Origin of the sequence: Oerskovia sp. NPDC060338 (genome assembly GCF_042726295.1) — a bacterium.
GTDB classification, from domain to species: Bacteria; Actinomycetota; Actinomycetes; order Actinomycetales; family Cellulomonadaceae; genus Oerskovia; species Oerskovia merdavium.
The window spans coordinates 56,093-113,763 of the sequence record NZ_JBHXCQ010000006.1 but is presented as its reverse complement, the minus strand read 5'-3'; the positions used below and the strand labels follow the sequence as shown (position 1 = coordinate 113,763).

49 protein-coding genes (2 of these 49 running past the window's edge) are annotated in these 57,671 nt (G+C 72.7%); 33 read left to right on the top strand and 16 right to left on the bottom strand.

Annotated elements, in window-relative coordinates:
* Positions 1-779 carry the 5' portion of a glutamate ABC transporter substrate-binding protein gene (locus ACFWGN_RS09260; RefSeq protein ID WP_191803950.1) on the bottom strand. 85 nt of this gene lie to the left of the window's left edge, so 779 of the gene's 864 nt are visible here — the first part of the coding sequence; its start codon is at positions 777-779; its stop codon lies beyond the left edge, outside the window.
* Between the two features lie 200 nt (positions 780-979).
* On the bottom strand, positions 980-1,813 hold the full coding sequence (locus ACFWGN_RS09255; protein ID WP_191803952.1) for an amino acid ABC transporter ATP-binding protein: 834 nt from the start codon (positions 1,811-1,813) through the stop codon (positions 980-982).
* 137 nt (positions 1,814-1,950) lie between these two features.
* Between ACFWGN_RS09255 and miaB the strand changes: the two genes are divergently transcribed.
* Positions 1,951-3,624, top strand: coding sequence for a tRNA (N6-isopentenyl adenosine(37)-C2)-methylthiotransferase MiaB (miaB, locus tag ACFWGN_RS09250; RefSeq protein WP_377616605.1), 1,674 nt, complete (start codon positions 1,951-1,953; stop codon positions 3,622-3,624).
* 95 nt (positions 3,625-3,719) lie between these two features.
* Here the strand turns inward: miaB and ACFWGN_RS09245 are convergent, their stop codons facing one another.
* Positions 3,720-4,223, bottom strand: coding sequence for a YbjN domain-containing protein (locus ACFWGN_RS09245; protein ID WP_191803956.1), 504 nt, complete (start codon positions 4,221-4,223; stop codon positions 3,720-3,722).
* Entirely contained in the window at positions 4,220-4,882 is a 663-nt protein-coding gene (locus ACFWGN_RS09240) for a YbjN domain-containing protein (protein WP_377616604.1), read from the bottom strand. Before ACFWGN_RS09240 ends, ACFWGN_RS09245 begins: the two co-directional genes overlap by 4 nt.
* A 59-nt stretch (positions 4,883-4,941) precedes the next feature.
* Between ACFWGN_RS09240 and ACFWGN_RS09235 the strand changes: the two genes are divergently transcribed.
* On the top strand, positions 4,942-5,574 hold the full coding sequence (locus ACFWGN_RS09235) for a hypothetical protein (RefSeq protein ID WP_377616603.1): 633 nt from the start codon (positions 4,942-4,944) through the stop codon (positions 5,572-5,574).
* A gap of 25 nt (positions 5,575-5,599) precedes the next feature.
* Here ACFWGN_RS09235 and ACFWGN_RS09230 read toward each other — a convergent pair whose 3' ends face one another.
* From ACFWGN_RS09230 to ACFWGN_RS09220, 3 genes are read right to left on the bottom strand one after another with little or no spacing between them, the layout of a single operon-like run.
* Positions 5,600-7,618, bottom strand: coding sequence for a hypothetical protein (locus ACFWGN_RS09230; protein WP_377616602.1), 2,019 nt, complete (start codon positions 7,616-7,618; stop codon positions 5,600-5,602).
* A complete protein-coding gene (locus ACFWGN_RS09225) occupies positions 7,615-9,519 on the bottom strand; it encodes an HSP90 family protein (protein ID WP_377616601.1) in 1,905 nt (634 codons plus the stop codon). The genes ACFWGN_RS09230 and ACFWGN_RS09225 overlap by 4 nt, the downstream gene beginning before the upstream one ends.
* Complete coding sequence (locus tag ACFWGN_RS09220; protein ID WP_377616600.1) at positions 9,516-10,016, bottom strand: YbjN domain-containing protein; 501 nt, start codon at positions 10,014-10,016, stop codon at positions 9,516-9,518. The genes ACFWGN_RS09225 and ACFWGN_RS09220 overlap by 4 nt, the downstream gene beginning before the upstream one ends.
* Before the next feature lie 198 nt (positions 10,017-10,214).
* On the opposite strand from ACFWGN_RS09220, the gene miaA reads away from it, so the two are divergent.
* Together miaA and dapF are read left to right on the top strand one after the other, a co-directional pair.
* Positions 10,215-11,168, top strand: a complete 954-nt coding sequence (gene miaA, locus ACFWGN_RS09215) for a tRNA (adenosine(37)-N6)-dimethylallyltransferase MiaA (RefSeq protein WP_377616599.1) — start codon at positions 10,215-10,217, stop codon at positions 11,166-11,168.
* Positions 11,165-12,157: a diaminopimelate epimerase gene (dapF, locus tag ACFWGN_RS09210; protein WP_377616598.1), complete on the top strand. Its 993-nt coding sequence runs from the start codon at positions 11,165-11,167 to the stop codon at positions 12,155-12,157. Before miaA ends, dapF begins: the two co-directional genes overlap by 4 nt.
* A 93-nt stretch (positions 12,158-12,250) precedes the next feature.
* On the opposite strand, the gene ACFWGN_RS09205 is transcribed toward dapF, so the two are convergent.
* Positions 12,251-12,913, bottom strand: a complete 663-nt coding sequence (locus ACFWGN_RS09205) for a class I SAM-dependent methyltransferase (protein WP_377616597.1) — start codon at positions 12,911-12,913, stop codon at positions 12,251-12,253.
* Positions 12,914-13,139: 226 nt separating this feature from the next.
* On the opposite strand from ACFWGN_RS09205, the gene hflX reads away from it, so the two are divergent.
* From hflX to ACFWGN_RS09190, 3 genes are all read left to right on the top strand, one after another.
* Positions 13,140-14,672: a GTPase HflX gene (hflX, locus tag ACFWGN_RS09200; protein WP_377616596.1), complete on the top strand. Its 1,533-nt coding sequence runs from the start codon at positions 13,140-13,142 to the stop codon at positions 14,670-14,672.
* A 121-nt stretch (positions 14,673-14,793) separates the two neighbouring features.
* Complete coding sequence (locus tag ACFWGN_RS09195) at positions 14,794-16,851, top strand: ATP-dependent DNA helicase (RefSeq protein ID WP_377616595.1); 2,058 nt, start codon at positions 14,794-14,796, stop codon at positions 16,849-16,851.
* Positions 16,852-16,932: 81 nt separating this feature from the next.
* The gene (locus tag ACFWGN_RS09190; protein WP_191803976.1) at positions 16,933-17,886 is read left to right on the top strand and encodes an L-lactate dehydrogenase; all 954 of its coding nucleotides are present in this window, start codon (positions 16,933-16,935) and stop codon (positions 17,884-17,886) included.
* A gap of 132 nt (positions 17,887-18,018) precedes the next feature.
* Here the strand turns inward: ACFWGN_RS09190 and lexA are convergent, their stop codons facing one another.
* On the bottom strand, positions 18,019-18,768 hold the full coding sequence (gene lexA, locus ACFWGN_RS09185; RefSeq protein ID WP_377616594.1) for a transcriptional repressor LexA: 750 nt from the start codon (positions 18,766-18,768) through the stop codon (positions 18,019-18,021).
* A 295-nt stretch (positions 18,769-19,063) separates the two neighbouring features.
* Here lexA and ACFWGN_RS09180 point away from each other — a divergent pair, with 295 nt between their 5' ends.
* Positions 19,064-19,423: a LysM peptidoglycan-binding domain-containing protein gene (locus tag ACFWGN_RS09180; RefSeq protein ID WP_377616593.1), complete on the top strand. Its 360-nt coding sequence runs from the start codon at positions 19,064-19,066 to the stop codon at positions 19,421-19,423.
* Positions 19,424-19,819: 396 nt separating this feature from the next.
* Positions 19,820-20,365, top strand: coding sequence for a transcriptional regulator NrdR (gene nrdR / locus ACFWGN_RS09175; RefSeq protein ID WP_377616592.1), 546 nt, complete (start codon positions 19,820-19,822; stop codon positions 20,363-20,365).
* Positions 20,366-20,467: 102 nt separating this feature from the next.
* Here nrdR and ACFWGN_RS09170 read toward each other — a convergent pair whose 3' ends face one another.
* A complete protein-coding gene (locus ACFWGN_RS09170; RefSeq protein ID WP_377616591.1) occupies positions 20,468-21,511 on the bottom strand; it encodes an aldo/keto reductase in 1,044 nt (347 codons plus the stop codon).
* A 148-nt stretch (positions 21,512-21,659) separates the two neighbouring features.
* On the opposite strand from ACFWGN_RS09170, the gene ACFWGN_RS09165 reads away from it, so the two are divergent.
* Positions 21,660-21,851, top strand: a complete 192-nt coding sequence (locus ACFWGN_RS09165; RefSeq protein WP_056648816.1) for a DUF5302 domain-containing protein — start codon at positions 21,660-21,662, stop codon at positions 21,849-21,851.
* Between the two features lie 95 nt (positions 21,852-21,946).
* Here the strand turns inward: ACFWGN_RS09165 and serA are convergent, their stop codons facing one another.
* On the bottom strand, positions 21,947-23,146 hold the full coding sequence (gene serA / locus ACFWGN_RS09160) for a phosphoglycerate dehydrogenase (protein WP_056648818.1): 1,200 nt from the start codon (positions 23,144-23,146) through the stop codon (positions 21,947-21,949).
* A gap of 140 nt (positions 23,147-23,286) precedes the next feature.
* Positions 23,287-25,683 (bottom strand): HelD family protein, encoded by a 2,397-nt coding sequence (locus ACFWGN_RS09155; protein ID WP_377616590.1) that lies wholly within the window; start codon positions 25,681-25,683, stop codon positions 23,287-23,289.
* Between the two features lie 189 nt (positions 25,684-25,872).
* Between ACFWGN_RS09155 and ACFWGN_RS09150 the strand changes: the two genes are divergently transcribed.
* From ACFWGN_RS09150 to ACFWGN_RS09130, 5 genes are all read left to right on the top strand, one after another.
* Positions 25,873-27,183: a fused response regulator/phosphatase gene (locus ACFWGN_RS09150; RefSeq protein ID WP_318244540.1), complete on the top strand. Its 1,311-nt coding sequence runs from the start codon at positions 25,873-25,875 to the stop codon at positions 27,181-27,183.
* A complete protein-coding gene (locus tag ACFWGN_RS09145; RefSeq protein WP_377616589.1) occupies positions 27,180-28,955 on the top strand; it encodes an ATP-binding protein in 1,776 nt (591 codons plus the stop codon). Before ACFWGN_RS09150 ends, ACFWGN_RS09145 begins: the two co-directional genes overlap by 4 nt.
* A gap of 122 nt (positions 28,956-29,077) precedes the next feature.
* Positions 29,078-29,518 (top strand): response regulator, encoded by a 441-nt coding sequence (locus tag ACFWGN_RS09140; protein WP_377616588.1) that lies wholly within the window; start codon positions 29,078-29,080, stop codon positions 29,516-29,518.
* Positions 29,519-29,747: 229 nt separating this feature from the next.
* Positions 29,748-30,695 (top strand): proteasome assembly chaperone family protein, encoded by a 948-nt coding sequence (locus ACFWGN_RS09135; protein WP_377616587.1) that lies wholly within the window; start codon positions 29,748-29,750, stop codon positions 30,693-30,695.
* Positions 30,696-31,008: 313 nt separating this feature from the next.
* Positions 31,009-31,212, top strand: a complete 204-nt coding sequence (locus tag ACFWGN_RS09130) for a cold-shock protein (protein ID WP_056648823.1) — start codon at positions 31,009-31,011, stop codon at positions 31,210-31,212.
* 73 nt (positions 31,213-31,285) lie between these two features.
* On the opposite strand, the gene ACFWGN_RS09125 is transcribed toward ACFWGN_RS09130, so the two are convergent.
* Entirely contained in the window at positions 31,286-32,374 is a 1,089-nt protein-coding gene (locus tag ACFWGN_RS09125; RefSeq protein ID WP_377616586.1) for a spermidine synthase, read from the bottom strand.
* Positions 32,375-32,490: 116 nt separating this feature from the next.
* Here ACFWGN_RS09125 and ACFWGN_RS09120 point away from each other — a divergent pair, with 116 nt between their 5' ends.
* From ACFWGN_RS09120 to ACFWGN_RS09110, 3 genes are read left to right on the top strand one after another with little or no spacing between them, the layout of a single operon-like run.
* Complete coding sequence (locus ACFWGN_RS09120; protein WP_191803993.1) at positions 32,491-32,931, top strand: SAV_6107 family HEPN domain-containing protein; 441 nt, start codon at positions 32,491-32,493, stop codon at positions 32,929-32,931.
* A 34-nt stretch (positions 32,932-32,965) separates the two neighbouring features.
* Positions 32,966-34,225, top strand: coding sequence for a DNA polymerase IV (locus ACFWGN_RS09115; protein ID WP_191803995.1), 1,260 nt, complete (start codon positions 32,966-32,968; stop codon positions 34,223-34,225).
* 38 nt (positions 34,226-34,263) lie between these two features.
* Positions 34,264-34,668, top strand: a complete 405-nt coding sequence (locus ACFWGN_RS09110) for a DUF3040 domain-containing protein (RefSeq protein ID WP_191804111.1) — start codon at positions 34,264-34,266, stop codon at positions 34,666-34,668.
* On the opposite strand, the gene ACFWGN_RS09105 is transcribed toward ACFWGN_RS09110, so the two are convergent.
* Genes ACFWGN_RS09105 through ACFWGN_RS09095 form a run of 3 tightly spaced genes read right to left on the bottom strand, consistent with a single transcriptional unit; the run spans position 34,616 to position 39,259 of the window.
* Positions 34,616-36,937, bottom strand: a complete 2,322-nt coding sequence (locus ACFWGN_RS09105; RefSeq protein WP_377616585.1) for a transglutaminaseTgpA domain-containing protein — start codon at positions 36,935-36,937, stop codon at positions 34,616-34,618. The two genes, ACFWGN_RS09110 and ACFWGN_RS09105, sit on opposite strands and share 53 nt — an antisense overlap.
* Entirely contained in the window at positions 36,934-38,253 is a 1,320-nt protein-coding gene (locus tag ACFWGN_RS09100) for a DUF58 domain-containing protein (RefSeq protein ID WP_377616584.1), read from the bottom strand. The genes ACFWGN_RS09105 and ACFWGN_RS09100 overlap by 4 nt, the downstream gene beginning before the upstream one ends.
* 1 nt (position 38,254) lies before the next feature.
* Positions 38,255-39,259, bottom strand: coding sequence for a MoxR family ATPase (locus tag ACFWGN_RS09095; RefSeq protein WP_191804001.1), 1,005 nt, complete (start codon positions 39,257-39,259; stop codon positions 38,255-38,257).
* 337 nt (positions 39,260-39,596) lie between these two features.
* Here ACFWGN_RS09095 and mraZ point away from each other — a divergent pair, with 337 nt between their 5' ends.
* From mraZ to ACFWGN_RS09020, 15 genes are all read left to right on the top strand, one after another.
* On the top strand, positions 39,597-40,031 hold the full coding sequence (gene mraZ / locus ACFWGN_RS09090; protein ID WP_377616690.1) for a division/cell wall cluster transcriptional repressor MraZ: 435 nt from the start codon (positions 39,597-39,599) through the stop codon (positions 40,029-40,031).
* Between the two features lie 248 nt (positions 40,032-40,279).
* Positions 40,280-41,302 (top strand): 16S rRNA (cytosine(1402)-N(4))-methyltransferase RsmH, encoded by a 1,023-nt coding sequence (gene rsmH / locus ACFWGN_RS09085; protein ID WP_377616583.1) that lies wholly within the window; start codon positions 40,280-40,282, stop codon positions 41,300-41,302.
* Positions 41,299-41,742, top strand: coding sequence for a hypothetical protein (locus ACFWGN_RS09080; protein WP_191804005.1), 444 nt, complete (start codon positions 41,299-41,301; stop codon positions 41,740-41,742). The genes rsmH and ACFWGN_RS09080 overlap by 4 nt, the downstream gene beginning before the upstream one ends.
* A 482-nt stretch (positions 41,743-42,224) precedes the next feature.
* Positions 42,225-43,982, top strand: coding sequence for a penicillin-binding protein 2 (locus ACFWGN_RS09075; protein ID WP_191804007.1), 1,758 nt, complete (start codon positions 42,225-42,227; stop codon positions 43,980-43,982).
* A 224-nt stretch (positions 43,983-44,206) separates the two neighbouring features.
* The gene (locus tag ACFWGN_RS09070; RefSeq protein WP_377616582.1) at positions 44,207-45,838 is read left to right on the top strand and encodes a UDP-N-acetylmuramoyl-L-alanyl-D-glutamate--2,6-diaminopimelate ligase; all 1,632 of its coding nucleotides are present in this window, start codon (positions 44,207-44,209) and stop codon (positions 45,836-45,838) included.
* Positions 45,835-47,238 (top strand): UDP-N-acetylmuramoyl-tripeptide--D-alanyl-D-alanine ligase, encoded by a 1,404-nt coding sequence (gene murF, locus ACFWGN_RS09065; protein ID WP_377616581.1) that lies wholly within the window; start codon positions 45,835-45,837, stop codon positions 47,236-47,238. The genes ACFWGN_RS09070 and murF overlap by 4 nt, the downstream gene beginning before the upstream one ends.
* Positions 47,235-48,335 (top strand): phospho-N-acetylmuramoyl-pentapeptide-transferase, encoded by a 1,101-nt coding sequence (mraY, locus tag ACFWGN_RS09060; protein WP_191804013.1) that lies wholly within the window; start codon positions 47,235-47,237, stop codon positions 48,333-48,335. The genes murF and mraY overlap by 4 nt, the downstream gene beginning before the upstream one ends.
* Positions 48,320-49,819, top strand: a complete 1,500-nt coding sequence (gene murD / locus ACFWGN_RS09055; RefSeq protein ID WP_377616580.1) for a UDP-N-acetylmuramoyl-L-alanine--D-glutamate ligase — start codon at positions 48,320-48,322, stop codon at positions 49,817-49,819. Before mraY ends, murD begins: the two co-directional genes overlap by 16 nt.
* A gap of 289 nt (positions 49,820-50,108) precedes the next feature.
* Entirely contained in the window at positions 50,109-51,326 is a 1,218-nt protein-coding gene (ftsW, locus tag ACFWGN_RS09050; RefSeq protein ID WP_377616579.1) for a putative lipid II flippase FtsW, read from the top strand.
* A gap of 106 nt (positions 51,327-51,432) precedes the next feature.
* Positions 51,433-52,554 (top strand): undecaprenyldiphospho-muramoylpentapeptide beta-N-acetylglucosaminyltransferase, encoded by a 1,122-nt coding sequence (murG, locus tag ACFWGN_RS09045; RefSeq protein ID WP_377616578.1) that lies wholly within the window; start codon positions 51,433-51,435, stop codon positions 52,552-52,554.
* Positions 52,551-54,050 carry a UDP-N-acetylmuramate--L-alanine ligase gene (gene murC, locus ACFWGN_RS09040; RefSeq protein WP_377616577.1) on the top strand — a complete coding sequence of 500 codons (1,500 nt, stop codon included), beginning with the start codon at positions 52,551-52,553 and terminating at the stop codon, positions 54,048-54,050. The genes murG and murC overlap by 4 nt, the downstream gene beginning before the upstream one ends.
* A 197-nt stretch (positions 54,051-54,247) precedes the next feature.
* A complete protein-coding gene (locus ACFWGN_RS09035; protein ID WP_377616576.1) occupies positions 54,248-55,060 on the top strand; it encodes a cell division protein FtsQ/DivIB in 813 nt (270 codons plus the stop codon).
* Between the two features lie 221 nt (positions 55,061-55,281).
* Positions 55,282-56,607: a cell division protein FtsZ gene (gene ftsZ / locus ACFWGN_RS09030; protein WP_377616575.1), complete on the top strand. Its 1,326-nt coding sequence runs from the start codon at positions 55,282-55,284 to the stop codon at positions 56,605-56,607.
* Between the two features lie 4 nt (positions 56,608-56,611).
* Positions 56,612-57,397, top strand: a complete 786-nt coding sequence (locus tag ACFWGN_RS09025) for a polyphenol oxidase family protein (protein WP_377616574.1) — start codon at positions 56,612-56,614, stop codon at positions 57,395-57,397.
* Positions 57,398-57,540: 143 nt separating this feature from the next.
* Positions 57,541-57,671 carry the 5' portion of a cell division protein SepF gene (locus ACFWGN_RS09020; protein WP_056648854.1) on the top strand. Its footprint extends 355 nt past the window's final position, so only the first 131 of its 486 coding nucleotides appear in the window; the start codon lies at positions 57,541-57,543; its stop codon lies off the right edge, out of view.

Sequence of the window (57,671 nt, the reverse complement as noted above, 5' to 3'; positions counted from 1 at the left end):
TCCCACGACCCGTCCTCGATCATCTCGGTGATCGCGGCGTTGATGTCCTCGCACTTGTCGCTGCTCTGCGGGATCCCGACGCCGTAGCGCTCGGTCGAGAACGGCGCCCCGACGACCTTGACCTTGCCCTTGTTCGCAGGCTGGGCAGCGAGGCCGGCCAGGATGATGTCGTCCGTGGTGACCGCGTCGACCTGGCCCGAGAGCAGGGCCGTGACGCACTCGGCGTAGCCGGGCTGCTCGAGGAGCTGGACCCCGGCGGCGTACTCGTCCTTGATGCGCTGCGCGGACGTGGATCCCGTGACCGAGCAGAGGTTCTTGCCCTCGAGGTCCTCAGGGCCCTTGATGTCGGTGTTGTCCTCGGCGACGAGCAGGTCCTGCCCGGCGACGAAGTACGGACCGGCGAACGCGACGGTCTCCTTGCGCTTGTCGGTGATCGAGTACGTCGCGAAGATCATGTCGACCTGGTCGGTGCTCAGCAGCGTCTCGCGCTGGGCGGACGGTGCTTCCTTCCACTCGATCTGGTCCTCCGAGTAGCCCAGCTTCTCGGCGACGTAGCGGGCGACGTCGGTGTCGAACCCCGTGTAGGTGTCGCCCTCCTTGAAGCCGAGGCCCGGCTGGTCGAACTTGATGCCGATCGTGATCTTCTCGCCGCCGCCACCGGTCGTGGCGGCGTCGGTCTCACCGCCCGAGTCGTCGGTGCCGCCGCTGCAGGCGCCGAGGATCAGGGCGGTGGCTGCGGTGAGGGCGAGGAGCCCTCCGGTTCTGGTGCGTGCTCGCATGGTGTCTTCCCCTTCGTCGTGCCGAGCCGTCACGGGGGACCTGGTGGTCACCCGCTCCGCCCGGCTGGTTCGTGGCCGGTCGAGCTGTCGGTTCTTGCAGGTGGTCGCCGGGCTCTTCGTCGAGGCCGGGACCCGTGGGGCGTGCTGTGCTGCGGGGGGAGGTGCTGGTCGGGGGCGGTGTGCTGGTGTCGGACGTGCGGTCAGTGCGTCAGGATCTTGGACAGGAAGTCCTGGGCGCGGTGGCTCTGGGGGTTCGTGAAGAACTCCTCGGGCGGGGCCTCCTCGACGATCTGGCCGTCCGCCATGAAGACGACGCGGTGCGCCGCCTTGCGCGCGAAGCCCATCTCGTGGGTCACGACGATCATGGTCATGCCCTCCTTGGCCAGTGCGACCATGACGTCGAGGACCTCGTTGATCATCTCCGGGTCCAGGGCCGAGGTGGGCTCGTCGAAGAGCATGACCTTGGGGTGCATGGCCAGCGCCCGGGCGATCGCCACGCGCTGCTGCTGCCCGCCCGAGAGCTGGGCGGGCATCTTGTCGGCCTGGTTCCCGATCCCGACGCGGTCGAGCAGGGCCAGCGCCTCCTTCTTGGCGTCCGCGGACTTCATGCGCCGGACCTTGAGCGGGCCGAGCGTCACGTTGTCGAGGATCGTCTTGTGGGCGAAGAGGTTGAACGACTGGAAGACCATCCCGACGTCCGACCGGAGCCGGGCCAGGGCCTTGCCCTCCTCGGGGAGCGGCTCGCCGTCGATCGCGATGGTGCCCGTGTCGATGGTCTCGAGCCGGTTGATGGCCCGGCAGAGCGTGGACTTCCCCGAGCCCGAGGGGCCGATCACGACGAGGACCTCACCGCGTCGCACCGTCAGGTCGACGTCCTTGAGGACGTGGAGGTCCCCGAAGTGCTTGTTCACCCCGCGCAGCTCGACGAGCGGGGCACCGAGCTCGTCGTCACGGGAGGTCCCGGCGGGCGCGGGCAGGGAGGAAGTGGGCGACGCGTCGGGAGCGTCGCTCGGGGTGTTCGGTTGCGCGTCCATTTCATGAACCTAGGGGGGATTTGTTGCGCACGCCACTGTTTCCGGCAACAGTTCGGCAACAGAAGGGCAACAGATGCCCGGCTCGTGGGGAACGCGCGTTTCGGTGGGGCGGGTGCGGCGCCGTACCCTTGACGGTGATGTTCTCCACCGCCCTCCGCCCCGAAGACAGCCCCGCCGCGGGTCCCTCCGACGCACCTGCGGGGGCCGCGCCGCGCACCTACATGGTCCGCACGCTGGGCTGCCAGATGAACGTGCACGACTCCGAGCACATGGCCGGCATGCTCGAGCAGGCCGGCTACACCCGCGCGGAGGCCGCCGACGAGGCCGCGCACCGCGCCGACGTCGTCGTCATCAACACGTGCGCGGTCCGTGAGAACGCCGCGACGCGCCTGTACGGGAACCTCGGCCAGCTCGCGTCGATCAAGGCCAAGCGCCCCGGCATGCAGATCGCGGTCGGGGGCTGCCTCGCGCAGAAGGACCGGTCGGGCATCGTCGAGAAGGCTCCCTGGGTCGACGTGGTGTTCGGCACGCACAACCTCGACGCCCTGCCCGTGCTCCTCGAGCGTGCACGGCACAACGAGGCCGCGCAGGTCGAGATCGCCGAGTCGCTCCAGGTCTTCCCGTCGACGCTGCCGACCAAGCGCGAGTCGGTCTACGCGGGCTGGGTGTCGATCAGCGTCGGCTGCAACAACACGTGCACGTTCTGCATCGTGCCGCACCTGCGCGGCAAGGAGCGTGACCGGCGCCCGGGGCAGGTCCTGGCCGAGGTCCAGGCGCTCGTCGAGCAGGGTGCGATCGAGGTGACCCTGCTGGGTCAGAACGTCAACAGCTACGGCGTCGAGTTCGGCGACCGTGGGGCGTTCGCCAAGCTGCTGCGCGCGTGCGGTGAGATCGAGGGCCTCGAGCGGGTGCGCTTCACGTCCCCGCACCCTGCGGCCTTCACCGACGACGTGATCGCGGCCATGACCGAGACGCCCAACGTCATGCCCCAGCTGCACATGCCGCTCCAGGCCGGCTCGGACCGCGTCCTGCGGGCCATGCGCCGCTCCTACCGCTCGGAGAAGTTCCTCGGGATCCTCGACCGCGTGCGCGAGGCCATGCCCGACGCGTCGATCACGACGGACCTCATCGTGGGCTTCCCGGGCGAGACCGAGGAGGACTTCGCCGAGACGCTGCGCGTCGTCGAGGCCTCCCGGTTCTCGTCGGCCTTCACGTTCCAGTACTCCCAGCGCCCGGGGACCCCCGCCGCGACGTTGCCGGACCAGCTGCCCAAGGAGGTCGTCCAGGAGCGCTACGAGCGGCTCCAGGCCCTCCAGGACCGGGTCAGCGCCGAGGAGTCCGCGCGCCAGGTCGGGCGCACGGTCGAGGTGCTCGTGACCGAGGGGTCGGGGCGCAAGGACGGCGCCACGCACCGGTTGACGGGACGTGCGGCGGACAACCGTCTGGTGCACCTGGCCGTGCCCGACGACGTCGTCACCCTCATGGCCGGTCGCGGTGACGGTGACGTCCTGGCCGACGACCCGCGCCTGGCCGACGGCCTGGACCCTCGCCTGCCCCGACCCGGGGACATGGTGACCGTCGAGGTGACGCGGTCCGCGCCGTACCACCTGGTCGCCGACTCGGCCGTGGCCGGCGTCACGGGGGCCGGCGGGACCGGCACCTACTCGGTCCGCCGCACGCGCGCGGGTGACGCCTGGGTCGCCCGCGAGAAGACGCGTCTGGGCGGCGGCGACGACCACGGGCACTCGCACGGTGCACCGGCCGCAGGTGGTCCGGTCAGCCTGGGACTGCCGAGCCTGCGTCGTCCCTGAGTCGATCCTGGGCGGGCGCCCGACTCGTCCTTCGGACGGGCCGGCGCGCCCGGGCCCTCTGCCGGGGCCGACCGCGCCCCCCACAGGAGCCCCGCTCACACCGGCGGGAGCTGGCCGCCGATCGTGTTGAACAGCTGGACCGCGGTCCCGAGCCCGCACGAGACGACCTGGCCGAGCTGGTCGTCGGTCGCGCCCCGTTCGAGGTCGACCGAGACCTCGGCGTACAGCGCCAGCCCCTGGCTCTCCTCGCGGACGTAGACCTTGGGCCAGATGCGCTCGCGGTTCCAGTCGTTGACGGCCTGGAGGACAGCGAGCCGGGACGTCACGGGCAGGGTCGTCGACCAGCGTCCACGGACCTGGAGGATCTCCTGGTGCTCGCCGAGCAGCAGGAACCAGAACCGGTTGCCGTCCCAGGTCCCGGTGACGTCGCCGTCGTCGTCGATGCGGAAGTGGTAGCCGCGCCGCGAGAGGTAGTCGCCGATGCGTCGGGTCGACAGGGGGGTGGGGAGCTCGACGTCGATCGCCACGTCGTCCACGGGCTTGGGCCGGTGGTTGCCGAACAGGCGCGCGAGCCAGCTGGTGCGGGGGGCGGGACTCATGGTGCCGACCTCGCCGGGTCCGGGTAGAACTCGTCGAGCGCGTCGAAGAACATGGACCCGGTCGACAGGCCGCACTGAAGCAGCTGGTCGAGCTGGTCGTCGTTGACGCCGTGCTCGAGGTCCACCGTGACCTCGGTGAAGACGTGGACCATGCCGTTGTCGCGCACACGCGTGTAGGCCTTGGGCCAGATGCGGTCGGCGTTCCACTCGTTGCAGAACTCGAGGATCTCCTCGAGGCGCTCGATCGTGATGTCCCTGTTCCACTGGCCGCGTACCTGCAGGATCTCCTGGTGCGTGCCGAAGAGCAGGAAGTAGAAGAGCCGTCCGTGCCACAGCCCGCCGACGTCGTCCTCGGCGTCGATGAAGTAGCTGTACCCGGCGTCGGCGATCCACTCGAGCACGCGCCCTCGCCGCAGGGGCGTGGGGATCTGGTCGTGGTCGATGTCGGCGATCATGGTGCCGCCGAGCTCGCGGAGCAGGAGGCTCTCGACCGAGGCGTGGAGCGCCGCGTCGTCGAGCGAGGGGGCGCCCGCACCGTCTGGTGCAACGGGGCTGCTCTCGTCCGGGCCGCCGTCGCCGCCGTGCCCCGACCCGTCCCCGGGCTCGGGGCGGTCCCCTCTCCCGGAATGCTGTCCCCGTCTGCCGCCGAAGAACCTCATGTGCCCACCCTACCCGCGCCCGGCGCGGATCGTCCTGCTCGCGCGGTAGCGTGGCGCGCGTGATCGTCCGTGCCGTCGCCCTGCCTGGAACCCCCCTCCTCGTCCCCGGCGTCGCCGGGAGTGCCGTGGTGCTCGCGGACACGCGCGAGCACGTGCTCGGTGCGCTCCGGGACCTCGTCGCGCACGTGGACCGGGTGGTCGTGGTGGCGCCCGCGCCCCGAGGCGCGCCTGGACGCCGGGGCGAGCTGCGTCCTGCGCTCGAGGCGGTCGGCGTCGAGCCCCGCTGGTGGGGATGGGCGCCCGCCCCGGGCGCGGAAGAGCTGCCCGCCGCCGGGTTGCCCGCGTCGGTCGGGCTGCTGGCGCTCGCGGCTGCGGGCTGGCGGGGACCGGTCGAGGTCGTCGAGCTCGACGCTCGTCCCACGGGCGAGCCTGGGCGGCTGGTCCGCGTGCTCGGGGAGGAACCAGGCACGGGTCTCGTGGTGGTGACGAGCGCCGCGCCCGACGGCGCCGCTCACCCGGGTGGACCGGCGGCGGCCCCGGCCGGTGCGGCCGGTGCGGCCGGAGGGGTCGAGCACGAGATGCTCGGCGCCCTGGGCGACTCGTTCGAGCAGGTCGTCGAGCGTTCGGTGGGGGAGTACGAGCAGCGCGCGTACGAGGTCGTGAGATTCGCCGGGGCGCCGGCCGGTCGGTGACCCACCGACCGGCCGGGCGCGACCGCTAGCGGTCGCTCAGCGTCGCCGCGACCTGTGCGGCTGCGTCCTCGCGACCCAGGCCGTGCAGGATCGCGACGAGCTCGTTGCCCACGCTCGCCCGCGACTGCTGGTCGCGCGCGAGCCGGAAGCCGTCGACCGCCGACTCGAGCACGTCGACGGCGCCCTCCGGATCGCCCGCCGCAGCCCGTGTGGTCCCGGCGAGCCAGAACGCGTGCGCGGCGCCCGAGAGGTCACCGGCCCGGGCGTACTCCTCGGCGACGGCCTCCGCTGCGGCTGACGCCTGCGCATGATCGCCCGACGAGGCGAGCAGCCGGGCCCGGGTGTCCGAGAGCTCACGGCGCTCGCGGGACCGGAGGTCCGCGCGGGACGCGGGCTCGTCATCCGGGCGGTCCGGGGCATCCTGTTCGGCGCTGTGCGCGCTGCCCGCGGCGCCGCAGGGGCCGCCCAGGTCCGCGAGCTCCTTCTCGACCGTGACCAGGCCCGCGAGCGGGTCCCCTGCGCGGGCCGAGAGCCGGGCGAAGGCGCGCGCGACCTGGCCCCTGAACTCTGGTGCCACCCCGCCCGCGCGCAGCAGGGCCACGGCGCGAGGGAACGCGCTCAGCGCCCCTTCCAGGTCCTGCTCGAGCGCAGCGATCTGCGCGGCCTCGGCCAGGGCGAAGCCGGCGTCGGCCGGCAGACCCCGGGCCTCGAACGTCGACGAGGCCTCCTGGTACAGCAGCGCCGCGGACGCCGGGTCCGTCGCCGCTGCCTCGGTCGCACGGGCGACGAGCTCGGGGCCCGTGGGCCCTCCTCCAGGGTGGGACGTCGGGGCTGTCGCGGTCGGTGCGGCGCCGGGCCCGGGTTCCGTGACGCGCGCCGGGGCGAGGTCGTCGGGCACGGTGCCGCCGGTCGCTCCGGCGGCCGGCGACACCCTGCCCGAAGGTGCCGCCAGCACGCTCAGGCTCACGGGCAGGACGGTCGCAGCGCGCGCCCAGACCTTCTCGGTCCGCCGCGTCGCGGCGTCCGTCCCGTTGCGCGCGTCGAACGCCGCGGCGAGCTCGAGGGCCTGGGACCTGATCCACGCGTCGAGCCCCGCGACCGTCGACGCCGGGACCTCGCGCAGCGCGAGGCTCCGGTCACCGTGCTCGACCGCGAGGAGCGCGGTCGCGGTCCCGACGCTGAGCAGGAACGACCACCGGTCTCGCGGGGAGTCGGCGGTCAGCAGGCTGTCCTGCTGCTCCTCGAGGCGACCGAGCGCTCGCTCGCCGTTGCCCGTCCGGGCCAGGAACTCGATGTGACGCCCCTGCGGACCGGTCATCGCGACGCCGTTGTCGAGGTGTCGCAGTCCCCGACGGTGCGTGGTCGCGGCCTTGTCCGCCTGCCCCTGCTCGAGGTAGGCGAGCTGGAGGTGGGAGAGCATGTCGCCCGGTTCCGTGGCGCACTCGGGCGACCCCGCGAGCACGGTCTCGAGGAGCCGTACCCCCTCGTCGGTGCGACCCACGTCGAACAGGTACGCAGCGCGGTCGCCGGGCTCGCAGGCCTCGCACTGGGAGAAGTCGTCGCGCGGCGTGGCGACCCACGCCTCGTACGCGGCGGCGACGTCCTGCGTCCCGCGCGACCGCTCCCACTGGAAGCGGGACATGGTCACGGCGTTCATGCCGTTGCCCGCGACCGCGTACCGGCGCTCCATGTCGTCGAGCGTGCGGTCGATCTGCGCGGCCGGGACGGCCGGGAAGTCCATGAGGTTGCCGACCATCCACTTGAACGACCAGAACAGCGAGTGCGCGTCCTGCTCGTCGAAGTGCTCGGGGTGCTCGTCCCACCAGCGCAGGAGCTGGGTGAACGGCAGGTAGGCCTTGGTGACCTCGTTGCCCCACACGTAGGACTCGACGAGGACGAACAGCGCGTAGGCGCGGGCCTCGACCGGACCGTTCGCCGTGATCTCGTCGAGCTCGGCGGCGGCCGCGGTGCTCCGGGCGATCCCGTAGGGCAGGTCGCGGATGCGGGACAGGGCCCCGTTGGCCTCGTGGACCGAGCGGGTCATCGGTTCTCCTCCAGGGGGGGCGTTCCAGGGTGCAGCGCGCGGTCGAGCAGGACCGCGAGCGAGCCGTTCATGAGCGTCGCCTCGGAGGACCGCAGAGGTCTTCCGGACAGGAGCAGGGCCGTGACGTAGAGCGACTGGGCTCCCGCCTCCCGGACCTGCGGGTCCGTGGTCGCCAGGAGGGAACGGACCGTCCCGTTGGTGTCGTTGAGCACGAGCTGACGCGAGCGCGCGGGGCCCGAGAGCCCGGCGAGCACCTGGCCCCAGAGGTCGTCCGCGGCCTCGACGGTCGCACGGGTCTCGCGCTCGTGGTCACCGTCGCGGTCGTGCAGGAGCATCGCGGGCAGCACCGAGGGCTCGAAGGCACGCACGATCACCTCGCAGTCCTGCGGCGCGAGCGCGGCGTCGATCGCCTGCACCGAGCCGGCGATCTCGAGCTCGCGCAGCGGGTCGACCTCCAGGAGCGCCTGTGCGACGTCGCTCGACGTCACGGGCGACAGCCGCCACCGGGGAAAGCGGCGCGAGATGCGCTCGAGCAGGTCCGCGTCGTAGACGTACCCGCCGTTGACGAGCCCGAGCCCCTGCGCCGCGGCGACCGGCGCGACCCGCCGGAACTCCTCGACGCTGGGGGTCCACAGCAGGCGCGCGCCCTCGGGGAGCGCCGCCTGGAGGTCCGTGAGCGTGCCCGTGCCCTCGGTCGTCTCGAACGGGAGCACCCGGGCCGCGAGGTCCAGCATGTCGTCGTCCTGGAGCGCGAGGGCGCGGACCGCGAGGTGGTGCACCCGCAGGAACGCGCGCCCGGCGGGGGAGTCCTCGGCGAGCGCGGCCAGCGCCCAGGCACGAACCTGCGCACCCAGGGCCTCACGCGTCGCGAGCAGCACCTCGTCCTCGTAGAGCCCCTCGCGCGACGCGGTGGGGCGCAGCGCCGAGGCGTCGAGCACGCACCGCACGAAGAACGCCCAGGGCGGCAGCAGGTCGTCGACCTTGGTCCCCAGGAGCATGCGCTTGAGGTACACGCGATGGCTCGAGGGCGTGGTGGGCGACACTGCGGCGGGCAGGACGTACGCGACGCCGCTCAGGCCCGCGACCGGGATGTCCAGGTCGATCCGGGCGAGCGGCGTGAAGCCGAGCGTCTGCTCGGCGTAGCGTGTCAGGGCCGCGTCACGCTCGGCGGGCGTGGCGTGCGACTCCTTCCAGGGCAGCTCGTGGCCGCTCAGACGGCGCCAGACGGTGCCGGTTCCGTCCTCGTGCCCGGGCGAACCCGGTGCGTCGGCGTCCAGGTCCAGGCGGACCTCGACCTGAAGGTCCACGGGGAGCAGCGACCCGAAGTCCTGGGCGAGGGCCGTCACGGTCGCGGGGGCGAGCCAGTGCTCCATGTCGCGGCGCGGGTGCAGGCGGACGATGCTCCCGGGCTCGGCAGGTGCGGCGGGGTCGTCGGGCCCGATCTCCGCGAGCTCGTAGCTGCCGTCCGCGAACCCGCGCCAGCGCACGGGTGCGGGCCAGGTCCCGTCGTCGTGCCGGCGCGCCGAGCGGGACGTGAGCTCGATCTCGTCCGCGACCATGAACGCGGACAGGAGGCCGATCCCGAACTGCCCGAGGAACTCCTCGCGGCCCGTGCCGAGCTCGACGTCACGCTTGGAGCTGCGCCCGATCGTGGCGAGCAGCTCGCCGGCCTCGGCGAGGGTCAGGCCCACCCCGGAGTCGGCGACCTCGAGCCCGCCGTCGGGCAGCGGCCGGAGCCGGACGGTCGCCGGGGCGTCCTCTCCCGCGAGGCCGCGCCGCGCGGTGATCGCGTCCACGCCGTTCTGCAGGAGCTCGCGCAGGTAGACGCGGGGGCTGCTGTACAGGTGGCGTGCCAGGAGGTCGACGACCCCGTGCAGGTCGACCTGGAACGTGCTCGTCAAAGCGGGCGGTCCTCGACGTAGACGTTCGCGTCCGTGGGCCCGGCGTCCGGGGCGGGGAAGCGCTCGTCGAGCTGCTCGAAGAACTGCAGGCCGGAGAACAGCCCGCACTCGACGAGCTGTCCCAGCTGGTCGTCGGCCACGCCGAACTCGAGGTCGGTCGAGACCTCGGCGTACACGCCGAGCTCGTCGCCCTCGACGCGGGAGTACACCTTGGGCCAGATCTTGCTCTGGTTGACCTCGTTGGCCAGGAGCGCGACCTGGGTCTGGTCGGCGGCCGAGAGCGTGCGGCTCCACCGGCCCCGGACCTGAAGGATCTCGTCCTTGGTCCCCATCACGAAGAAGTAGAAGACGTTGCCGTCCCAGCTGCCGCCCAGGTCGCCGTCGTCGTCGATGCCGTAGTTCCAGCCCTTGCTCGTGAGGATCGCCTCGATGCGGTCCCGCGAGAGCGGAGCGTTCGCGGGGGGAAGGGTCTCGTCCGGCTTGGAGAAGAAGCTCATGTCTCGATTCCTCGTCGTGTGGTGGGTCCGCGCACGGCGGCGCAGGGCAGGTGCGACGCACCGGGCTGCCGGTGGCCACCCGTGGAGCCTACGCAGGACCACCCACACAGGGACAGGGGGGACACACCGGACGGGAGGGGACGTGCCCCGCGGGTGGGGGCGAGGCGACGGGCCGTCCCCGGCGGGTACGGTTCTCGGATGCTCATCGTCGCCGTCGTCGGCCCCACCGCGACCGGGAAGTCGGACCTCGCCCTCGACCTCGCCCAGGCCCTCGCCCCTGCCGAGGTCGTCAACGCCGACGCCTACCAGCTCTACCGCGGCATGGACGTGGGCACCGCGAAGGTCCCGGTCGCCGAGCGTCGCGGGATCGTCCACCACCAGCTCGACGTGCTGGACCCCCTCGAGGACGCCTCGGTCGCCGACTACCAGGCCTCGGCCCGCGCGGACCTCGACGCGATCGGCTCCCGGGGCGCCCGGGCGGTCGTCGTCGGTGGTTCGGGGCTCTACGTCCGGGCGCTGCTCGACGAGATGAACTTCCCGGGCACCGACCCGGAGGTCCGCGCCCGCCTCGAGGAGCGGGCCGAGCGCGAGGGGACCAGGGCGCTGCACTCCGAGCTCGCGCGGCTCGACCCCGGTGCCGCGACGTCGATCGGCCCCACGAACACCCGTCGCATCGTGAGAGCGCTCGAGGTCATCGAGATCACGGGCGAACCGTTCACCGCGAACCTCCCGCGCCAGGAGTACGTGCGCCCCGCCGTCCAGATCGGTCTCGACTGCGACCGCGAGACGCTCGACGCCCGCGTGGCGGGTCGGGTCGAGCGCATGTGGGAGCTGGGGCTGCTCGACGAGGTCCGTGCGCTCGCGCCGCGGCTGGGCCGTACCGCCGAGCGTGCGGTCGGCTACGCCGAGGTGCTGGCCCACCTGCGCGGGGAGATCACCGCCGACGAGGCGCGCGAGCAGATCACCGCGAACACGCGCCGGCTGGCCCGCAAGCAGATGGGCTGGTTCGGCCGCGACCCGCGCGTGCACTGGCTCGACGCGCAGTCGCCCACGCTCCTGGCCGACGCCCTGGAGATCGTCCGTGCGGGCGACGACGGCACCCTGGACACGCGCACGGACGAGCGCCCGACGCGCCGTAGTCTGGGCTCATGAGCCTGCCGCCGCCCCGTTCGACGACCCGTTTCGCCAAGGGCCACGGGACCCGCAACGACTTCGTCCTGCTCGCCGACCTCGAGGGGAGCCGCGACGTCGACGTCGAGCAGGTCCGCGCGCTCGCCGACCGTCGCGCGGGCATCGGCGGCGACGGCGTGATCCGGCTGGTCCCCACGGCCTACGTGCCCGAGTCCGCGGCGGTCCTCGCCGAGGACCCCGAGGCGATCTGGTTCATGGACTACCGCAACGCGGACGGCTCGGTCGCCGAGATGTGCGGCAACGGCGTGCGCGTCTTCGCGGCCTTCGCCGAGCGCCTGGGGCTCGTGGACCTCACGCCTGCCCCTGTCGCGACGGACGACGCAGGCGCGTCCGACGTACCGGCCACCGCCGCGGCACCACGGGTCCTCGCCGTGGGCACACGAGCAGGGGTCAAGTACGTGCGCAAGGAGGCGAACGGCTGGTACGCCGTGGACATGGGCCCCTGGTTCCTCCCAGGGGGCCGCACGGCGCTCGACGAGGGTTTCGACGCCGAGGTCACGGTCAAGGGGTGGGAGGTCGCCCGCCCCGCGCTGAGCGTCGACCTGGGCAACCCCCACACGGTGCTCGCGCTGCCGCACGAGGACGAGCTCGAGGCCGCCGACCTGACCGCGGTGCCCGGCGTCTCCCCGCTGCCCCCGCACGGCACGAACGTCGAGCTCGTCGTCCCCCTCGGCGAGGAGGTCTCGGTCGACGGGACCGTCGTCGGGCGTCTGCGCATGCGCGTGCACGAGCGCGGCGTGGGCGAGACCGAGTCGTGCGGCACGGGCGCGTGCGCCGCGGCGCTCGCGGTCCGGGCGTGGGGCGGCCCGCAGTCGCCGGACGTGTGGCTCGTCGACGTGCCGGGTGGCACGGTGCGCGTGACGGCCCTCGAGGGCGGCCGCGTCGAGCTCGCCGGTCCCGCGGAGATCGTGTTCGGGGGAGAGATCGACCTGACGGCGTTCGGGCGCTGACCGCGAGGGCCCGACGGCGCAGCGCCCCGGTGCTCGGCGTGCGTCGGGCACGGGTCCCGTCTGGCAGGACCGACTGCCGCGCGGAGCGAGGGCTCAGCCCGCGCGCGTGACCTCGAGGACGCGGAACCCCTTGGCGCTCGCGAGCTTGGTCACCGACAGGTCGTCGTCGAGGTGCTCGTTCAGCCAGGCCATGAGCGAGTCGGCACCGAGGTTGCGCTGCACCACGAGGTAGGCCTCGGTACCCGGCTCGAGCCGGGGCAGCCAGTGCAGCAGCATGTCGTGCAGCACCTCCTTGCCGACCCGGATGGGCGGGTTGGACCAGATCGCGGCGAACCGGACGTCGTCGGGGACGTCCTCGGGGCGCACCGCGCGCACGTTCTCCAGGCCCAGCCGGGCGGCGTTGCGCCGGACCAGGTCGAGGGCGCGCTCGTTGACGTCGACGGCCCACACGGTCGAGCCCGGCGACTCGATCGCCATGCTCAGGGCGACCGGGCCCCAGCCGCAGCCCAGGTCGAGGAGGTGCGCGGCGCCGTCGGGCCCGGAGACCGCGGGCGGGAGGTCCGGGACCGAGCGCAGGAGCACCTGCGTCCCCAGGTCCAGGCGGCCCGGGGAGAAGATGCCCGACGCGACCTCGACCGTGACCTCGCGACCCGCGAGACGGACGGTGAGCTCCCGACGTTCCTCGGCGGACGCGGGCTGCGCCGTGAAGTAGTGGTCCGGTGAGGGCTCGGGCGTCGTGCCAGGGGTGGTCGTCACGAGGGTCGATCCTATCGGGCGCCCTGCGCGGGGCCGCCCCGCACGGGCGGTTCCCGCGGGCGCCGCGGGCGTGAAAGGCTGCGCTCGCGGCGAATAGGTTCGCGCCGGGACGATCCGGCGTGCCACGCTTGTTGTACGACATGCCGACCGGAGCGTCTTCCGGACGGCGTCGACCGGCCCAGGTCACACGGACCCGGGGCCCGGACCCTCAGCTGAAAGGCGGCCCATGACCCAGACCCCTGCGAACCCCACCCCCGAGACCGCACCGGAGACCGTGGAGCGTCCCGAGCGCGACATCGCCGGTGACGTCGTGGCACGGGTGCTCGCTCGGGCGGGGACCGCGCGCGCCGAGGGGGGCACCCAGCACTCCGTCTACGACGGCGAGCAGCTCGAGCTCGCCGAGCGCACGGCGCTGCGACGGGTCGCCAACCTCTCGACCGAGCTCGAGGACGTCACCGAGGTCGAGTACCGCCAGCTGCGCCTCGAGAAGGTCGTGCTCGTCGGTCTCTACACGGGCAGCGGCGACGCCGCGGCGGCCGAGGCCGAGGTCTCGCTGCGCGAGCTCGCGGCACTCGCCGAGACGGCGGGGTCCCAGGTGCTCGACGGCGTGCTCCAGCGTCGCCAGAAGCCTGACCCCGGGACGTACCTCGGCTCGGGCAAGGCCGCCGAGCTCGCCGGCGTCGTCGCGGCCACGGGCGCGGACACCGTCGTGATCGACGGCGAGCTCGCGCCCTCGCAGCGACGTGCGCTCGAGGACATCGTCAAGGTCAAGGTCGTCGACCGGACCGCGCTGATCCTCGACATCTTCGCCCAGCACGCCAAGTCGCGGGAGGGCAAGGCGCAGGTCGAGCTCGCACAGCTCGAGTACCTGCTCCCGCGTCTGCGCGGCTGGGGCGAGTCGATGTCCCGCCAGGCCGGTGGCCAGGTCGGTGGCGCGGGAGCCGGCATGGGCTCGCGCGGACCCGGTGAGACCAAGATCGAGCTCGACCGCCGCCGCATTCGCGACCGCATGACCAAGCTGCGGCGCGAGATCGCCGCGATGGCGCCGGCCCGCGAGACCAAGCGGTCCTCGCGCAAGCGCCACGCCATCCCGTCGGTCGCGATCGCCGGGTACACCAACGCGGGCAAGTCGAGCCTGCTCAACGCGCTGACCGGCGCCGGGGTGCTCGTCGAGAACGCGCTGTTCGCGACCCTCGACCCCACGGTGCGGCGCGCGCAGACCGAGGACGGGCGCGTCTACACGCTCGCGGACACGGTCGGGTTCGTCCGCGCGCTGCCGCACCAGCTCGTCGAGGCGTTCCGCTCGACGCTCGAGGAGGTCGGCCAGGCCGACCTGCTGCTGCACGTCGTCGACGCGTCGCACCCCGATCCCGAGGGGCAGATCGCCGCGGTCCGTCACGTCCTCGCGGACATCCCGGGCATCGACCAGGTGCTCGAGGTCGTCGTGCTCAACAAGGTCGACATCGCCGACCCCGACGTCGTGGCCCGCATCCGTGGGCGCGAGCGACGCACGATCGTGGTCTCGGCGCACACCGGGCAGGGGATCGACGACCTGCTCCAGCTCATCTCCGACGAGCTGCCGCGGCCCGACGTCTCGGTCGACCTCGTGGTGCCCTACCACCGGGGCGACCTGGTCAACCGCGTGCACCTCACGGGCGAGATCGACCTCGAGGAGCACGTCGAGACGGGCACGCGCCTGCTCGCACGCGTCGACGAGGGGCTCGCGCTCGAGCTCCACGCGGTCGCCGTCCGCGCCTGAGCGCGCGGGGCCCGGGCTTCGAGGAGCCCGGGCCCCTGCTCGGGCGTGCCCAGGCGCCTGCGCGGGCTGCCCTCGCAGGGTCCAGGACCGTCGTGTCGGAGGGTCGCCGTAGACTTCCGGGGTGCCCGAGGAGACCACCACCACCCTGACCACGGGCTCTGCGACCCCTGACGTCGAGGAGCTGCTCGACCTCGCGGTCGGCGCCCTCGGTGGCGGGCGCCGCGCGGGCCAGCACCAGATGGCCGTGAGCGTCGCGACCGCGATCGACGGCTCGGGTGGCCCTGACCACCTCCTGGTCCAGGCGGGCACCGGTACCGGGAAGTCGCTCGGCTACCTCGTGCCCGCGGTGCGCCACGCCGTGTGCGAGGACGAGCGCGTCATCGTCTCGACCGCGACCCTCGCGCTCCAGCGCCAGATCATCACGCGAGACCTCCCGCTGGTCGCCCAGGCCGTCGCCGACAAGCTCCCGCGCGAGCCCCGCATCGCCCTCCTCAAGGGCTGGCACAACTACCTGTGCCAGCACAAGATCGAGGGGGGCTACCCGGCCGACGAACCCACGCTGTTCGACCTGCCCACGGGCGGCGAGCGTGCAGGCGTCGCGGAGCATCCCGCTCCGGGCGCGGCGTCGGGGGCCGCAGCGCTCGGCGAGCAGGTCGTGCGGCTGCGCGAGTGGGCGCAGGAGACCACGACGGGCGACCGGGACGACCTGGTGCCCGGCGTCTCGGACAAGGCCTGGCGGCAGGTCTCGGTCACGGCCCTCGAGTGCCTGGGGGCCAAGTGCCCGCTCATCGACGACTGCTTCCCCGACCAGGCCCGCACGAGCGCGCGCGAGGCGGACGTCGTCGTGACCAACCACGCGATGCTCGGCATCGCCGCGTCGGGCTCGCCCGGCGTCCTGCCCGAGCACGGCGTGGTCGTGGTCGACGAGGCCCACGAGCTCAGCGACCGGGTCACGGCCGCCGCCACGGCCGACCTCTCGGTGCCCATCATCGAGCACGCAGCACGGCTCGCGCGTCGCCACGGGGGCGTGCAGACGACAGACCTCGACCTCGCGATCGGCGCGTTCGGGACCGTGGTCGCCTCGCTGCCGGCCGAGCGCTTCCCGGACGGCCTGCCCGACGACGCGCGCTCGGCCGTCGCGGCGGTCCGTGACGCGGCGCGCACCGTGCTCAGCGCGCTCAAGCCGGACACCTCGGGCGGCCCCCAGGCGCAGCCCGACACCGGGATGAAGATGGCTCAGGCCACCATGCTCCAGGTCTTCGAGATCGCCGAGCGCATGGCGCAGGACCCCACGGGGCACGACGTCCTGTGGTGCTCGCGCGCGGGCGAGGACGGCCGGTGGAGCGGGGACGGCGTGAGCAGGCTGCACGCCGCGCCGCTCGCGGTGGCCGGTCTCATCCGGACCAACCTCCTGACCGAGCGCACGGGCGTCTTCACGTCGGCGACCCTGGCGCTCGGAGGGACGTTCGACCCCGTGGCCCGCTCCCTGGGGCTCGACGACGACGGGGCGACCTGGAGCGGTCTGGACGTCGGCAGCCCGTTCGACTACCCCCAGCAGGGCATCCTCTACATCGCCAAGCACCTGCCTCAGCCCGGCCGCGAGGCCGCGACGGACGGGCAGCTCGACGAGATCGCCGACCTCATCACGGCGGCGGGCGGGCGGACCCTGGGCCTGTTCTCGTCGCGGCGCGCGGCGCTCGCGGTCGCCGAGGCCATGCGTGATCGGCTCGACGTCCCCGTCCTGTGCCAGGGCGACGACCAGCTGCCCACGCTCGTCAAGGAGTTCGCCACAGACCCGCGGACGTGCCTGTTCGGCACGCTGTCGTTGTGGCAGGGCGTGGACGTCCCCGGGCCGAGCTGCCAGCTCGTGCTCATCGACCGGATCCCGTTCCCTCGCCCCGACGACCCGGTGAAGTCGGCGCGCGCCCGCGCGGTCGAGGCCGCGGGGGGCAACGGCTTCATGCAGGTCTCGGCCAACCACGCGGCCCTGCTCCTCGCTCAGGGGGCGGGCCGTCTCATCCGGTCGACCGCAGACCGCGGTGTCGTCGCGGTCCTCGACCCGCGCCTCGCGACGGCCCGGTACGGCTCCTACCTCACCAAGTCGATGCCGGACTTCTGGACCACGACCGATCGACGTGTCGTCCTCTCTGCGCTCGAGCGCCTCTCCGCCCTAGGCTGAGACCTGGCAGTCCACGCGGTGGACGCGGCCGCTGCCCCCGGCGGCGGCCGGACGCCTGCCGCACAACGTCCAGGAGGCACAGTGCCCGCCCGTACCACCAAGCTCGCGATCGTCGGCGCAGGTTCCGTCGGATCGACCCTCGCCTACGCGGCGCTCATGCGAGGGGCCGCTCACACCGTGAGCCTCCTCGACATCAACAAGACCAAGGTGGAGGCCGAGGTCCTCGACCTCCAGCACGGCATCCAGTTCATGCCCATGGCCAAGGTCGAGGGATCCGACGACGTCGCGGTGTGCGCCGACGCGGACGTCGTGGTCTTCACCGCGGGTGCCAAGCAGAAGCCCGGGCAGACGCGCCTGGACCTCGCGGGCGCGACCATCTCGCTCGTCCGGAACATCCTGCCGGGGCTCGTCGAGGTCGCACCCAACGCGATCTACATCATGGTGACCAACCCGGTCGACGTCGTGACGTACGCGGCGCTCAAGTACTCCGGCCTGCCGGCGAACCAGCTCTTCGGCAGCGGGACGGTCCTGGACTCCTCCCGCCTGCGCTTCCTGGTCGCGCAGCACTGCGGCGTCGCGGTGCAGAACGTCCACGCCTACATCGCGGGCGAGCACGGCGACAGCGAGATCCCGCTCTGGAGCTCCGCGACCATCAGCGGCGTCCCTCTGCTCGACTGGAAGGGGCTCACGGGCCGCGGGCCGCTCACCGCAGAGGTGCGTGAGGACATCGCGCACGAGGTCGTGCAGTCGGCCTACCGCATCATCGAGGGCAAGGGCGCGACCAACTACGCGGTCGCGCTCGCCGCCACCCGCATCATCGAGGCGATCCTCGACGACGAGCACCGGGTCCTGCCCGTCTCCTCGCTCCTGGAGGACTTCCACGGGATCAGCGACGTGTGCCTGTCGGTGCCGTCGCTGCTCGAGCGGCGAGGGTGCGGGGAGCGGATCGAGGTCCCGCTGTCCGACATCGAGCTCGCTGGTCTGCGCTCGTCGGCGGACTCGGTGCGCGCGGTCGCGAAGAGCTTCGGGCTGTGACGGCGACTCGCTAGAGCGGCTACTCGCGCGAGAGTCCTGGGGGCCGCTGGTCGGCGAACCTCGGACGACGAAGGGGACGGCCTGTGCGGCCGTCCCCTTCGTCATGCAGGAGCAGGGTGCTGAGGGGGCAGGTCAGAGACTGCGCAGGACCGAGACGACGCGGCCGAGCACCTGGGCGTCGTCGCCCGACAGCGGGCGGTACGCCTCGTTGTGCGGCATGAGCCAGACGTGCCCGTCGATGCGCTTGAACGTCTTGACGGTCGCCTCGCCGTCGATCATGGCGGCGACGATCTCGCCGTTCTCCGCGACGGGCTGGCGGCGGACGACGACCCAGTCGCCGTCGCAGATCGCCGCGTCGATCATGGAGTCGCCTGACACGCGCAGCAGGAAGAGCTCGCCGTCACCCACGAGCTGACGGGGCAGCGGGAACACGTCCTCGACGACCTGCTCGGCGAGGATGGGACCACCGGCCGCGATGCGCCCCACGACGGGGACGTACGACGGGGTGGGACGCTCGGGGGAGTCCTCGGCCGGGTCCACGTCCTCCACGCGCGGGAAGCCGCTGCCGGGCAGAGCGCGGATCCCGCGCGAGTCGTCGGTCTGGACGACCTCGATGGCGCGGGGCCGGTTGGGGTCGCGGCGCAGGTAGCCCTTGCGCTCGAGCGTCGTCAGCTGGTGCTTGACGCTCGACGGGCTGGTCAGGCCGACGGCCTCGCCGATCTCGCGCATGCTCGGCGGGTAGCCGCGCTGCTCGACCGACGCCCGGATCGTCTCGAGGACCAGGCGCTGGCGTGCCGTGAGCCCGTCCCCGCCTGTCGCAGGGTCGGGGAGCTCGTGCACCTTCGCGAGCCTGCCCGTGGTGTCGGCCACCCGTCCCGCCATCGTCGTCTCCGCCCTGCTCGGCCGTTCCGGTCCTTGTCCTGCGGAAAGAGCGCCGCGCGCGGCACCGTCTCCTCGAAGAGCTCCCGGTCGCCTGCGCGCGCCCCGAAGGGGCGCGACATATCGGACGACCGGTACAGGTCCAGCGTAGGTCACCGCGCGACACGAATCAAACACATGTTCGAGCATGTCTCGACAACGCGCGCAGTCGGTGATAGAAATCGTACAGGTGTTCGACGTACAGGTGTTCGAACCGACCGGGGAAGGCGGTTCGGGCACCCCTGGCGAAGGAGTGGACATGAGCGCAGTGGTGTCGATCGACGAGTGGCGTGCGGCACGGCGTCAGGAGTCGGCGTCGGAACGTCCCCTCCGCCTGACGCGGCGCGGTCGGGTCGTCCTGACGGCGCTCGTCCTCGGGCTCATGGCGCTCGTCGTGCTGTGGGGCGGGAAGGCCTTCGCCTCGGGACCCGGCGAGCCGCGCGAGGTCACGGTGCACGCGGTCGAGGCCGGCGAGACGCTCTGGCAGCACGCAGCGGCTCTCGCCGGGGGGGATCGCGACGTGCGTGACCTCGTGGACGAGCTGATGGCCCTCAACGGGCTCTCCTCGACCAGTCTTCAGGTCGGGCAGCAGCTCCTGCTCCCTGTGGATGAGGGGTGACGTATCGCCCCCAGGGGCCGTGGTGGCGCGTGTCGTGCATGGTCCGGACGCGTCCCGGCGTCTCGTTCCGGGAACAGGGGTTGCGCACTGCCCTTAGGTTCCCCTAAGTTAGTACTGCCTCACCAACCCGGCTGGGGGGTCGGTCGGTGGGGAGGAGACGCGCATCGCTGCGTCTCCGCAGTTGCGTCGACGTCCGCGAGGCGAGTCGCGGACGTGAGATGGGGACGGGGGCGTCCCGACGGAGGTGGCCGGTTCTCGGCCACCTCCGTTCTCCGTTTGTGACCGATGCCCGGCGCGAGGCGCCTTGCATGTCGCGGAGCGGGCGACGTACGTTCGGGGCGCACCTTCGGAGCGGCCGCTCCGGAGCCAGGCCGACCAGCACAGGAGACCTTTCCCATGCACTGTCCGTTCTGCCGGCACGCGGACTCTCGGGTCGTCGACTCACGGACCTCCGACGACGGCGCATCGATCCGTCGCCGCCGCCAGTGCCCTGCGTGCAACCGGCGCTTCACCACGATCGAGACCGCGAGCCTGTCGGTGGTCAAGCGTTCGGGAGTGACCGAGCCGTTCAGCCGGGAGAAGATCGTCACCGGCGTGCGCAAGGCCTGCCAGGGGCGACCGGTCAACGAGGACGATCTCGCGGTGCTGGCCCAGCGCGTCGAGGAGTCGCTGCGGGCCGGAGGCAGTGCCGAGCTCGACGCCTACGAGATCGGCCTGGCGATCCTCGGCCCGCTGCGCGAGCTCGACGAGGTCGCCTACCTGCGCTTCGCGAGCGTCTACCAGGCCTTCGACTCGCTCGAGGACTTCGAGGCCGCGATCAACTCGTTGCGCGCCGAGCGCGAGGCTCGGGAGGACGCGGTGCGTGAGCTCGACGGCTCCGGGACCGTCGACCATGCGCAAGAGGACCCCGCGCCCGCGGGAGGGGCTTCGCACCAGGCGTGAACCGGTGACCGCGCGGACCCGTTGCCGGGCGAGCCGCGTCCCGTCGGGGTGTGAACCGCGTCGGCCGGGGGGGAGGCGCAGTCCGCAGCGGCCGGTCGGTGCTCAGAGCCTGCTCGACCGATCGGCCCAGATGTTGATGCCGGTGTCGAGTGGACGCGACGTGCCGTCCGGGGCCGTCTCGAGCGACACGGCGTCGATCGCCGCGAGCTCGGCGGGGGAGAACGGGGCAGCCTCGAGCGCGCGCAGGTTCTCGTCGAGCTGGGCGGTGGTGCGCGCGCCCACCAGGACCGAGGTCACCCGCGGGTCGCGGAGAGTCCAGGCGAGCGCCATCTGTGGCAGGGACTCGCCGCGACCCGACGCGATCTCGTGCAGCGCGCGGACCCGGGCGAGGTTCTCCGGCGAGAGGAACTCGGGACGGAGCGAGACGCCGCGAGCCGCGCGGGAGTCGTCGGGCACCCCGTCGAGGTAGCGGTCGGTCAGCATGCCCTGGGCCAGGGGTGAGAAGACGACGAGACCTGTCCCTGAGTCACCGGCGACGTCGAGCAGGGTCCTTCCGTCGGTCCCCGGTTCCTCGATCCAGCGGTTCAGGATCGAGTAGGACGGCTGGTGCAGGACCAGCGGCAGGCCCAGGTCCGCGGCGATCTCGAGCGCCTGCGCGGTACGGCGGGCCGAGTAGGACGAGATCGCGGCGTACCGGGCGCGTCCCGAGGTCACGGCCGTGGCGAGGGCGCCGATCGTCTCGGTCAGGGGGGTCGTCGGGTCGAACCGGTGGGAGTAGAACACGTCCACGTGCTCGACCCCCAGGCGCCGCAGCGAGGCGTCGAGCGAGGACAGCAGGTACTTGCGCGACCCACCCTCGCCGTAGGGGCCAGGTCCCATGCGGTAGCCGGCCTTGGTCGAGAGGAGGAGCTCGTCGCGGTGTCCGCGCAGGTCGCTCGCGAGCACGCGACCGAACCCGGCCTCGGCCGATCCCGGAGGTGGGCCGTAGTTGTTCGCGAGGTCGAAGTGGACGACCCCTCGCTCGTAGGCGTGCAGCACGAGCTCGCGCTGCACGGCGTACGGCGTGGAGTCCCCGAAGTTCTGCCACAGTCCGAGCGACAGGGCAGGCAGGCTCAGCCCTGACCTGCCGGCTGGCCGGAACCTCATGCCATCGGTGCTCTCCGGTGTTTTGTGCGACATGTCTCGACCGTACCCGGTCGTATTCGCTGGCGTTACCGATCGGCGTACGCCAGGCTGGGGGGCAGGGGAGCGCCCTCAGGCGTACCCGTTCCACCGAGAGCAAGGAGGCCCGCCGATGACGACGTCGAAGGACGAGACACCAGCGACCACGCCCAGCGAGGACGCGAAGGCGAAGTTCCGCGAGGCGCTGGACCGCAAGAACGCCGCGAGCCACCGCACCGCGGACGGGGGCTCGAACACGGGCACCGTCCACGGTTCGGAGACCGTCGGACCCGTGCAGCGCACGTTCCGCCGCAAGTCCGGCTGAGCCGCGCTGCTGGGCACTGCCCGGCCCGCCTGCTACGACGAAGGGACCGCACCCACGGGTGCGGTCCCTTCGTCGTAGCAGGTCTTCCTAGCGGGTCAGGACAGGACCCGGAGCTTGACGGTCGCGTCCATCGCACGCAGCGCCTCGATCGCGGCCGGCTCGAGCTCCGAGCCGACGTCGGTCACCACGTAGCCGAGCTCGCCGCGGGTCGCGAGCATCTGCCCCTCGATGTTGGTGCCGTGCTCCGCGAGCACGGCGTTGACGGCGGCCAGCACACCCGGGGTGTTGCGGTGCAGGTGCGCGATGCGGCTCACGCCCGTGCTCTGCTCCAGGGCGAGTCCGGGCATGTTGACGCTCAGCGTGGTCGAGCCCGTGGCGAGGTAGTCGCGGAGCTTGCCGGCGACGAACTGGCCGATCGACTCCTGCGCCTCCTCCGTGGACCCACCGATGTGCGGGGTCAGGATGACGTTCGGCAGGCCACGGAGGTCGGACTCGAAGTGGTCGCCGCGCTTCTTGGGCTCCTCGGGGAAGACGTCGATCGCCGCGCCCGACAGGTGACCGGACAGGATGGCCTCGCGCAGTGCCCCCGTGTCGACGACGAAGCCGCGCGAGAGGTTGAGCAGGATCGAGCCCGGGCGCATGCGCGAGAGCTGCTTCTCGCCGAACAGGCCGGCGTTCCCGCCCCGACCGTCCACGTGCAGGGTCACGACGTCGGCGGTCTCGAGGAGCTCGTCGAGGGTGTCCATGCGGCGGGCGTTGCCCAGTGCGAGCTTCTCGGCCGTGTCGTAGAAGATGACCGACATGCCGAGCGCCTCGGCCACGACCGAGAGCTGGGTCCCGATGTTGCCGTAGCCGATGATGCCCAGGGTGCGGCCGCGGACCTCGTGCGCGCCCTCGGCCGACTTGTCCCAGATGCCGTCGTGGAGCGCGCGGTCGCGCTCGGTCAGGCGACGGGTCAGTGCGATGATCTCGGCCAGGGCGATCTCCACGACCGACCGGGTGTTCGAGAACGGGGCGTTGAACGTCGCGACGCCGTGCGAGGCAGCGGCCTTGAGGTCGATCTGGTTGGTGCCGATGCAGAACGCGCCGATCGCGACGAGGTCCGGTGCGGACTCGATGACGCGGGCGGTCACGTTGGTCTTGGACCGGATGCCGAGGATGTTGACGCCCTGGAGCGCCTCGATCAGCTCGGCCTCGTCCATGGCCCCGGATCGCACGGTCACGTCGATACCGGCGGACTCGAAGATCGAGGTGGCGAGTGGGTGCAGGTTTTCGAGGAAGAGGGCGCGTAGCACCTCCCTATGGTGCTCCGAGTTGCCATGAGCACCAAACGAGTCTTGTCCTTCGGACGCCCGGCCCGGACCGCCGGACGCCGTCCGGGCGCCCCGCGCCGTGGTCGCGTACCGGCCGGTCGCCCGGCCGGTACGCGCGCCTCTCAGTCGGCGAACCCGGCGGGCAGGGGCTGGGCGTGCACGACGACGAGCCGCTGGGTGGGCCGTGTCATGGCCACGTACAGGTCGGAGGCGCCCGAGGTCCCGGCGAGGATCTCGGCCGGCTCGACCAGGACGACGGCGTCGAACTCGAGGCCCTTGCTCTGCGTGGGGCTCAGGACCGTCAGGGCTGCGGCGAGCGCGCCGGGGAGGGCAGCGGCCGGACCGGTGAGCAGCGGCGTCGAGCCGTGGGCCTCGACCAGCTGCTCGCGCACCTCGGTCACGCGCCCGGCCGGTGCGACCACCGCGACCCGGCCCGCGCCGTCGGGCCCGACGAACTCCGCGAGGGCCGCACGGACCCGCGCGACGACCTCATGACCCACACCTGCCCCGCCCTCGACCGGGGCCAGGACGAGCGCGCCCGGGACGTCGCGCGCCGAGGTGAGCGACGACGTCGGGAGGCCCGACGCGGCCGCGAACCGCTGCGCCGTGTCCGCGATCTGGGTGGGTGTGCGGTAGTTGACGGTCAGCGTCGCCTGCCGCCACGCGTCGCGCAGCAGCGGGTCGAGCATGCTCGCCCAGGACCGGGCGCCCGCGAGCGAGGACGTCTGGGCGACGTCGCCGACGATCGTCATGGACCGCGTGGGGCACCGACGCACCAGGGCGCGCCACGCCATCGCGGAGAGCTCCTGTGCCTCGTCGACCACGACGTGCGCGTAGGTCCACGTACGGTCCTGGGCGGCCCGCTCGGCCGTGGTCAGCCGCGATCCGCCGCCGCCGAAGCGGTCGGCGAGGATCTCGGCACCGACGATCCCGCCGCCGGCCCCCGAGGACTCCAGGACCTGGCGCGCGTACTCGAGGTTCGCCGCTCGGTCCGCGGCCTCGGCCTTGGCCTGGGCGCGCGCCGCCTGGTCGTCCTCGCCCAGGAGCTCGGCCGCCTCGTCGAGCAGCGGCACGTCGGCGGGCGTCCACGGAGAACCCTTGGGACGGGCGAGAGCCGCGCGGTCCGCACGTGACATGTCGGGTGCCGCCTCGGCGAGGCGGTGCGGCTTGACGAACAGGTCCTCGATCAGGCGCTCGGGAGTCAGCGGCATCCACGCGAGGTTGAGCGCGATCCGGATCTCGCGCTGGCGTCGCAGGTCGTCGATCACCTCGGCCCGCTCCTCGGGCGCGACCGGCCCGCCGAGCTCGGCCAGGTACTGGTCGGCGAGCCGGCCCAGCATCTCGCGGACGAACGGGACCCGCGCGAGGTTGTGCGGCTTGTGCGTGCGGTGGGCCTTGGCGATCGCGTCGCGCACGTCGGAGCGTCGGACCACCAGGTCGTGCCCGTCGATGCGCAGGTGCTGGTCCTCGGCGGGCACGCGCTGGCGCGCGCGGACCGCCCGCTGGACGATCCTGGCCCAGGACGCGCGGCCCTTGATGCGGGCCACCTCGGGGGACTCCTCGCCGTCCGCGACGAGTCCTGGGAGCAGCTCGGCGATCGTCGTGCTCACGACCCCGGTCTCGCCGAGCGAGGGCAGGACCTGGTCGATGTAGTGCAGGAAGGACAGGCTGGGGCCGACCAGCAGGACGCCCGAGCGCTCGAGCAGCCGGCGGTGGGCGTACAGCAGGTAGGCCGCGCGGTGCAGCGCGACGGCGGTCTTGCCCGTCCCCGGTCCGCCCTGGACGACGAGCGCTCCCGCGAGCTCGGAGCGGATGATCGCGTCCTGCTCGGCCTGGATCGTCGCGACGATGTCGCCCATCCGGCTCGTCCGCCCGGCCGCCATCGCGGCGAGCAGGGCTCCCTCGCCCGAGAGCGAGGACTGCGGGGCCGCGTCGGACGACAGGTCGAGGACCTCGTCCTCGAGCCCGGTCACGTTGCGTCCCTTGGTCACGAGGTGCCGACGGCGTCGCACCCCGTCGGGGTGGGCGGCGGTCGCCCTATAGAAGGCCTGGGCGGCAGGAGCCCGCCAGTCGGTGAGGATCGAGGCGTGGTCCTCGTCGGACAGGCCGATCCTGCCGACGTAGCGCGTCGTGCCGTCGTCGAGGTCGAGGCGCCCGAAGGTCAGGCGTTCCTCGACGGACTCGAGCTGAGCGAGCCTGTCCTCGTAGAGGGTCGCGAACGCGTCGCGCTCGCTGCGGTTCTGGGGGGAGCCCGAGGGGCCGCCGCGGCGGACGCCTGCGAGGCGGGCCCGGGTCGCGGCGCGGAGCTCGTCGAGGCGGCCGTAGAGCGTGTCGACGACGACCTGCTCCTTGCCGATCTCCTCCTGCCGTCCGGAGGGCTGGTGGTCCGGCGTGGCCGGGACCTGTCCGTCCGGAGCCCGTGTCCCGCTCGTCCGGTCGCTCGTCTCGCGCACCCTGATCCGTCCTGTCCTCTGGTCCCACGTGGCCCGCTCGCGCACCCCCGCGATGCAGCCGTCCATTATTGCCGATCCGCGCGGTCTCGGGTGCCATCCGACCGAGGCGCGGACCGGGGCGCGGACCTGCCGCTCGCCCGTCGGTGCCGGTGTGCCCGGCACGCCGGGCGGCACAGGAGGTCCCTCCGCATCCCACCGCGAGGCAGCGCTGTCCTCTACGATCGGGAACCATGGCGAGAGTGGGGAGTGCGCGTCGTGGTGACTGACCCGGTGCCGCCCCGTGCGCAGGACGGGGCCCCTGACGTCCTGTCGCCCGAGGACCTGCTGCGGGTCCTGCTCGTCGAGGACGACGACGGGGACGCGATCCTCGTCGAGGCGTTGCTCGAGGACGCGAGCGTCAACGTCGAGCTGCACCGCGCGACCGCGCTCGACGCCGCCCTGGAGAAGCTCGGCCAGCACGACGTGCACTGCATCCTCCTGGACCTCGGTCTGCCGGACGCGGTGGGCCTGTCCGCGGTCGAGCGCTTGCAGTCGCGGCCGAACCCGCCGGCCCTCGTCGTCCTGACAGGGCACACCGGGATCGACCTCGGGGTCCAGGCCGTGGCAGCCGGCGCCGACGACTACCTCGTCAAGGGCGAGGTCGACGGCGACCTCCTCGGCCGCTCGGTGCGGTATGCCGTGCAGCGGCGTCGCTCCAAGGAGCAGCAGCGCGCGCTGTACCGCAGCGAGGTCCGCGCCGCGGAGACGGCGCGCCTCGAGCGCGCCCTCCTGCCCAAGGCACTCGTCTCGGACGAGCGGATCGCGGTCATGGTCGGCTACATCCCGGGGGGCAACGGGCTGCTCGGCGGCGACTTCTACGACGCCGTCGAGCGCAGCGACGGCAGCGTCCTGTGCCTCATCGGTGACGTCGCGGGGCACGGACCCGACGAGGCCGCGCTCGGGGCGACGCTGCGCACGGCCTGGCGCACGCTCGTCCTGTCGGACGTCGCCCCCGACCAGATCCTGCCGCTCGTCGAGCGCGTCCTGGTACCTGAGCGTGCCCGCCCCGAAGTGTTCGTCACGCTGTGCCAGGTCGTCATCTCCGCCGACCGTTCGGGGGTCGACCTCTATCTCGCGGGGCACATGCCGCCGCTGCTCCTGCAGGACTCGTGCTCGGAGCTCCCGACGACGTCGCGCGGTCGGGCGCTCGGCATCCCCGTGGGCGGGGGCTGGAGCGCCGAGCACGTGGAGCTCGAGGCGCCCTGGGCGCTCATGCTCTACACCGACGGGCTCATCGAGGCGACCCTGGCGGAGGATCCGGCGGTCCCCGGGACGGGCTTCGTCCCCGGGGCGCCTGGTCGCCGGGAGCGGTTGGGGGTCGCGGGGCTCCTCGCCGCGGTCGACACGGAGATCACGCACGGGGGTGAGGGGCTCGTCGAGCGCGTCTTCCGCCGCGTCCGAGACCTGCACGGCGGGCCGCTGGCCGACGACGCGGCGGTCCTCGTCGTCGGGTGGGGCGGACCGGACCAGGCAGCCCGCGGCGAGCGGACCGCGACCCTCGCAGACTCCGACGAGTGGTCGCAGTGACGACAGACCCGGCGGCGGCGGGGGGAGCGCCTGCCGAGGGCGAGCCTCGTGCAGCCTCCGCGAGCCCCGGGAGCCCCGGGAGCCCCGCGAGCCCCGCGACGCCCGCGCCGTCCCCGACACGCACCGACGCTGCGGACGGCAGGCGGCCGGGCACCGACCGCGAGCCCGAGATCCTTGCGGGGACCGCCCCGCAGGGCGCGTCCCTGCGGCGCCGTCTCGGTGTCCTCCTGGTGGTCGCCGCGGCGATCCTCCTCGCGGTCCTCGTGACCTCGGTCGTCGCGCTCGTCAACGTCGTGCGCATCCAGGACGAGGTGACCAACCCCTACTTCACCGCCATCACCCAGGCCGACACGGCCTACATCTCGCTCGTCGACGCCGAGTCGTCGGTGCGGGCCTTCCTCGCGACGGGGGCCGAGGTCAACCTCGAGCCGTTCGAGCGCTCGATCGGCTCGGACGGCTCCGTGTCCCTCCACGACGACGCGACGTCGGAGGTGCTCTCGGTGTCCCCTCCCGTGGCGGCCGCGCTGGACCGGGCGTCGACCGCCATCCACGAGTGGGCGCTGGGGTACGCCCTGCCGTCCGTCCAGAAGGTCCAGGACGGCGCCCCGGACGCCGTGACGACCGACGACAAGCTCGAGGGCGCCCGACTGTTCGACGACGCCCGGGTCGCGACGAGGGACTACATCACCGTCCTGCGTTCCGTCCGGTCGGAGAAGGTCGAGGCGCTCGAGAGCTGGACGCAGGTGCTGTTCGGTTCGGTCGTCGTCCTCGTCCTCGCTGCGCTGCTCGTGGGCGCGGTCCTGTGGAGCGTGCTCAAGCGATGGATCACCGAGCCCGTGACCTCCCTCGCTCACCAGGTCCGGGTCGTCAGCGGCGGTCGGCTGCGGCAGCCGGTCGCGGTCAGCGCACCCGGCGAGATCGGGGCGCTCGCGATCGACATCGAGCACATGCGTCAGGAGCTCGTGAGCCAGGTGGCCGAGATCCGCGCCTCGCACGAGGAGGTCGAGCTCTCCCACGAGCTGCTCGCGGCCCAGGCCCAAGAGCTCGAGCGGTCGAACCGTGACCTCGAGCAGTTCGCCTACGTCGCCTCGCACGACCTCCAGGAGCCGTTGCGCAAGGTCGCGTCGTTCACCCAGCTGTTGCAGAAACGGTACGGCGGACAGCTCGACGACCGCGCGGACCAGTACATCGAGTTCGCGGTCGACGGCGCCAAGCGCATGCAGCGACTGATCCAGGACCTGCTCGGGTTCTCGCGCGTCGGGCGGACCGGGACCGAGCGGGTCCAGGTCGACCTCGAGAAGGCGCTCGCGGTGGCCCTGTCGGACCTCGAGGACAAGATCGCCGCGACGGGAGCCGTCGTGACGCACGACCCGCTCCCCACGGTGCGGGGCGAGAAGGCGCTGCTCGAGCAGCTCCTCGTCAATCTCGTGGGCAACGCGATCAAGTTCCGCGACCCGGAGCGTCCGCCGGTCGTCCATGTCGGCGTCCGGGCGAGCGAGCGCTCGTGGGAGCTGAGCGTGGTCGACAACGGGATCGGGATCGACGCGCAGTACGCCGAACGGGTGTTCGTCATCTTCCAGCGGCTGCACCCCAAGGACGTCTACGAGGGGACGGGGATCGGCCTCGCGCTGTGCAAGCGGATCGTGGAGTACCACGGCGGCCGCATCTGGCTCGAGCCGACCGAGGGCGGCGGGACGACGGTCCGGTTCACGATCGCGCACGCCTACGATCCCTCCGCCGCGGGCCACCGGCCCTCGCCGGACGCTCCGTAGCCGACCGGGCCCGCGACCTGGCGCCACGTGCTGAGACGTGGAGGCACGCTCGTCGACTAGGCTCGCGGCGTGGCCCCGGAGGACCGGGGCGACCTGGGGACGACGGACTGCGGGGACACGGCATGAGCAACGGGCACAAGGTGATCGACGTCCTGCTGGTCGAGGACGACCCGGGCGACGTCCTGATGACGCGTGAGGCGTTCGAGGACCACAAGGTCACGAACCGGCTCTCGGTCGTCAGCGACGGTGTCAGCGCGATGGCCTTCCTGCGCAAGGAGGGGGAGTACCTGGACGCGCCCACCCCGGACCTGATCCTGCTGGACCTGAACCTCCCGCGGATGGACGGGCGCGAGGTCCTCGGCGAGCTCAAGTCGGACCCGGCCCTCCGGCAGATCCCCGTGGTCGTGCTCACGACGTCGGAGGCCGAGGAGGACGTCGTCCGGTCCTACTCGCTGCACGCGAACGCCTACGTGACCAAGCCCGTCGACTTCGACCGGTTCATCGACGTCGTCCGTCAGATCGACGACTTCTTCGTCACCGTGGTCCGCCTCCCCGGTCGCTGAGACGACAGGCGGCGCACCGAGCAGGTGCGTGCCGGCGTGGTCGCGCCCCGTGGCACGGCACGCTCCGGGCGTAGCGAGGTGAGGGCCTCGTGCCGGGAAGGTTCCGGCGGTGCGTGGTGTTGTCCTGATCGAACCGCCGACGAGCGGGCTGCGCGGGGACCTCGACGGTCCCGGTCGGCTCCTCGCCCCGGCGGGCGGCAGGGATCGCACGACGACGGAGGAGCTTCTGGTGTTGGACCCACGAGGGATCTACGAGGTGGACGAGGCCGCGGTGGCGCGCGTCCTGCCCGCGGCGACGCATGCACAGGAGGGGACCTCGCTCCGCGCGGTCGGCCCGGTCCTGCTGCACTCGGTGCGCGGGTTCGTGGACGCCGGCACGGCCGGTGACCTCGCGGTCGAGCACCTGCTCGAGGAGTTCGAGGTCACGCGCCTGGTCACGTTCGACGTGGACCAGCTCCTCGACTACCGCTCGAAGCGCGTGACGATGGTCTTCGACGCGGACCGGTGGGCCTCGTACGACGAGCCGTTCCTCGCGATCGATCACGTGCGCGACGCCGAGGGGACGGGCTTCCTGCTCCTCCACGGTATCGAGCCGGACCTCCAGTGGGAGCGCGTGGTCGCCGCGCTGCGCGAGCTCGTGCACCGCTTCGACGTCTCGCTCGTCGTGGGCTTCCACGGCATCCCCATGGGCATCCCGCACACGCGTCCCCTCTCGGTGACGGCGCACGCGACCCGCCGCGAGCTGATCGAGGACCACACGTCGTGGTTCGGCACGGTCAAGGTCCCGGGCTCGTTGGCCGCGCTGCTCGAGCTGCGTCTCGGGGAGTCGGGGCACGACGCCCTGGGGTTCACGGTCCACGTCCCGCACTACCTCGCGCAGTCGCCGTTCCCGCCGGCGGCGGTCGTCGCCCTCGAGAACGTCCAGCGGTCGACGGGTCTCGACCTGCGCGTCGCGGCGCTCGCGGACGCGTCCCAGGAGGCCGTCCAGGAGGTCGAGCGGCAGATGGCCGAGTCCGAGGAGGTCACGGCCGTGGTGCGCGCGCTCGAGGAGCAGTACGACGCGTTCGCCCGCTCGGTGGGCCGCACGAGCCTGCTCGCGGACTCCGCTCCCATCCCGACGGCGGACGAGCTCGGGGCCGAGTTCGAGCGCTTCCTCGCCCAGCACGGTGGCGAGTGACCGGTCCCTCGCGGAGGTTCTGCGGAGGTTGTGGGGACGAATCACGGTATTTCCCGGCGTTTGACGTGGCGAACCTCACCTTGACCGTGCAAAACTAGGTCTCGTTGCAGTGACGTGCTCGAGACATGCCTTCGCGTGAACCGGTGTCGACGCAGCAGGATCCCGGTCCGCCGGGGTCGTGCCTGTCCAGCCGCCGGTCGCCACGACCGGAACCACGCGGAGCGGGTCGCGGGTCCGGCTGCGACGGCTCGATGAACGGGCGAAGGGTCCGTTCGCGGATGTCCCCGGTTGGACAGAAGGTACGAGGAACAGCATGGCGCAGGGTTCTGTGAAGTGGTTCAACGCTGAGAAGGGCTATGGGTTCATCGCCCAGGACGACGGCGGAGCCGACGTCTTCGTCCACTACTCGGCGATCGAGGCCCAGGGCTACCGGTCGCTCGAAGAGGCTCAGCGTGTCGAGTTCGAGATCACCCAGGGGCCCAAGGGCCCGCAGGCGGAGAACGTCCGCCCGCTCTGATCTCCCTGATCTTCTCCCGGTTCTCGCGAGCCGGATCCGGAGGCCGCACCCCCCAGGGGTGCGGCCTCCGGTGTCATGAGGTCCCGGGCCCGACGACGTCGCGCGAGGCCGCGGCGGGCGCACCTGGGCGGGTGGCGCCGTCGGGCACGGGGAGCGGGATGTCGTCCTCGAGCGGGACCGCCGTGCCCGTGAAGCGTCCTACCTCTTCCCCGGTGAGGAGGGTCGCGGGGACCGGGAGGCTGCGCAGGGCGCGCGCCAGGCCCGGGTCGTCGAGCCCGAACGGCACGGGGTCGTCCTGGGCCGCCTGGTTCTCGTCGGCGGAGGTCGCGTCGTCGACCGGGCGCACGACGACCAGGACGAGGTTCCCGTAGCGGCGCCCCTTGAGCTGACCCGGTTCGGCGATCAGTCCGATCCGGCCCTCGGTGGTTGCGCCCGTCGAGAACGGGGTGAGGGCCGCGGCAGCGGTCGCGAGCTCTCTGCGGACCAGCGCGAGCGGCGGTCGGTCCGCGCAGTTGGCGAGGTAGACGCCGCCGGGGCGCAGGACGCGCAGCGCCTCGCGGACGAAGCCGACTGTCGTGACGTGCGCGGGAGTGGTGTCACCCGCGAAGACGTCGCGCACCACGACGTCGACGCTCGAGTCCGGCAGCGTCGCGAGCTCGGCCCGGGCGTCTCCGGCGCGCAGCCGGAGCCGCGGTGCGCGGGGGAGGGCGAACCACTCACGGACACGGGCGACGAGGTCGGCGTCGAGGTCCACCGCGATCTGGCGCGAGTCCGGTCGTTCGTGCTCGACGTAGCGCGCGAGCGTGCAGCCTGCCGCGCCGAGGTGCACGACGCGCAGCGGTCCTGCCGGGAGGGCCCCCAGGACCGCGGCCATCTGCTGCATGTACTCGAATGTCAGGAGACCCGGGTCTGCGAGGTCCAGGTGCGAGCTGGGGACGCCGTTGACCATGAGCGTCACGCCCGTGCTGCCGTCCGGGTCGGGGACCAGCTCGGCCGTCCCGGTCGACGTCTGGACCTCACCCGCGGGGAGCTCGTGGACGCTCTCCGCACCGCGAGGCCGGGTACCGCCTCGAGCCCGCCGAGGGGCCGGGGAGGGCTCTGTGGGTGCCGAGGTGGATGCTGGGGAGTGACGGGACGTCCGCCGGGAGGACTTGCGAGGCATGGGTCCACCGTAGGGGCATCGCGCGGCCGGGTCGGCGTCGGGCGGGCGGACGACCCACCCGGACGGATTGACTTTCGTCGAACAGGTGTTCGATAGTTGACTTCGGAGGTGTTGAGATGACTACGCAGCACAGGGTCTCGCCGGGTGCGCTCGCCCCTGACGTCGCTCGGCTCCTCGCGCGGGCCGACGCCGAGATCATCGCAGCGAACCTCGCGGCAGACCCGGCGGAGCGGTTCGTCCACGCCCACCTCGGGGCTCTGCGCGCCGCTGCGGCGGTCGTCGCGCTGCGGGGCAGGCCCTCCGCACGCTCCCGGGCCCGCTCGGTCTGGGACCTGCTGGCCGTCGTCGAGCCTGGTCTCGCGGCCTGGTCGGTCTACTTCGCGGGCGGGGCGCGGATCCGGGCGGCGGTGGACGCCGGGAGGTTCGACGCGGTCGATCCTGGGCGCGCCGAGGAGATCATGGTCTGCGCCGAGGACTTCCGTGACGAGGTCGCGATGATCATCGACCCGGACGCAGGGTTCGTCCGGCATCCCACGCTCCGGGTCGTGGCCTCGTGACGGGCGGGCCCCTCCTCGAGGGGGCAGGTGTTCCGTGAGCCGCGGCCCGCGCTCCGCCCAGGCGCACCGGGACTGGGGGACGGACGAGACGGGGTGCTCCGTCCTGCACGTCGACATGGACGCCTTCTTCGCCTCGGTCGAGCTCCGTCGTCGACCTGAGCTGAGGGGGCGCCCGGTCGTGGTCGGCGGGTCCGAGCGCAGCGTGGTCCTCGCAGCCACGTACGAGGCTCGCGCCTTCGGCGTCCACTCGGCCATGCCCATGGCTCTCGCCCGGAGGCTGTGCCCGCAGGCCGTCGTGCTTCCTCCGGACCACCGGGCGTACCAGGAGGCCTCGCGTGCGGTCATGGAGATCGTCCACGAGGTCACGGCGCTGGTCGAGCAGATCAGCATCGACGAGGCCTTCCTCGACGTGAGCGGAGCCCGGCGCCGGCTGGGTGCCCCCACGGTGATCGCGAGGAACCTCCGTGAGCGCGTGCAGGCGGAGGTGGGCATCACGTGCTCGGTGGGGATCGCCACGACCAAGTTCGTCGCGAAGCTCGCCTCGACGCACGCCAAGCCCGACGGCATGATGCTGGTGCCTGCCGCCGCGACCGTTCCGTTCCTGCGGACGCTTCCGGTCGGCGCGCTGTGGGGCGTGGGGGAGCGGACCGAGAAGCTGCTCGCCGACTGGGGCATCACGACGGTCGCCGAGCTCGCGGACACCGAGGTCTCGGCCGTGCAGGCGGCCGTGGGCAAGGCCGCGGGCGCGCACCTCCACGACCTCGCGTGGGGCAGGGACCCGCGTCCCGTCGAGCCCGGGCGTGCCGAACGGAGCATCGGTGCCGAGACGACCTTCGAGCACGACCTGTACGACTCCGCGGTGATCGGTTCGGCCCTGCTGGGGCTCGCAGACCGGTGCGGCGCGCGGCTGCGGCACCAGGGGCTCGTGGCACGGACCGTCAGCGTCAAGGTCCGAACGTCGGACTTCCGGACCCTCACGCGTTCGAGGACCCTGCGTGCTCCGACGGACGTCGCGCAGGAGATCCACCAGGTGGCCCGCGAGCTCGTCGAGTCGGTGGACCGCAGGGGGCTCCCGGTGCGGCTCGTCGGGGTGAGGGCGGAGAACCTCGAGGCCCGGAGCACCTCGACGCTCCAGCCCACGCTCGACGAGGCGGTGCAGGAGGAGGCAGGGACGCGGCGCGCGGCCGAGGAGACGCTCGACCGGATCCGTGACCGTTTCGGGGTGAATTCGATCGGTCCGGCGTCCACCCGTCGACGCTCGACTACCACCAGGGCGGATGTCGATCTATCCTGAGAGGGACACACTTCAACTGCTGACACCCGGGGGTGCCCATGCCTCTGTCTGAGTACGAGCAGCGCGTACTGGAACAGATGGAAAGAGCGCTGACCTCGGATGATCCGCGGTTGGCGACCACACTTCAGTCCACGCCCCGCAAGTCCGGCCTGCGCTATGTCGCGGCAGGGATCGGCGTGGTCGGCGGACTCCTCCTCCTCGTCGTCGGGGCGGCCACGGCCAACCCGTGGCTCGGGGTGGCCGGGTTCGTCGTGATGTTCGCGGGGGTGGCCTTCGCCTTCTCCGCACCGCGCAAGCGCGCGAGCGGCCCGGTGGGCGTCGTCGACGGAGACGGGAAGGTCACGCCACCCCGCGGCACCACCAAGAGCTCACCCTCCGGTCAGGGCTTCCTCACCCGACTGGAAGAGCGCTGGGACCGTCGACGTGAGCAGGGCGGTCGCTGAGTCCCTCGCGGACGCCGGTGACCACCTGCTCGAGCAGCGAGGTGAGCGTCTCCGCCCCGGGCGACTGCCAGGTGCGGGCGTAGCGCTCGGCCTCGACGGCTGACGTGAGCGTCACCAGCGCGTCCGTCGTCGAGACGGGGAGCTGCCTTCCGGTGCGTGCGACCACCTGGGCGACCACGAGAGCCGGCACGTTGCGCAGCGTCGCCGAGGCGGGCCAGCGGATGTCCAGGTCGCCGAGGCGTTCCGTGAGTTCTGCCCAGGTGCTCTCGACGTCCGGCGTGGAGACGGGTTCGGAACGACGGCGCACGATCAGCCAGGCGAGCGCCGACAGTGCCAGGAGGACCGCCAGGGCACTCGCGCCGATGATCCAGGTCCGCTGCATGCCGTCCTGGGTGTTCCCGGTCCCGCTGCTGAGGTCGGGAGCAGGGCCGGTCGTGGGTGCTGTGGTGTTGGGTGCGTTCGGCGTCGCGGCGTTCGTCGGGACCTCGCCAGGATCCGCAGGTGCCGGCGCGTTGTTGGCGGCGAGGAGAGGGTCGGCCCACGAGGGGACCGCGCCCGCCTGGACCGCCGGTGTCGGTTCGAAGCGCACCCAGCCCTGGCCGGGGAAGTAGAGCTCGGGCCACGCGTGCGAGTCCTTGCCCGTGACCTCGAAGAGGTTGTCGCTCGTCCGCTCGCCGGGCAGGAAGCCGACGGCCATGCGTGCGGGGATCCCGATGGACCTGGCCATCATCGTCATCGAGGTCGCGAACTGCACGCAGTAGCCCTGTCGGTCCTGCAGGAAGTTCCACACGGTGTCGTCGGTCTGACCGTCAGGGACCTCGGTCGAGTAGGTGAACCGGCTCCCGTCGCGGAAGTAGGACTGCAGCGCGACGGCCGCGTCGTAGCGGTTGTTCGTCTCGGCGGTGATCTCGGTCGCGAGGGCGCGGATGTCCTCCTCGTGGGAGGAGGCCGGGACCTCGAGCAGGTTCGGGTCGTCGAGGTCGCCGCCCTCGCTGGCGCGCAGCGCCTGGGCGGTCAGGTCGCGCGGGTGCACCACGAAGGAGTACTCCATCCCGGGTTCGGTCGCCTGGTTCCCCGTGACCTCGTCGCGGGCGTCGTCGTAGAACCACTCGCCAGGGGCGGCGACCGTCCGGGGTTCGGTCGGCAGGACGAGCCGTTCGTCGCGCAGCGTCCGGAGCGTGACGTCGACCTGGCGAGGCTCGCCGGCGGCGGTGCCCGCGTCGTCGGGCCACAGGATGTTCGACTCCTCGACCTGGGGCCCCTGGCGGGCGTCGCCGCGTCGCCAGTTGCGCCCGTCGAACCCGGTCAGCGTGAACATCCGCAAGGGTCCGACGTCCGTGCTGCTGGTGTCGTTCGCACGGTCCTCCGGGAACTCGTAGGTCAGGGCGACCTCCTCCGAACGGGCCTTGAGGTTGCTCTCCATGTCGAGGTCGCTGGCCAGCCGGACGGTGGGGCCCGCGCTCGTGAAGAAGGCCGTCCACGGCGACCGCACGATCTGGGGGAGCGCGCCGGCGGCGGAGCCTGCCACGAGGGCGACCAACGCGATCGCGAGGGTCGCGGCGAGCGTGGTGCTCGCGCGCAGCGCCCGGGTGGCACGGTCGACGGTCTGGACGGCCGCGCCGGAGGTCCGGCGGACGGCCCGGTGCGGGTTGTCGACGGCGACCAGCAGGAGCAGCGCTGTGACCGTGACGACGAAGACGGCGGGCGGGACCGCGCCCTCGATGACCAGCGGAGGGATCCACAGGGCCAGCAGGGGCAGGCCGGCGGCGGCAGGAAGCCGGAGCCCACCCGCGATCAGGTCGGTCAGGAGGAAGACGAGGGCGGCACCGCCGACGGCGATCAGGACGAGGGGGAACGACGGTTCGATCGGTGAGGTCTCGGTGGCGATGAGCTGTCGGCCTGCCGCGAAGCGGGCGAGGACCCTGTCGAGGCTCGCGCTGCTGATCGCCAGGTCGATCCCACGGGACGTGACCCCGCCGAAGACGGCCAGCAGCCCCCAGGCACCGACGAGCAGTCCCGCGACCGTCGGTACGAGCGAGCGTGCGCGTGCCGACGAGGCCGACGGGCGCGTCTCGAGGAGCGCTCGGGTGGCCCAGGTGACCAGGCCGAGGACGAGCACGAAGACGGTGCCGGTGCGGGTCCACGTCCCAGGCCCGATCAGCACGGTCAGGGCGTGGAACGACGCGACGGTCGCGACGAGGACCAGCGCGGTGGTGGTCGTGGTCCGCACCAGGTCGGCGCGCCGGGTGCTGATGGTCGGGGTGGTCACCGGTGCTCCTCCATGAGCCTGTCCCAGGCCTGGTCGATCGATGTGAGCTGCGGGTCGACGTGCACGGCGTGCCACCCCGTCGCGCGCAGCGCGCCCAGCGACTCCTCCAGGTCGGGCGAGTCGTGCGGCCCGACGACGAACGCCCAGTGGTTCCCGTCGCCCGCCATCGCGGCGACCGCCTGCCGGGCGAGCGGCCCGAGGGGCGCGAGGATCGCGACCGTCAGCTCCGCGGGGCGCCTGGTGCTGCGCAGCGCGTCGGCGGTCGCGATCAGCCCGGCCTCGGCGTCCCGGCGGCTCGAGTGACCCTGCAGGTCGACGGTCTGGTCGAGGAGCTGGGCCGTGCCCTCGGACCGGCGTCCGGGCGAGTACGGGATCGCCTCGACCGCCGGGGCACCCGTCGAGGCGACGAGGCGGACGGGGTGACCTGCGGCGAGCAACGAGACGCCGACGGACGCGGCGGCCTCGACGGCCCACTCCCCGTCCTCGGCTGCCGACGTGGACCGGGCCGTCCCCGGCGGAGGCAGGGTCGACCGGTCGAGGAGCACGGTCACGGGCGGCATCCCGGCGCTCTCGTCCGTGCGCACCATGAGCTGTCCGCGCCGGGCTGCGGTCGCCCAGTGCACGCGGCGCGGGTCGTCGCCGGCGACGTAGTCGCGCAGCACGCTGTCGTCGCTCGACGACGTCCGCGCGCCGTGGGCCGAGCGCGCGAACTCCCCGAAGGCGCGTGCACCACGCACCGAGAGGTCGGTCGTGCGTGGCCACACCGTGACGGTGCTCGGCGCGCCCAGGGGCTGGGCCGCACGCACGAGGCCGAACACGTCGACGCGGCTGGTCAGCACGGGGCCGAGGGCCCAGCGTCCGCGGTGCTGGGGGCGCAGGCGGTAGCGCACGGCGATCCGATCGGGGTGCGTCACGACCTGAGCGCGCAGCGCGTCCTGCTCGCAGAGCTCCCCGGCGGCCTGCTCGCTGATCTGCAGGCGTGCGAGCCGCCCGAGCGCCGTCGCCGTCGGGTGGACGGGGGCGACGACGAGCCGGGTGGTGACCTGGTTCCCGCGGACCGCGGGGTCGGGCTCGACCTTGCGGCCGACCTGGAGGGCGCCACGGCCGCGATCGATGCGACGCACGGCCATCCACACCCAGGACGAGAGGACCGCGAGGGCCCCTGCCGCCCCGAGCCCCACGACGTCGCGCAGCCCCAGAGCCGATCCTACGGCGATCAGCACGATGCCCGCGCCGAGGACGGCGCTGCCTCGGACGGTGGGCCGGACCCGGGCGAGGCCTCGCGGGCGCCGGGGCAGCATGCGGGCGCCCGGCATGTCAGCGGCTGTCCGTCGACGTGTAGGCGGGGATCGGTGTGCGCTCGACGATCGAGGCCACCACGTGGGCGGCGGTGTGGCCGGCCAGGCGGGACTCGGTGGACAGGATCAGCCGGTGGGCGAGCACCGGCTGGGCGAGCAGCTGGACGTCGTCCGGCAGGACGTGGTCACGCCCCGCCATGGCCGCGACCGCCTTGGCCGCGCGGAGCAGCTGGAGGGAGGTGCGGGGCGAGGCGCCGAGCTTGAGACCGGGATGCTCGCGCGTCTGGGTGACGAGGGCCAGCACGTACCTCTTGACGGCAGGGGAGGCGAAGACCGAGCGGGCGACCTGCGCGAAGCGCAGGATCGTCGCTCCGTCGACGACGGGGTCGATGTGCTCGAGCGGCGTGTCCGACTCCTGGCGATCGAGCATCTCGAGCTCGGCCTCGACGTCCGGGTAGCCGACCGTGAGGCGTGCCATGAAGCGGTCGCGCTGTGCCTCGGGCAGAGGATAGGTCCCCTCCATCTCGACCGGGTTCTGCGTCGCGACCACGAGGAAGGGGCGGGGGAGCGGGTGAGTCGTGCCGTCGACCGTCGTCTGCCCCTCCTCCATGCACTCCAGGAGGGCCGACTGCGTCTTGGGCGACGCACGGTTGATCTCGTCGCCGATGACGATGTTGGAGAACACGGGTCCGGGGCGGAACTCGAAGTCGTGCGTCTGCGTCCGGTAGATGTTGACGCCCGTGAGGTCGCTCGGGAGCAGGTCGGGCGTGAACTGGATACGGCCCACGTGGCAGTCGATGGTGCGTGCGAGCGCCTTGGCGAGGGTCGTCTTGCCGACGCCGGGCACGTCCTCGAGCAGGAGGTGCCCCTCGGCGAGGAGCACCGCGACGGTGAGGTGGACGAGCTCCGGACGTCCGGAGATCACCGACTCGATCCGGGAACGGATCCGACCGGTCGCCTCGACGAGCTCGCCGAGCGGATCGAGGCCGTCACGGGACGGGGGAGAGGTGTAGTCGGTGAGCACGAGAAACCTCCGTTGGCCACGCTCGGTGTGCGGACTCGCAAGCCTAGTTGACCATTGTCCCCACTCTCCTCCCCGTCCGGATCCCGAAATGCGCCGAGCTGCCGTGCGCGGTGCGGACGAGCCGGGCGAACGTGAGGAAACGCCGGCCGGCACGGGTTCGTCCGCGTCCGGCACCCCACCGTGTCCTCCACTGTCTGACCTGCGGAGATTGTGCGAAGAGGGGTGAATTGGCGGTGATATCTCGGGCTTCGTGGAGGCATGTGGAGTACTGTGGAGGAAGTGGGAGCAGGAGGGGAGGGCAAGGCGGATGAGCGAGCTGTTCAGCGGTTCCCCGAGCCTGCTTCTCGGCACCTACACCCCCCGTCTGGACGACAAGGGTCGCCTCATCCTCCCCGCGAAGTTCCGCAGCCAGCTCGCGCCCGGGCTGGTGATGACCAGGGGGCAGGAGCACTGCCTCTTCCTCCTGCCGATGGACGAGTTCCGACGCATGTACGACCAGATCCGTCAGGCCCCCGTCACGAGCAAGCAGGCGCGGGACTATCTCCGGGTCTTCCTCTCGGGCGCGAGCGACGAGATCCCGGACAAGCAGGGGCGGATCTCCATCCCGGCTCCGCTCCGGGCGTACGCAGGGTTCGACCGGGAGGTCGCCGTGATCGGCGCCGGCACCCGGGTGGAGATCTGGGACGCCTCGGCGTGGTCGACCTACCTCGCCGAGCAGGAGGCCGGGTACGCCACCACGGCGGAGGAGGTGCTTCCCGCCCTCCGCTTCTGACCGGCAGCACGATCGCACGACCGCACGACGACATGAAGAGCTGGACGACGAGGACCTGACGCTCCCGCAGGACGAGGCCTCCTCCCGCCCGGTCTGGCGCACTTCCCCGGTGCCAGAACGGACGCGGTGGGAGACCTGGTCCGGCGGTGCGGAACGGATCCACCGGCACCACGCACGACAGGCAGACACCGAGGACCATGCATCACCCCACGAGCAGCACGACGAGCACCGACCAGGAAGGAGGCGTCATGTCCACACCTCGCAGCACGTCAGGAGCGGGAGCGGAGGACCGGCACGTCCCGGTGCTCCTCCAACGGTGCGTCGACCTCCTCGCGCCGGCCCTCGCGGCCCCCGGCTCGGTCCTGGTCGACTGCACGCTCGGCATGGGCGGGCACACCGAGGCCGTCCTGGAGCAGATCCCCACGGCCCGGGTGATCGGCATCGATCGTGACACGCAGGCCATCGCACTGGCCTCCGAACGGCTCGCCCGGTTCGGCGACCGGTTCCAGGCCGTGCACGCGGTCTACGACGAGATCGGCGACGTGATCGCCGACCTCGGCCTGCCGTCCGTCCAGGGGGTGCTGATGGACCTGGGCGTCTCGTCGCTGCAGATCGACGAGTCGGAGCGTGGCTTCTCCTACGCCCACGACGCGCCGCTCGACATGCGCATGGACGCGACCACGGGTCTCACGGCCGCCGACGTCCTCAACACCTACGACGAGCGCGACCTGGTCCGGATCCTGCGGGAGTACGGCGAGGAGCGCTTCGCGCAGCGCATCGCCCGCGCGGTGATCCGCCGCCGAGAGGTCGAGCCGTGGACCCGCAGCGCGGCGCTCGTGGACCTCGTGCGCGCCAACATCCCGGCCGCGACCCGCAAGACCGGCGGCAACCCGGCCAAGCGCACCTTCCAGGCGCTGCGGATCGAGGTCAACGGTGAGCTCGAGGTGCTCGAGCGCGCGGTCCCGGCCGCCGTCGAGGCGCTCGCGGTCGGTGGGCGCATCGTCGTCGAGTCGTACCAGTCCCTCGAGGACCGCATCGTCAAGCGTGAGCTGGCACGCGGTGCGACGTCGAGCGCGCCGGCGGGGCTGCCCGTCGAGCCCGAGACCCACAAGCCGTACCTGAAGCTGCTCGTCCGTGGGGCCGAGGAGGCCCCGGCGGACGAGCTCGAGCACAACCCGCGCTCCGCGTCGGTGCGCCTGCGCGCCGCCGAACGGCTGCGTCCCACACCTGATCACCTGCGACACCGCAACCGAGGGGAGAAGCACTCATGAGCTCACGACAGGCTGCGGCGCGTCCTCTGTCGACGCCGGCCCCCGCCCCTGCCCGCCGTGCGCCCCTCACTGCGCTCCCGGGTGGTGCCGCCGGGCGCTCCTCGCGCCCGCGGCTCGAGGCGGTCCGTGCGCCGCTCCAGGTACGTTCTCGGATCCCGTTCCTCGTCCTGTGCATGTCGATCCTCGCTGCGGCGCTCCTGGGTGCTTTGCTGTTGAACACCACGATGGCCAACGGCTCGTACCAGATGTCGAAGCTCCGGACGGAGGCAGGTGTGCTCGAGCAGGACACGCAGGCTCTCGACGCCCAGCTCCGGGCGGCCCAGACGTCGCTGCCGGACCGCGCGGTCGCGCTCGGGATGGTCGAGTCGGACGTGACCACGATGCTCCGCCTCTCCGACGGTGCGGTCATCGGCGCCCCGGAGGCGGGAAGCACGCCGTGACCGGTGGGACGGGGCGCAGGACCGGCGAGAGCTCGCCGCGTCCTTCCGCGTCGTCCCGGGCGGCGGGCACCACGACCACCGGCTCGGCCCACCAGGGGACGGCTCGCCGTTCGCCGGCCACCTCTCGTGAGGGCGCGCCCCGCAGCTCGAGCGGTACGGGAGCTCCTCGCCGCACCTCGGCTCCCCGGGCGGAGCGGGGCGCAGGGGCGGGGACCGCGAGCCAGCGCGACCGGGCCGGCAAGGCCGCCACCGGCAACCCGACGGGCAAGGCACGGACGACCGGGAAGACACCGACGACCGGGAAGCCGTCCGTGACCGGCAAGGTCTCCACGGGGAAGCCCCGAGGCGCCTCGACCTCCCCCCGGACGACGACTCTCACGCCGCGTGCCGGAGGCGGGTCGGGCGGCGGACGAGGCGTGGGACGACCTGCGACCGCGGCCGTCGCCAGTCCTGCGCGGCCGGAGAAACGGCAGCGCTGGGTCATGGCCGTCGCGCTCCTGGTCCTGCTCGTCTTCGCCGGCCGCCTCGTCTACCTGCAGGTCGTCATCGGCCCCAGTCTCGCCGCCAGCGCAGAGGCGACGCGTACCCAGTCCCACGTGACCCTCGCGCACCGCGGTGACATCACGGACGCCGACGGCGTGGTCCTCGCCACGTCGATCGACCGGTACACGGTCTCGGCGGACCAGGCGACGATCCCGGACTTCGTCCCCTCGAAGCGGCACACGATCGACGGGAAGGCGGTCGAGGAGAAGGGGGCCGTCGGGCTGGCCAAGCTGCTCGCACCGATCCTGGACCGCTCCGCCCCCGAGCTCGCGGCCGAGCTCAGCGGGACCAACGGGCGCGTGAACCGCAACGTGCTGCTGGCCAAGGGCGTGGTGCCCGAGGTCCAGCGGCAGATCGCCGAGCTCGGGGTCTCGGCCTACATCGGCACGCGGCTCACGACGACCCGGACCTACCCCGCGGGCACCACTGCGGGCAACATCGTCGGGTACGTGGGCGAGGACGAGACGACCGAGAACGTGATCGGCCGCGGCGGGATCGAGGCCGCCTACGACGACCTGCTCACCGGCACACCGGGCAGCGAGAGCTTCGAGCGCGCGGGCGGAGCCGGCGGGGTCCGGATCCCGGGCAGCACGCAGGAGACCGTCGAGGCCGTCCCGGGGAGCTCGGTCGCCCTGACCCTCGTGCGGGACATCGGCTGGAAGGCGCAGGACGCGGTCGACAAGGCAGTGGCCGAGACCGGGGCCGACTACGCGATCGCCGTGGTGCAGGACGTGAAGACCCAGGAGGTCCTCGCGCTCGCCGACTCGGGGGCGATCGACCCGAACGACCGGTCCGACGCGCGCGTCGCGGACGGCAGCCGTGCGGTCAAGGACGTGTTCGCGCCCGGATCGACGGGCAAGGTCATCACGATGGCCGCCGCGATCGAGGAGGGCCTGGCGACCCCCGCGAGCCAGTACGAGGTGAACGACACCTACACGACGGCCAACGGGCAGTCGTTCCGTGACTCGCACTCGCACGCCATGGAGCGCATGACCCTGGCGGGCATCCTCGCGCAGTCCTCGAACACCGGGACGGTCATGGTCGGCCAGGACATCCCCCGGCAGCAGCGCGAGGACTACCTGCGCAAGTTCGGCTTCGGTGCCAAGACGGGCCTCGGCCTCCCCGGCGAGTCCGCGGGCATCCTCGGATCGTCGGACGGCTGGGACGGGCGCAAGGAGTACGAGGTCCTGTTCGGGCAGGGCATCGCCGTCAACGCCGTGCAGGCCACGAGCGTGTTCTCCACGATCGCGAACGGCGGGGTGCGGGTCGCACCGACGCTGCTCAAGGGCACCACGGGGCCCGACGGCGTGTTCGTCCCCGCGCCGGTGCGGGAGACCACGCAGGTCGTCTCGGAGTCGACCGCGGACCAGGTCCTGCACATGATGGAGGCCGTCGTCGAGGAGGGCTCGGGCACCGAGGCGGCGATCGAGGGGTACCGGGTCGCGGGCAAGACGGGCACGGCGGAAGAGGTCGGGGCGGGTGGCGGCCTGACGGACATCATGGCCTCGTTCATCGGTGTGGCCCCCGCGGACGACCCGCAGTACACGGTCGCGGTCTTCCTCAAGAACCCTCGGACCAACATCTTCGGCGGCATGGTCGCGGCGCCGGTGTTCAAGGACCTGATGAGCTTCACGCTCCAGAACCGGAACGTCCCCCCGAGCTCGTCGGTCGAGGCGCCGTACCCGACGACCTGGTGACGGGCGGGCCCGAGGCGAGGTCCGCCGTCGGCGCGGGCGCGCCGCCGAGCGCCGCCCAGGGTTCGCTCGGCCGCACGGCGACCCCGAGGGCCGTCCCGGCCCCTGGGCAGGCCGGCGGGAGTTCGGCGTACCCTGCCACGGCCGCGCGTGAAGGTCCCGTGAAGTACCGGGTCCGGGCCTACCAGCCGACCGGTGGGGACCACGATGCACGGTAAGTTCTACTCGTGACATCCCCGATCGACCGTCTTCGTCCCACCGCGTCCGCACACCACTCCGCTCAGGATCTCGCGACCACCTTCGAGCTCACGGTCGGCTCCGGACGTACGGCCCCCGACGCCTGTCCCGGCGCGCTCGCGGGCGTCGAGATCTGGTCGGTGGCCTCGGACAACCGCGTGGTGGCCGACGGCGACCTCTTCGTCGCGCTGCCCGGTGCGAGCGCGCACGGCGCGACCTTCGCGAGCGGGGCGATCGACCGCGGCGCCCGCGCCGTCCTGACGGACCCGCGCGGTGCCCTCCTCCTCGACGAGGCGGGCGAGCGTCGGGTCCCGGTCCTCGTGACCGACGACCCCCGGAACCTCCTGGGCCCGGTCGCCGCCTGGGTCTACGGGGCTCCGGCCGAGCACCTGACGACGTTCGCCGTGACGGGCACCAACGGCAAGACCACGACGACGTACCTGATCGACCACGTCCTGCGTGCGCTGGGCTGGAAGGGCGGCCTGATCGGCACGGTCGAGATGCGCTCGGGCGACCGCGTGCTCCCGAGCCGGCTCACCACGCCGGAGGCCGCGGACCTGCAGGCGCTCCTGGCCACCATGCGCGAGGACGGCGTGGGCACGCTCGCGATGGAGGTCTCCTCGCACGCGCTGTCGCTGCACAGGGTCGACGGCATCGTCTTCGACGTGGCCGGGTTCACGAACCTGAGCCAGGACCACCTCGACTTCCACGGCGACCTCCAGGAGTACTTCGACGCCAAGGCCGCGCTGTTCACCCCGGAGCACGCCCGTCGCGGCGTCGTCGTCGTCGACGACGCCTGGGGCCGGCGCATGACCGAGGCGGCGACGATCCCCGTCGCGACGCTGTCGGTGGCGGGCGAGCGGACGGACGCGGACTGGACGGTCACGGACGTGGTCGCCGACGGCGCGGCCGGCAGCACGTTCACGCTGCGGCACCGCGACGGCCGGGAGATCCGCACGACGACGGCGCTGCCCGGGGGCTTCAACGTCGCCAACGCGGCGCTCGCCCTCGCCATGGTCCTCGAGGCGGGAGCGGACGTGCGCGACGTGCGCGCCGCGCTCGAGGCCGCAGGCGGTGTCAGCGCGGCCGTCCCTGGACGCATGGAGGTCGTGGGCACGTCCCCCCGCGTCGTGGTGGACTTCGCGCACAACACCGACGCGCTCTCGCTCGCGCTGGCCGCGCTGCGTCCCACGACCGAGGGGCGCCTGGTCGTGGTGTTCGGTGCCACGGGTGACCGCGACAAGGGCAAGCGCCCGCGCATGGGCGCGGTCGCGGTCGAGGGCGCCGACGTCGTCGTCGTGACCGACGACGACCCGCACGGCGAGGACCCGGCCTCGATCCGTGCCGAGGTGCTCGCCGGGGCGCTCGCCGCGCGGGACGTGGCGGACGGTGCGCACGCACCGGGCGTGCCGGCGAGGACAGTGACCGAGGTCGCGCCCCGGGCCGCCGCGATCCGTGACACGATCCGGGAGGCCGGTCCGCAGGACACGGTGCTGATCGCCGGCAGGGGCCACGAGGTCTGGCAGGAGATCGCCGGGGTGGACCATGCCCTGGACGACAGGGTGGAGGCGCGGGCCGCACTGGCCGAGCGCGACGAGACGACGAAGGAGCACGGAGCATGATCGAGCTGACTGCGGCGGAGGTCGCCGCAGCGACCGGAGGACGGCTCGCCGCCGACCCGGACGTGAGGGTGACCGGCTCGGTCGTCATCGACTCCCGGCTCGCGGGACCCGGAGCGCTCTTCGTGGCGCTGCCCGGTGAGCACGTCGACGGGCACGACTACGTCCCCGTCGCGGTCGGCAACGGCGCTGCGCTCGTCCTGGCAGCCCGTGACGTCGATGCCCCCGCCGTCGTGGTGGAGGACGTCCAGGTCGCCCTCGGGGCCCTTGCGCGCGAGGTCCTGCGCCGGTTGCGCTCGACCGGCGACGTCAAGGTGGTCGGCATCACCGGCTCGGTCGGCAAGACGACCACCAAGGACCTCCTCGGGCAGCTCCTGACGCCGCACGGGCCGACGGTCGTGCCGCGCGGCTCGTTCAACAACGAGATCGGCCTGCCGCTCACGGTGCTCGAGGCCGACACCTCGACCCGCTTCCTCGTCCTCGAGATGGGGGCCAGCGGCATCGGTCACCTGACCTACCTGACGCAGATCGCGCCGCCCGACGTCTCGGTCGTCCTCGCCGTGGGCAGCGCCCACCTGGGCGAGTTCGGCGGGATCGAGGCCGTGGCCACGGCCAAGGCCGAGATCGTCGCGGGCCTCGTCCCGGGCGGTACCGCGGTCCTCAACGCCGACGACCTGCGGGTCGTCGCGATGGCCGGCGCCGCGCCGGGCCCAGTCGTGACGTTCGGGACCATCCCCACGGCGGACGTGCGCGCCGAGAACATCGGCATGGACCGCTCGGGCTGCGCGTCGTTCGACCTGCGTGTGCGCGGTGCCGAGCCCGTGACTCACCCGGTCCAGCTCCGCCTCGTGGGCGAGCACCACATCTCCAACGCGCTCGCGGCGGCCGCCGCGGCGATCCAGGTGGGGATCGACGCGGGGACGGTCGCGGCCAGCCTGAACCAGGCGACCGCAATCAGCCCGCACCGCATGGCCGTCACGCAGCGCCCCGACGGCATCACGGTGATCGACGACTCCTACAACGCGAACCCCGACTCGATGCGCGCCGCCCTCAAGGCGCTCGCCGTCATGGCAGGGCGCGAGCGGCGGTCGGTCGCGGTCCTGGGCGAGATGCTGGAACTCGGACCCGACTCGCGCGCCGCTCACGACGAGATCGGCCGTCTCGTGGTCCGATTGAACATCAAGCTGCTCGTCGTGGTCGGTGACGGTGCCGGCGGCATCCACGACGGCGCCACCCAAGAGGGGTCCTGGGGCGATGAGACTCGGTTCGTACCTGACGTCGAGGCGGCCTCCGCGCTGCTGCGTGACGAGCTCCTGCCCGGCGACGTGGTCCTGGTGAAGTCCTCGAACGGCTCGGGCCTGTGGCGCCTGGGCGACGAGCTCGCGGGCGAGGTGCGCGCATGATCGCGATCCTCGTCTCCGCGTGCGTCTCGCTGCTCGTCGCGCTCCTGGGCACCCCGCTCTTCATCAAGTTCCTGATCCGTCGCAACTACGGCCAGTTCGTCCGCCAGGACGGCCCGACGGCGCACTTCACCAAGCGTGGGACGCCCACCATGGGCGGGGTCGTCATCATCGGGGCCACCCTGATCGGCTGGGCGATGTCCTACGTGGTGTCCTCGATCGTCTCGGAGACACCCCGGACCCCGAGCATCTCGGCGATCCTGGTGCTGTTCCTCATGACCGGTCTGGGGCTCGTCGGGTTCTTCGACGACTTCACCAAGATCCGCAAGCAACGGAGCCTCGGCCTCTCGCCGCGCGCCAAGATCATCGGCCAGGGCATCGTGGGCATCACGTTCGCGGTGCTGGCCCTGCAGTTCCCCAACGAGAACTTCCGCACGCCGGCCTCGACGCACATCTCGTTCCTGCGGGACACCAACCTGGACCTGGCCTTCGCGGGGGCGACGATCGGCCTGATCCTGTTCGTGCTCTGGGCCAACTTCCTCATCACGGCCTGGTCGAACGCGGTCAACCTGACGGACGGGCTCGACGGCCTGGCCACGGGGGTCTCGATCATCGTCTTCGGCTCCTACATCCTCGTGAGCATCTGGCAGCTCAACCAGAGCTGCCAGGTCATCGAGGCCGCAGGGCCTCGCTGCTACGAGGTCCGTGACCCGCAGGACCTCGCGATCGTCGCGGCCGCGATCATGGGCGCGTGCGTCGGGTTCCTGTGGTGGAACGCGAGCCCCGCGAAGATCTTCATGGGCGACACGGGGTCCCTCGCCCTCGGCGGCGCCCTGGCCGGTCTGACGATCCTGTCCCGCACCGAGATCCTCGCGGTCATCATCGGCGGGCTGTTCGTCCTCATCGTGCTCTCCGACGTGATCCAGATCGGCTACTTCAAGATGACGGGCAAACGCGTCTTCAAGATGGCCCCGCTGCACCACCACTTCGAGCTCTCGGGCTGGGGAGAGGTCACGATCGTCATCAGGTTCTGGCTGATCGCCGGGCTGTTCGCAGGGCTCGGCCTCGGGATCTTCTACGCCGAATGGGTGGTCAGCTAGTGCCGGAGGACTCCGTCCCCTCTCCTGCTCCGCTCGGCCTGGCCGTCCCGTGGGCACAGGCCCGGGTCCTGGTCGCGGGGCTCGGGGTCTCCGGGCGTGCGGCCGTCCGGGCGTTGCACGACGCGGCGAAGGTGGCCTCGGTCCTCACGGTGGACCGTTCGGCGTCCGACGCCGACGTGCAGGACGAGTCGGGTGTGGACCTGGGCCAGGTCGACCTGGTCGTGGCCTCCCCGGGGTGGGCGCCGTCGTCGGCCCTGCTGGTCGCCGCACGCGAGGCGGGCGTGCCCGTCTGGAGCGAGGTCGAGCTGGCCTGGGCGTTGCGCGTCCCGCGCGCGGACGGGTCGTACGCGCCGTGGCTCGCGGTCACGGGGACGAACGGCAAGACGACCACGGTCGAGATGCTGGCCTCGATCCTGACCGCGGCCGGCCTCCGGACGGCGGCCGTGGGCAACGTCGGCACCCCCGTGGTCGTCGCCGCGCTCGATCCGGGGCTGGACGTCCTCGCGGTCGAGCTCTCGAGCTTCCAGCTGCACTTCACGCACAGCATGTCGGTCCAGGCGGGGGCCGTCCTCAACGTCGCGGCGGACCACCTCGACTGGCACGGCTCGCTCGACGCCTACGCCGCGGACAAGGGCCGCATCTACGAGCGCGCCCAGGTCGCGTGCGTCTACAACGTCGCCGACCCTCGCACCGAGCACCTCGTCCGCGAGGCCGACGTGCTCGAGGGGGCTCGCGCGATCGGTTTCACGGTCGGAGCGCCTGCTCGCGCCCAGCTCGGGGTCATCGAGGACGTCCTCGTGGACCGCGCGTTCCACGCGGCGCCCGACGACCCGGCTCGCCACCGCAGCGCCCAGGAGCTCGCGACGTTCGCTGACCTGGCCCACCTCGCGGGTCCCGGGGGCACCGTCCCCGTCCACGTGGTCGCGGACGCGCTCGCGGCGGCGGCCCTCGCGCGCGCTCACGGCGTGAGCGCGCAGGCGGTCCGCGACGGCCTGCGCGCGTTCCGTCCGGGGGCGCACCGCATCCAGCGTGTCGCGGTGGTCGACGGCGTGACGTACGTCGACGACTCGAAGGCGACCAACCCGCACGCGGCCTCGGCCTCGCTCGGCGCCTACGAGGCCGGCACGGTGGTCTGGATCGCGGGCGGCCTCGCCAAGGGGGCGACGTACGACGAGCTCGTGCGCGCGCGTCTGTCCCGCCTGCGTGCCGTGGTGCTGATCGGCGCCGACCCGGCACCGATCGCGAGTGCACTGGCCCGACACGCACCCGACGTCCCCGTGGTCCGCATCGATCCCGGTGACACTGGGACGGTGATGCAGCGCGCCGTCGACAGAGCCCGGGACCTGGCGGTCCCCGGGGACACCGTCCTGCTCGCCCCCGCCAGCGCGTCGATGGACCAGTTCTCGTCGTACGCCGCCCGGGGCGAGGCGTTCGCGCAGGCCGCACGGTCGTTGGTAGGCGCCGAGACCACGCTGGGAGGGTAGTCCGGTGGCCCAGACGACGAGCGGGCGCGGGCCTGCGCAGCGCTCGGCGGCGGGTCCTTCCCGGTCGAGCACCGCGGGCACGTCCCGCGCGAAGAGCCCGACCCCTCGGACGACGACGGGCTCGACGCCCTCCGGTGCACGTCCCGGGCCGCGGCCGACCGCGACCGCGGCGACCGGCCTCCCCGTCAAGGCGAGAACCACCCGGTCGACCCGCACGCCGCGTCCCCGACCACGCCCGGTCAGGTCCCCGTCGAACGAGCGTGCGTGGCTCGGCCAGTGGAACAGCGCCGTGACGAGCTACTACCTGCTCGTCGGAGCGACCACGCTGCTCGCGATCATCGGGCTGGTCATGGTGCTCTCGAGCTCGGCGATCACGGAGATCGCGGCGGGCAACTCGCCCTACGACGCCTTCCTGACCCAGGCGCAGTACGCGCTCATCGGTCTGCCCGTGCTGCTCGTCGCGAGCAGGCTCCCCACGAGCGTCTACCGGCACGGTGCCTGGCCGCTGCTCATCTTCTCGCTGTGCCTCCAGCTCCTGATCTTCAGCCCGCTCGGTCACGAGGTCAACGGCAACCTGAACTGGATCAACTTCGGGTCGTTCTTCGTGCAGCCCTCCGAGCCGGCCAAGCTCGCCCTCGCGGTCTGGCTGGGCGTCGTGCTCGGTCGCAAGCAGCACCTGCTGGGCTCGTGGAAGCACGCGATCATCCCCGCGGTCCCCGGTGCGCTCCTGGTCATGGGGCTGGTCCTCGCGGGGCACGACCTGGGCACCATGCTCGTGATCCTGATCCTCGTGGCGGGCGCGTTCTTCGTCGCGGGCGTCGACTGGAAGCTCCTCGCCCTGGCAGGGGGCGGAGCGGCGACCGTGGTCGTGGTCGGGTTCGTCGCGATGCAGCAGAATGAGAACCGCATGAACCGGCTCCTCGCGACGTACACGAACGTGTGCGACACCGCGGACGCCAACGCCGGCTCGAGCGTCTGCTACCAGACGGTCCACGGCCTGTGGGCGCTCGGGACGGGCGGGTTCGGCGGGGTCGGACTCGGGGCGAGCCGCGAGAAGTGGAGCTACCTGCCCGAGGCCCACAACGACTTCATCTTCTCGGTCATCGGCGAGGAGCTCGGTCTGCTCGGCACGCTCCTGGTCCTCGCGCTGTTCGCGGTGCTCGGGCTGGCCATGAGCCGTGTGATCCGCCGTCACCCCGACCCATTCGTGAAGATCACGACCGCCGGCATCGCGTGCTGGATCGTGGGTCAGGCGTTCATCAACATCGGTGTGGTCATCGGCGTGATCCCGGTCATCGGGGTGCCGCTGCCGCTCGTCTCCTCGGGCGGGTCCGCACTGATCACGACCATGGCGGCCCTCGGCGTCGTGATCTCGTTCGCGCGCAACGAGCCCGGTGCCAAGGAGGCGTTCGCCGCGCGGGGCAGCGTCGTGCGCAAGTCGCTCGCCGTCGTCGGGCAGGTAGGGCGTCGCGCGCTGCCGGGGCGTCGGCGCGCCCAGTCCCGATGACTCGGCCCTGCCGTGCGCCCGTGGGCGCGCGGTGCCCCCAGAACTTCTCGGCCCCCGGGTCCTCCGGGGACGACAGCAACAGCAAGGACAGGTGACGAGGTACGTGGTGAGTTCTTCTCTCGGTTCGGTGGTGCTCGCGGGCGGCGGGACGGCGGGGCACGTGAACCCGCTGCTCGCGGTGGCGGACGAGCTGCGCGAGCGCAACCCCGGGGCGGTCGTCACGGTGCTCGGGACGGAGAGCGGCCTCGAGGCCGACCTGGTCCCGGCGCGCGGGTACCCTTTGCGCTTCGTGCCCAAGGTGCCGCTGCCGCGGCGCCCGAGCGGTGAGTGGGTCGCCCTGCCGGGCAAGCTCAAGTCGGCCGTGGAGGCGGCCGGGGCCGTGATCGACGAGACGCGGGCAGAGGTCGTCGTGGGCTTCGGCGGCTACGTCTCGACGCCCGCGTACCTCGCGGCGCACCGCCGCGGGGTACCGATCGTGATCCACGAGCAGAACGCCCGGCCGGGGCTGGCCAACCGTGCGGGCGCCCGGTGGGCCAAGTACGTCGCCGTCACGTTCGACGGCACGCCGCTCAAGGGCGGGATCGTCACGGGTCTGCCGCTGCGCTGGGAGATCGCGGACCTGATCCGCGACCGTTCGGTCGACGCGGCGACGGTCCGGACCAACGCCGCGGCCGCGCTCGGGCTCGACCCGGCACGCCCGACGGTCGTCGTCACGGGTGGTTCGCTGGGCGCGCAGAGCGTCAACGAGGCGGTCGCCGGGGCGGCCCGCGCGGTCCTCGCGACGGGCGCGCAGGTCCTGCACCTGACGGGCAAGGGCAAGGCGGACGCGGTGCGCGAGGTCGTGGGCGGTCTGCCCGGGTACGACGTGCGCGAGTACCTGTCGGCGATGCACCTGGCGTACGCGGTCGCCGACCTGGTCGTGTGCCGCTCGGGCGCCGGGACGGTCAGCGAGCTCGCGGCCCTGGGCATCCCGGCGGTGTACGTGCCGCTGCCGATCGGCAACGGTGAGCAGCGCCTGAACGCCGCACCGCTCGTGCGGGCGGGCGGCGGGATCCTGGTCGACGACGACGAGTTCACCTCGGCCTGGGTGGCCACGAACCTTCCAGGTCTGGTGGGCGACGCCGAGCGTCTGCGGACCATGGCGGCGCTCGCGTCGCGCGCGGGCATGCAGGACGCGACGTCGCGCGTCGCGGACCTCGTCGAGAAGGCTGCGGGGGTGTCCCGATGACGGACGACGGCGCGACGGCGCGGTCGGCGCCCCCTGCGCTCTCGGACCTCGGGACGGTCCACCTGATCGGCATCGGCGGCGCGGGGATGTCGGTCGTGGCCCGTCTGCTCGCGGCCCGCGGGGTGCGGGTGCAGGGTTCGGACGCCAAGGGCAGCGCCGTGGTGGACGCGCTGCGGGCGGACGGCGTCCTGGTGCACGTCGGGCACGCGGCGGAGAACGTCGAGGGCGCGGACACGCTCGTCCTGTCGAGCGCGGTCCGTCCCGACAACCCGGAGCTGGTCGCGGCGCGCGCCGCTGGCCTGCGCGTGCTGCACCGCTCGGAGGCGCTCGCCGCGCTCATGGCGCAGGGGCGCTCGGTCGCGGTCGCGGGCGCGCACGGCAAGACCACGACGTCGGCCATGATCGCCACGACCCTGCGGTCGGCGGGGCTCGACCCGTCGTTCGCGATCGGCGGCTCGGTCATCACGAGCGACGGCGCGATCCCGGGCGGGCGGCTGGGCTCGGGCGACGTGCTGGTCGCCGAGGCCGACGAGTCGGACGGCTCGTTCCTCAACTACGCGCCGACGATCGCGGTCGTGCTGAACGTCGAGCCCGACCACCTGGACCACTACGGGTCACGCGAGGCGTTTGAGCAGGCGTTCGTGGACTTCGCGGCACGCATCGTGCCCGGCGGCCACCTGGTCGCGTGCGCCGACGACCCGGGGGCGCTCGCGCTCGCGCAGGCGCACCGCGCGGCGGGCGGCAGCGTCGTCACGTACGGGACGTCGCCGGGCAGCGACGTGCTGCTGGCGGACGTCCGGCCCGACGGCGCCGCGGGGGTGGCCGCTCGGCTCACCGTCGCGGTGGAGTCGTCGGGTGCGTCCACCACGACGACCGGGCCGCTCGAGCTGCGCCTGCACGTCCCGGGCGCGCACAACGCCCTGAACGCCGCCGCCGCGGTCGCGACGGCCGTCCTCCTGGGCGTCGCGCCGGAGCGGGCCGTCGCGGGGGTCGGCGAGTTCCTCGGCACGGGCCGCCGGTTCGAGGCGCAGGGCGAGGCCGGCGGGGTGCGGGTCGTCGACGACTACGCCCACCACCCGACCGAGGTCGCCGCGCTCCTGACGGCCGCTCGACCCGTGGCCGCCGGGGGACGCGTCCTGGTCCTGTTCCAGCCGCACCTGTTCTCGCGGACGAGGTTGTTCGCGCAGGAGTTCGCCGACGCGCTGGCCCTCGCGGACGACGTCGTCGTGACGGGTGTCTACGCGGCGCGAGAGGACCTGGACCCGGACACCGGTTCGTGGACGATCGTGGACCGGATGCCCACGGGCATCGCGCGGGGCGTCGAGGACCGTGTCGAGGCCGCGCGTGCCGTCGCGGCTGCCGCGCGGCCCGGCGACCTGGTCCTCACGGTCGGCGCGGGGGACGTGACCGAGCTGGGCGCCGTGATCCTCGACGCCCTCGTGGCGGGTGCCGCGGCCGCGGACGGCGACGGGACGTCCTCGGGGGCCGAGGACTGATGAGGCCACCCTCCCGGCCGCGTCCTGCGACCCCGCGACCGGCACCTCGGGTCGCGCGGGACGCTCAGGCGCGCCCGGGGACGGAGCGGGTCGCGGCGCCGGACGAGACCCTCACGCAGCCCCTCGAGCTCCGGGGCCAGGAGCTCGTCCCGGTCAGCCCCTCTCGACCGCTGCCCCGGAAGCCCGGTGGCCGTCCCGTGACGGGACAGGTCCCCGGGCCGCCGTCGGGGGTCGCGGGCGGCAGGTCGACCGCGCGGCCGACCGACAGGGTCGTCTCGACCGGGATGGCCGACCGGCTCGCGGAGAAGGCGGCCATGCGCCGCCACCGCGTGCGACGCACGATCCTGATCTGGGTCGCCTCGGTGCTCGCGGTCGCGGCCGTCGCCTGGGTCGTCCTGTTCTCCCCGGTCCTCGGCACGGACCCCGAGAAGATCGAGATCACGGGGGAGGGGACCGTGATCGACGTCGCACAGGTGCAGCAGGTCGTGTCGGGTGTGTCGGACGTGCCTCTGCCGCGCGTCGACACGATCGGGCTGCGCGAGCAGATCCTGTCCCTGAACGGCGTGCGGGACGTCACGATCCTGCGGGAGTGGCCCGACGGGCTGAGCGTGACCCTCGAGTCGAGGGAGCCCGTGGCCGCGGTGCCGCACGACGGGTCCTACGTGCTGCTCGACCGCGACGGCGTCCAGGTGCTGACCGTCGAGGCCGTGCCCGAGGGGATCCCCGAGATCGGGGTCAGCCTGGACGACGAGGGGGCCCGGTCGTTGCGGGCCGCGCGCATCGTGCTCAACGCGCTCCCGCCCGAGCTGCGGGCCGAGGTCGCCGAGGTCACGGCGGGGACGCAGGACGCGGTCGAGATGAGGCTGCGCGACGGCGCGGTCGTGGAGTGGGGCAACGGCGAGGACGCGGCCCTCAAGGTCAAGGTGCTGCAGACCCTGAGGTCGTTGCCGGAGAACCAGGGCGTGACGCTCTACGACGTGTCGGCCCCCACGATGCCGATCACCCGATGACCGTGGCCCCGGCCCTGGGGGAGGGCCTCGCCGGGGGCTCGCGGAGGTCGGTGGCACCGGGGTGAGACATGGCCCACGCGGCAGGTTTTCGCCGACACGCGCGGGCGGGTCGTTGATAGGACCAGGTCGGGCACCTACCGTCGACACAGCACAACCTGACATAACTATAACCCTCTAGTTGAGGGTGAAGGTTGAGGGCTACAGGATCGAGAGGCATTGACGTGGCAACTCCGCAGAACTACCTAGCAGTGATCAAGGTGGTCGGCATCGGCGGTGGTGGCGTGAACGCCGTCAACCGGATGATCGAGGTCGGTCTCAAGGGCGTCGAGTTCATCGCCATCAACACCGACGCGCAGGCGCTGCTGATGTCCGACGCGGACGTCAAGCTCGACGTCGGGCGCGAGCTCACGCGTGGGCTGGGCGCCGGTGCGGATCCCGAGGTCGGCAAGAAGGCCGCCGAGGACCACGCCGAGGAGATCGAGGACGTCCTGCGCGGCGCCGACATGGTCTTCGTCACGGCCGGTGAGGGTGGCGGGACCGGCACGGGCGGCGCGCCGGTCGTCGCGCGCATCGCGCGGTCGCTGGGAGCCCTGACCGTGGGTGTCGTCACGCGCCCCTTCACGTTCGAGGGCCGGCGCCGCTCGGTCCAGGCGGACCAGGGGATCGAGGCCCTGCGCAACGAGGTCGACACCCTCATCGTCATCCCGAACGACCGGCTCCTGTCGATGTCGGACCGCAGCGTCTCGGCGCTCGACGCGTTCCACTCGGCGGACCAGGTCCTGCTCTCGGGTGTCCAGGGCATCACGGACCTCATCACGACCCCCGGTCTGATCAACCTCGACTTCGCCGACGTGAAGTCGGTCATGCAGGGGGCGGGCAGCGCCCTCATGGGCATCGGCTCGGCACGGGGCGAGGACCGCGCGGTCCAGGCCGCGGAGCTCGCGATCTCCTCGCCGCTGCTCGAGGCCAGCATCGACGGCGCCCACGGCGTCCTCCTCTCGATCCAGGGCGGCTCGGACCTCGGGCTCTTCGAGATCAACGAGGCGGCGCGACTGGTCCACGAGGCCGCGCACACCGAGGCGAACATCATCTTCGGTGCCGTGATCGACGACGCGCTGGGCGACGAGGTCCGCGTGACCGTCATCGCCGCAGGCTTCGACGGCGGCACGCCCCAGGTCCGCAAGGACTCGCGGGCTCCTGGGCAGCTCGCCGGGGCGCCCGCGGCGCAGCCGGCACAGCCCGTCCAGGCCCAGCGCCCCGTCGCGGTGCCGACCACCACGGGCAGCCACACGCTGCCCCGTCCGGTCGTCCCCATCGCCTCGGAGCCCGACGACGTCCCGGTCACCTTCGGCGGCGGGGCGGCTCAGGTCTCGGCCGGCTACCCGGCGGCGATCCCGACGTTCAGTGTCGTCCCCAGCGAGGACAACCAGAACGCGGAGCGGCCCGCGGCCGAGCGGTCGGCACAGGTCGAGGTGCCTCGCCTCTACGACGAGGAGCCCGTCCGTCGCAAGGTCGAGGAGCTCGACGTCCCCGACTTCCTCAAGTAGCGCCGTGCTCGATCCTGCACTCCCCGCACCCCCGGTTCTCGAGGTCGACCTCGGGCCGGGGGTGCGTGCTGCGTTCACGACCCGTGCGGGCGGGACCTCGCCCGCGCCGTGGGACGGTCTCAACCTCGGCCTCGGGGTCCAGGACGACGCCGAGCGTGTCCTCGTCCATCGTCAGGCGCTCGGCCGGTGGCTCGGAGCACCCCTCGTCTTCGGGACCCAGGTCCACGGGGTCGAGGTGCGGGTGCTCTCGGGCCAGGACCGGGCGTCGCGGAGCGCGACGGGCGCGGGGGCCGAGACGTGCGGTGAGTACGACGCGCTCGTCACCGCCGCACGTGGTCTGGGGCTCGGGGTGCTCGTCGCCGACTGCGTCCCGGTGCTCCTCGCGGACGCCGAGGCAGGTGTCGTCGGGGTCGCGCACGCGGGCCGGCAAGGGCTGGCCGAAGGGGTCGTCGGCACCGTGCTCGGGGCGCTCGTCGCCCAGGGTGCGCGGACCGAGAAGCTGCGTGCCGTCGTCGGCCCCTCCGCGTGCGGACGCTGCTACGAGGTGCCCGCGGCCCTGCGCGACGAGGTCGCGTCCGGGCGTCCGGCCACCGCGTCCACGACCAGCTGGGGCACTCCTGCGCTCGACCTGCCGGCGGGGGTCGTCGCCGACCTGCTCGCCGCCGGGGTCGCCGACGTCGTCCCGACCGGGATCTGCACCCTCGAGGACCACCGGTTCTACTCGCACCGTCTCGCGACGCGCGCCGGTGTCACGACGGGCCGGTTCGCCGGGGTCGTGGCCCTCGTCTGACCCTGCGCGCGGTGCCGACGTGCCGTTTCTCACCCTCGAGCCTGTTGACCTTTCCCGGGCGTGTCGCATCCTGCCGGTCTCCGGGGCTGGGCTAGCGTGCAAAGCACGGAACCAGCAGTCGACATGAGGACGGAGAGAGGGCGATGGCCGGAGCGCTTCGCAAGACCATGCTTTACCTGGGCCTCGCTGATGATCGAGGCGAGGACGAGCAGGAAGAGTTCATCGACGAGTACGACGACTTGGGGGCCGACGTGCCGCACGACTACCAGGCTCA

Bases quoted from the DNA above. Each gene is read 5' to 3' on its own strand.
- ACFWGN_RS09155 (WP_377616590.1), bottom strand. From the start codon at position 25,683: ATGGACGGCTGCATCGCGGGGGTGCGCGAGCGGGCCACGTGGGACCAG.
- ACFWGN_RS09075 (WP_191804007.1), top strand. From the start codon at position 42,225: ATGGCCGTCGCGCTCCTGGTCCTGCTCGTCTTCGCCGGCCGCCTCGTC.
- murD (WP_377616580.1), top strand. From the start codon at position 48,320: ATGGGTGGTCAGCTAGTGCCGGAGGACTCCGTCCCCTCTCCTGCTCCG.
- nrdR (WP_377616592.1), top strand. From the start codon at position 19,820: ATGCACTGTCCGTTCTGCCGGCACGCGGACTCTCGGGTCGTCGACTCA.
- ACFWGN_RS09220 (WP_377616600.1), bottom strand. From the start codon at position 10,016: ATGAGCTTCTTCTCCAAGCCGGACGAGACCCTTCCCCCCGCGAACGCT.
- ACFWGN_RS09130 (WP_056648823.1), top strand. From the start codon at position 31,009: ATGGCGCAGGGTTCTGTGAAGTGGTTCAACGCTGAGAAGGGCTATGGG.
- ACFWGN_RS09170 (WP_377616591.1), bottom strand. From the start codon at position 21,511: ATGAGGTTCCGGCCAGCCGGCAGGTCAGGGCTGAGCCTGCCTGCCCTG.
- rsmH (WP_377616583.1), top strand. From the start codon at position 40,280: ATGTCCACACCTCGCAGCACGTCAGGAGCGGGAGCGGAGGACCGGCAC.
- ACFWGN_RS09120 (WP_191803993.1), top strand. From the start codon at position 32,491: ATGACTACGCAGCACAGGGTCTCGCCGGGTGCGCTCGCCCCTGACGTC.
- ACFWGN_RS09140 (WP_377616588.1), top strand. From the start codon at position 29,078: ATGAGCAACGGGCACAAGGTGATCGACGTCCTGCTGGTCGAGGACGAC.
- ACFWGN_RS09240 (WP_377616604.1), bottom strand. From the start codon at position 4,882: ATGAGGTTCTTCGGCGGCAGACGGGGACAGCATTCCGGGAGAGGGGAC.
- hflX (WP_377616596.1), top strand. From the start codon at position 13,140: ATGACCCAGACCCCTGCGAACCCCACCCCCGAGACCGCACCGGAGACC.
- mraY (WP_191804013.1), top strand. From the start codon at position 47,235: ATGATCGCGATCCTCGTCTCCGCGTGCGTCTCGCTGCTCGTCGCGCTC.
- ACFWGN_RS09230 (WP_377616602.1), bottom strand. From the start codon at position 7,618: ATGACCCGCTCGGTCCACGAGGCCAACGGGGCCCTGTCCCGCATCCGC.
- ACFWGN_RS09255 (WP_191803952.1), bottom strand. From the start codon at position 1,813: ATGGACGCGCAACCGAACACCCCGAGCGACGCTCCCGACGCGTCGCCC.
- dapF (WP_377616598.1), top strand. From the start codon at position 11,165: ATGAGCCTGCCGCCGCCCCGTTCGACGACCCGTTTCGCCAAGGGCCAC.
- ACFWGN_RS09180 (WP_377616593.1), top strand. From the start codon at position 19,064: ATGAGCGCAGTGGTGTCGATCGACGAGTGGCGTGCGGCACGGCGTCAG.
- murF (WP_377616581.1), top strand. From the start codon at position 45,835: ATGATCGAGCTGACTGCGGCGGAGGTCGCCGCAGCGACCGGAGGACGG.
- miaA (WP_377616599.1), top strand. From the start codon at position 10,215: ATGCTCATCGTCGCCGTCGTCGGCCCCACCGCGACCGGGAAGTCGGAC.
- ACFWGN_RS09080 (WP_191804005.1), top strand. From the start codon at position 41,299: ATGAGCTCACGACAGGCTGCGGCGCGTCCTCTGTCGACGCCGGCCCCC.
- ACFWGN_RS09110 (WP_191804111.1), top strand. From the start codon at position 34,264: ATGCCTCTGTCTGAGTACGAGCAGCGCGTACTGGAACAGATGGAAAGA.
- ACFWGN_RS09165 (WP_056648816.1), top strand. From the start codon at position 21,660: ATGACGACGTCGAAGGACGAGACACCAGCGACCACGCCCAGCGAGGAC.
- miaB (WP_377616605.1), top strand. From the start codon at position 1,951: ATGTTCTCCACCGCCCTCCGCCCCGAAGACAGCCCCGCCGCGGGTCCC.
- murC (WP_377616577.1), top strand. From the start codon at position 52,551: ATGACGGACGACGGCGCGACGGCGCGGTCGGCGCCCCCTGCGCTCTCG.
- ACFWGN_RS09125 (WP_377616586.1), bottom strand. From the start codon at position 32,374: ATGCCTCGCAAGTCCTCCCGGCGGACGTCCCGTCACTCCCCAGCATCC.
- ACFWGN_RS09100 (WP_377616584.1), bottom strand. From the start codon at position 38,253: ATGCCGGGCGCCCGCATGCTGCCCCGGCGCCCGCGAGGCCTCGCCCGG.
- lexA (WP_377616594.1), bottom strand. From the start codon at position 18,768: ATGGCGGGACGGGTGGCCGACACCACGGGCAGGCTCGCGAAGGTGCAC.
- ACFWGN_RS09245 (WP_191803956.1), bottom strand. From the start codon at position 4,223: ATGAGTCCCGCCCCCCGCACCAGCTGGCTCGCGCGCCTGTTCGGCAAC.